Consider the following 57,671-nt stretch of genomic DNA (forward strand, 5'->3'; position numbering starts at 1 on the left):
TTTGCCAAATCAATGCCAATCGTCGTAATCTTCATGTTGGGCGCCCTCCTCGATTAAGTGGTAGCTTCGACACTTCCACTTTGGCACACCGATGCCGTTTCGGGTGGGGGCGTCCATTCCATTAGTTAGGTGCACGCCCCCTCCCCGACCACGTCGCTCCCGTTTTCGGGTCGCGGTATTTGGGGGCCACCACGCCGCCGGGTCTTGGCGAGCGTCCGCTCCGCCCGCGCCCGAAGATATCCCGCTTGGTAAATCCGTATTCGGTGACCTTGGTCCTGACGTCCGCAAGCACCTCCTCGAATTCCGCTGCGCGTGCAGCAACCGTTTGCTCCTCAAGCACGGCCATTTGTGCTTTCAGTTCCTTGAATGTCGCCAGGATTCGCCCTCCACTTGACACGGTGATGGCGATCATAGCTTGCGTGAATTCGGCACAGTCGCAAACTAGCCACTGACTAGCCTGACCCGGATACAGAATCCGCCATGGTCGGTCTACCGCTGGCAACGGAACACCAGAACGGTTCGTACACCCATGATCGCTTCGCACCGTCCGATAGGAGCGGCCGAAGCTTCCCCTAAACGATCGTCTCGATCCCCGATGGCTCAAGGCTTTTTGCGCCACCGGGTTCGGACGATTCGTGAAGATGCATAACAGGGGAAGTAAACGGGCAAGGCAGCGAACGGCGGAACAGTGGAGGGCCTAAGAAGCCCACCCAGCAAGGGCTTCCGTGACCCTAACGGCACACGCTGGAGCTTGAGGGAATAGCGAATGGTGGGCCGGGTGGCATTCCCCATCGCCCCACGGTTTTCTCTCAACCATGCTCGAGGATCCTCTCGCATCCAGCCCCAGTGATCGCGAACGACACTCGGAGCGAGTGAAGATTTGTCACGTTTAGAGAGGAACACTAGGCCGCAACTTGTTGCGACACAGGTTCCCCAGCTGTCGCTACGCTCTCGCGCCGGCTTCCGCAATAGTGTCCCCAGTCTGCCATCATCTGGCGCCGACGCTCGAGCTGGTCGCGACGCCGGTAGGCCGCCACCGTCTGCGATACGATGACGTGAGCCAGAGCTTCCTCAGCGAGCGAATCGGGGTAGTCCGTACATTCAGCAACCCAGTCGCGGAACGTCGACCGGAAACCGTGTACGGTGATTCCGTGTCGTGACATGCGTCTCAGAAGCGTCAGCATCGCCATGGTCGACAACGGACGCCCTTCCTTGCAACCCGGGAACAGATAACCGTATTTTGACTTTGGCAATGCGCTGCGCACGATCTCGACAGCTCGATCACAAAGCGGTACGCGAAGCGGCCGCCCGCTCTTTGTACGATCACCAGGAATTGACCACGTGCGGGCGTCCAGGTCAAACTCCTCCGGCCGCGCGAAACGCACCTCGTTCGTGCGCGTCGCTGTAAGGATGAGCAGATGCAACACACGTGCCGCCCGCCGGGGACGGTGCTCAAGCACGCGGATAAACGTTGGCAAGTCCTCCCAAGGCAGGGCAGGATGGTGGTTCACCTGCGAACGTTTCTTCGACCGCGGCAACACAAGCTGCAGGTGGTCAACGTAGCGTGCCGGATTGCTGCCGGTGCGATGACCCAGTACCGTCTCTGCGTCGAGAATCGCCTTGATGCGGCCGCGTACACGACGCGCAGTCTCTGCCTTCTTCGTCCAGATCGGCTGAAGGATCCGCACGATCATCGCGGTGTCAATGTCGCGTACCCGGACGTCGCCGATCACCGGATATGCGTATGTTTTGAGCGTGTTACCCCACTGCTGAACATGCTTGCGATTTCGCCACTGGGGTTCGTGCGCGCGGATAAACGCTTCCGTTGCTTCACGAAAAGTCACGTTGGCGTCCGACGATATATCGAGCAGTTGCCTTCGCTGCTTTTCACGCCGCGCGAAAATGGGATCGATCAAGTCCCTAACCATATCGCGGTGCCCGGCGGCCACTTTCCGCGCCTCGCCCAGAGAAACTCGCGAGAGTGGACTGAGCCCCATCTCCCGCATGCGCCCGTGCAGTCTGAACCGGAACACCCATGAACGCGCACCGCTGTCCGCGATTTGCATATAGAGGCCACCGCCATCCGCGTAATGGCCCGGCGCCACTTCCTTCGCGACCCGCAGCGCGCTGAGTCGATGCAATTGACGTCCAGCCATGTTGCCCTCCCTACCCACAAACCCACATTGCTACCCATACTTCGTGAGGAAATTGTGAGAGACGTCAACGGTAGCCGCAAGGACAACGTTACCCATAAATCGCTTTAAAATCAGCAACCTGGAGAACGTCAGCGGAAGATAAGATATCGGACCAGGCCGTAAGGCCCATATGGCGGAAGGCAGCCGGAGTCGAACCGACCCGGGAGCGGCTGACGCCCCCAACCGGGTTTGAAGCCCGGCCGTACCACCGGATACGAATGCCTTCCTTCGTGAAACCCAATCACCTGCAACCACACGCACATATCGATGTGCCTACAACCATTCGCGCATCCGGCTATCGTGCCGTAGCAGATGCGTATCGCGCTGAAAGCGAGTATATCCAACGCGGTCGAAGTACTCCAGAATCTGGATCGCACGTTTGCGGCCCAATGCCGTGGCGTCGCGAAACGCCGCGGCGTTGACCGCACCGCCCTGCTCCGCGGCAATCTGTGCGACGGCACGCGCGAGCGTCTGCACCATGTCGCGATCGTAGAAGAGATCGCGCACGACCTGATACACCATACCCAGGCGCGCAAGCTTGCGCAGCAGCGCACGCACCTTCTCTTCCGGCTGCCGCGTCTCACGCGCGAGATCCCGCACCCACGGCGGATCGAAACGCCCTTGTGCGAGCAGCGGCATGAGGCGCGCGGCGAGCGCTTCGTCTTCGGCGTCGAGCTTCACCGCGTGTGACGGCAGATGCAGCCACGGCCCGCTGCGTGCCACTCGCCTCTCGCGCTCGAGCGCTTCGATCGCGGCGCGCCACACCGCATCGCTCACGAGCGGCGCCGCCATGCGGCGCAACCGTGCCGCGTCCGGCCCCTGCTCATCGGGCGAGCGCGCATGAAACTCGGCGAGCGCCTCGACAATGCGTTCGGTGAGCCTCGACCAGTGCGCGTGTGCGATCACCGCGCCTTCGTCGTCGCGTCCTTGCGGTGCGATGGAAATCGCATCGGCGGGCAAAGCGAGCGCAGCGTCGTCGTAACCGGTCAACTGCGTCAACGTCGCGCGCGCAATGCCACGCGGCGCTTCTTCGATCAGCGGCGCCAGGCTCGCTTCGTCGAGCCATGTGCACAACGCGTCGAGCCAGGCACGCCGTTCTGGCGTCCGGCGCCGCCGCGACGGACCGAATGGATCGAGCACACGCCCGCCACCTATGGTGTGGTTTGCCTGCGCGTTGCGGACAATGAAGCGGTCCCCCGGCAACGCGTGCAACGGCGCTTCGAAGACGAGCTGCACTCGGGCAGCCGCGCCCGGCGCGAGCGTTTCGCCTTCGAGCAACGCAACGTTCGCCACGCGATGCGTCGTGCCGAGATGCACATGCAGCGGCGACCAGTGCTGCAACGTGATACCCGCGTCGTCGAGCAACTGCAGTTCGACGTCGAGACGCACGGCCGGCTCGGCCAGCCGCGCATCGACGATCCAGTCCCCGCGCTCAATCTGCTCTTTGTCGATGCCCGCGAGATTGAGCGCGCAACGCTGGCCGGCGTGGCCTGAATCGCCCGCCTGTACCGCTCGGTTCTGCGCATGCAGGCCACGCACGCGCACAGGCGTGCCGGCAGGTGCGAGCACGAGCGCGTCGCCCGCCTGTACGCGCCCGGCGAATACAGTACCCGTCACCACCGTCCCCTGGCCCGTCAGCGTAAATACGCGATCCACGGCGAGGCGAAAGAGTCCATCGTCTCGTCGCGCCCGCCATGTACTCGCGCGCTCGCGCAACCAGGCGTCGAGGCGCGCCACGCCTTCGTCATGCGGCTGCGTGGCATTGGTCTCGAATACGGGTGCGTCCGCAAGCATCGTGTCAGCGAGCCACGCGGCGATTTCGGCACGCACGGCGTCGAGCTGCGCCGCATCCACGCGATCGCCCCTGGTCAGCGCGATGGCGCCTTGCTGCACGCCCAGCAGTTGCAGAATGGCGAGATGCTCGCGCGTTTGCGGCATCACGCCGTCGTCGGCCGCAATCACGAGCAGCGCCAAGTCGATGCCGCACGCACCCGCCGCCATCGTATGGACGAGCTTCTCATGGCCGGGCACGTCGATGAAGCCCAGCACGTCGCCGTTGGCGAGCGGCAGGTACGCATAACCCAGTTCGATCGAAATGCCGCGCGCCTTCTCTTCTTTCAGGCGGTCGGTATCGACGCCGGTCAACGCGCGGACCAGCGTGGTCTTGCCGTGGTCGATGTGCCCCGCCGTGCCGACGATCACAGACGCAGCTCCGCGAGTTGCGCCACGAACGCCGCTTCGTCCGCGGGTTCGAGGCAGCGCAGGTCCATGCGCAGGGCGTCGTCGGCAATACGGCCGATCACGGGACGCGGCAGTTCGCGCAAGGCGCGTTCGAGCCTGAGCAGCGCACGGCCACTGCCGCCCTTCCCCGCATGGCGCACGACGAGCCCGCTGCTCGGCAGCACGTCTACGGGCAGTGCGCCGCTACCGATCTGGCTGAACATCGGCTCGACGCTCGCCGCATACGCTTCGCCTATGGCGCGCTGAAACAGGGGCAGCGCGCGCTGCGCGGCCTCTTGCATTTGCAGGGCGGGCCGCGTGAGCAGGCGCAGCGTAGTGAGCCGTTCCTGCAGGAATTCGGGCGCTCGATAGAGCCGCAATACGGGCTCGAGCGCAGCGAGCGTGAGCTTGCCGACCCGCAACGCGCGCTTGAGCGGGTGCTTCTTGATCTTCGCAATCAATTCCTTGCGGCCGACGATCAGTCCCGCCTGCGGGCCGCCCAGCAGCTTGTCGCCGCTGAAGGTAACGAGGTCCGCGCCCGCTTCCACGGTCGCGCGCACCGTAGGCTCGGCCGGCAAGCCCCACTGCGCGAGATCGACGAGCGTTCCGCTGCCCAGATCGACCGCTACGGGCAGGCCGTGCTGACGCGCCAGCGGCGCGAGTTCATCGAGTTCGACACTCTTTGTAAAGCCACTGATCGCGTAGTTGCTGCAATGGACTTTCATCAGGAGCGCGGTGTGCGCGTTGATCGCCGCTTCGTAATCCTTGAGATGCGTTCGGTTCGTCGTGCCGATCTCGCGCAAGCGTGCGCCCGCCCGGCTCATGATGTCGGGAATGCGAAATGCCCCGCCGATCTCGACCAGTTCGCCGCGCGAAACGACGACCTCCTTCCGATTGGCGAGTGCGCTCAACAGCAGCAACACGGCCGCCGCGTTGTTGTTCACGACGGTCGCGGCTTCTGCCCCCGTCAGTTCGCAGATCAGCGAGTCGATCAGGTCGTCGCGGTCGCCGCGCTTGCCGCTCGCGAGATCGAATTCGAGGTTTGCGGGTTGCGTGAGCGCCTGCACCACCGCTTTCACGGCCTCGTCGGGCAGCAGCGCGCGGCCGAGATTCGTGTGCAGCACCGTGCCCGTGAGATTGAAGACGGAACGCAGGCGGCTTTGCGCGCGTTCGGCCAACCGTTGCGTGGTCGCCTCGATCACGCGCTCCAATGAAAATGGTTCGGCATCCTTGTTTTCATGCGCCGGAACGCCAGCTCGCACATCGCGACGCCAGCCGTCCTGCGTGGCGCGAATCGCGTCGATCACCTGGGTGCGTCCGTACTGAGCGATCAGCGGCTGCGCTTGCTCCGAGGCAATCACGCGCTCGACCGCCGGCATTTTCGCGAGCAGCACATGCAGGGCGTGCGCGTCGTGCTCCGCTGCTTGTCCCACGGCTTCACTCATGGCGTGCGCGGCTCCTTACTGGTCGCCCGGCACTTCGGGCCATAGCAACGGATTCGGGCTCGCGCGACGGTAGCCCGCGTCGCTCATCAGCAGATCGAGCGTGAGGCTCGCCAGGTCGTCCGCGAGCGGCTCGAAATCGAGGTCCTTCTCCTGATAGCCGATCTTGCGGTACGTATGGCATTCGTCGCACGATTCGGCCTTGAGTGCGGCATTGCCGCCTTCGATGCCGTGATACGCAATGCCCTTGGTCGAATCGCAGTTCGTGCACTTCACGCGCACCACGTGAGCCTCGGTGCCGCAGAGGCCGCACTGCGCAAACCGGTAGCCCTGATACACGCCGCCAATGCGCACGATGCTGGCAACGGGCGGCGAGCCGCACACGGGACAGACGCCTGGCGCATCGACATAAGGCACGTCGCGTACGTCGATGCGGCTCGCGAGGTCGGTCCACACCACCTGCAGCGCGGCCATGATGAACGGCGCGGTGGCGGGCGCGACTTCGGTGTAGCGCTGGGCGAGAACCGCATCGGCCTGGGCATCGAGTTGCCCTTCGTTCATGGCGCGCAGGTCGCCCAGCACTTTCGCGAGCGCAGGCGCAACCGCTCCTGCCGCTTCGACCCGATCGGCAAGACGCAATAGCACGCCGCGCCATTGCGGATCACGCTCGCCCGAAAGCGCCGGCAGGATCGGCATGGAGTGATGCTGCGCGTTCGTAATCGCTTCGCGCGAGGGCATGGAGGCGCTGCAATGTTCTAGCGCCTCCTGCTGCGCATCGACGAGCGCCGCCATGAGCCGCACGTAGCCGCCAATGGGATTGTGGTCCGCAAGATGCCGCAGGCGCACGGCGCGCGTGCTGAAAAAGGCGACCCGTTCGGGCAGACGAATGCGCGGAATGGCCGAAGGATCGAGCGATTCGATTTGCTGCGGGTCGAGAATGCGTTGCGTCACGACGGGTCGACTCCAGAACGGCTTCACGAAGAAAAAACCGCCGTGCCCTTGCGGGCGCCGGCGGTTTGCCGCTCGCGCCGCCACTGCCTTCGCCAAACGGCGCGGCAGGCGACGCGCAGCCTGTGCGTTACTTGATGCTCTCGCGGAACCAGCGCGGGTGATGCTTTCTCGCCCAGCCCCAGGTGACGTAACCGCGCGTCATCGCGCCGATCGACCCCTTCACCCATATGGCCGCATAAATATGAATGATGATGCCGCAGATCAACACGAATGCCGCTACCGCATGCACCAACGCTGAGAGCCGGATAATTTCGATCGGAAAGTAGACCGAAAAATATCGCCGCCAGATCACGATGCCGCTCAAGAGCAACAGCACGAGGCAAACCACCATCACAAAGAATAACAGCTTCTGGCCCGCATTGTAGCGACCGATCTCGGGCAGCCTGTCTTCGCGGTTGTTGAGCACGTCGCCCATCTGTTTCATCCACTGGATGTCGTCCTTGTCCAGATAGTTGTGATGCCAGAAGCGCAGCGCAAGGATCAGGAACGAGACGAACATCACCACGCCGATGAACGGGTGCAGAATGCGCGTCCACTGGCCACCGCCGAGCACCGCGTACAAAAATGCCATGGCCGGGTGAAACATCGCGAGGCCCGAGAGCGCGAGCAGGATGAAGCAGATTGCGGTGATCCAGTGGTTGCTGCGCTCGTTGGGCGTATAGCGCTCGATCAGTTGCGGTTCATCGTCTTTCATCGCCGCGCTCCTCCGGTGGTTCGCCACGCATGCGCCGCGCCTCTTCGCGCGCCGCGGCTTCGTCTTCAGCCGTCACTTCGTTCGGGCCGACCCGCGTGTAATGGAAGAAACCGGCCAGTGCGGTGAGCGCCATGATGGCGAGCCCAATCGGCTTGGCCACGCCCTTCCAGATCCGCACCATCGGGCTGATGTGCGGATCCTGGGGCAGTCCGGCATAGAGCGACGGCCGGTCCGCGTGATGCAGCACGTACATCACGTGCGTGCCGCTCACGCCCGGCGGATCATAAAGCCCGGCGTTTTCGAAGCCGCGCTCCTTGAGGTCCACGATGCGCTCGGCCGCGTGCTGCTTCATGTCTTCCTTGGTGCCGAAAACGATCGCACCGGTCGGGCAGGTCTTCACGCACGCGGGCTCCTGTCCCACGGCAACGCGGTCCGAGCAGAGCGTGCATTTGTAGACGCGGCGTTCGCTCGACATGCGAGGAATATTGAACGGGCAGCCGGTAATGCAATTGCCGCAGCCGATGCAGTTTTCCTGGTGGAAGTCGACGATGCCATTTGTATATTGCACGATCGCGCCCGGCGAGGGACACGCCTTCAAACAGCCCGGGTCCTCGCAATGCATGCAGCCGTCCTTGCGGATCAGCCATTCGAGGTTGCCCTGCGAGTTCTCGTATTCCGTGAAGCGCATCACGGTCCACGAGTGCTCGGTGAGATCGTGCGGATTGTCGTAGACGCCCGTATTGATACCGATTTCGTCACGCAGATCGTTCCACTCCATGCACGCGGTCTGACACGCCTTGCAGCCGATGCATTTGGAAACGTCGATGAGCTTCGCGACCGTGCCAGTCACCGGCTCGCGCACGCCGGGTGGCTCCGAGGTAGTCGCGGAGAGGCGTTTGACGTCAAGTGATTGCCATGCCATGTCCTCGCCCCCTTATGCCTTTTCGACCTTCACGAGGAACGACTTGAACTCGGGCGTCTGCGAATTGCCGTCGCCCACGGGTGGCGTGAGTGTATTCGTCAGATAGCCCGGGTGCGTGAGCCCCTTGAAGCCCCAGTGCAGCGGTACGCCAACCTGATGCACGGTCTTGCCCTCGATGGTCAAAGGCTTGATGCGCTTGGTGACGACCGCCACCGCGATCAGATAGCCACGATTGCTCGACACCTTCACGCGCTCGCCCGCCACCACGCCCACCTCCTTCGCGAGCGCCTCGCCGATCTCGACGAACTGCTGCGGCTGAATGATCGCGTTCAGCCGAGCATGTTTCGTCCAGAAGTGGAAGTGTTCGGTAAGCCGGTATGTGGTCGCCACATGCGGGAACTGCTGCGCGGTTCCAAACGTCTTGCGGTCGTCGGGGAACACGCGCGCCGCCGGATTGCTCGTGGCGAGCGGGTTGTTCGGGTGGAACGGGTTATAGCCGAGCGGATTCTCGAACGGTTCGTAATGCTCAGGGAACGGACCTTCGTTCATGCCGTCGCGGGCGAAGAAACGCGCCACGCCTTCGGGGTTCATGATGAACGGACCCATGCCCTGATCGGGCGCTTCATCGACCTTGTAGTCGGGTATGTCCGCGCCCGCCCATGCGCTGCCGTTCCAGGCAATCAGCTTGCGGGTGGGATCGAACGGCTTGCCCGCCACGTCGCATGAGGCACGGTTGTACAGCACGCGCCGGTTCGCGGGCCACGCCCAGGCCCAGTTGAGCGTCTGCCCGATACCCGTGGGGTCGTCGTTGTCGCGCCGGCCCATCTGGTTGCCCGCCTGGGTCCACGCGCCGCAGAAGATCCAGCAGCCGCTCGCGGTCGTGCCATCGTCCTTCAACTGCGCGAACGCTGAGAGCTGCTCGCCCTTCTTCACGAGCACCTTGGTCGGATCTTTCGCGTCGGTCTGGTCGGCGAGCGCGCGGCCGTTGTACTCCCTCGCCAGTTCCTCCGGCGTGGGGCTCGCGGGATCCGAATACGGCCAGTCGAGCTTGACGATCGGATCGGGCAGCTTGCCGCCGTCCTTCTGATACGCGGCGCGTACGCGCAGGAACAGGCCCGACATGATCTCGAGGTCGCTCTTCGCCTCGCCCGGCGGCTCCGCACCCTTCCAGTGCCACTGGAGCACACGGCTCGAACTCACGAGCGAGCCGTTTTCTTCCGCAAAGCACGTGGTGGGCAAACGGAACACTTCGGTCTGAATCGAAGTCGGATCGACATCGTTATAGTCGCCGTACTTCTTCCAGAACTCGGCAGTCTCGATGGCGAGCGGGTCCATGATCACGAGCCACTTGAGCTTGCTGAGCGCCGAGACGGTCTTGGCCTTGTTCGGGGAAGAAGCGAGGACATTGAAGCCCTGGCAGATATAGCCGTTGACCTTGCCCTGATTCATCAGCTCGATGGTCTGCAGCAGGTCGTACGGCTTGTCGAGCTTGGGCAGCCAGTCGTAGCCCCAGTTGTTGTCCTTCGTCGCCGCGTCGCCCCACCACGACTTCATGAAGCTCACGAAGAACGCGCCGTAATGCTGCCAGTAACTGAGCTGGTTCGGCCGCATGGGCTGCGACGCGCGCTTCTTGATGTAGTCGTCGTAGTCCTGCTCCGCTTCGGACGGCAGCGTCATGTAACCCGTGAGCAGGTTCGACATGAGCCCGAGGTCCGTCAGCCCCTGGATGTTCGAGTGGCCGCGCAGCGCGTTCATGCCGCCGCCCGCAATGCCGATGTTGCCGAGCAGGAGCTGCACCATCGCGCCGGTGCGAATATTCTGCGAGCCGATCGAGTGATGGGTCCAGCCGAGCGCATACAGGATCGTGCCCGCGCGGCCCGGCACGGCGGTGGTCGCGAGCATTTCGCACACCTTGAGGAATTTGTCCTTCGGCGTGCCGCACACTTTCTCGACCATTTCCGGCGTGTAGCGCGAGTAATGCTGCTTGAGCAGCTGGTACACGCAGCGCGGATTCTGCAGCGTGTCGTCGGTCTTCACGAAGCCGTCGTCGCCGAGCTCGTAGTTCCACGACGACTTGTCCGGGTACGAATGCTTTTGCGGATCGTAGCCCGAAAAAATGCCGTCGTTGAACGCGTAGTCTTCGCGCACGATGAACGAGAAGTCCGTGTAGTTCTTCACGTACTCGTGCTGGATCTTGTCGTTGGTGAGCAAATAGTTGATCACCGCGCCGAGGAACGCGACGTCCGTGCCGGTGCGGATCGGCGCGTAGAAGTCCGCGACCGATGCGGTGCGCGTGAAGCGCGGATCCACCACGATGAGCCGTGCACCGCGGTGCGCCTTTGCCTCCGTGACCCACTTGAAGCCGCACGGATGCGCCTCGGCCGCATTGCCGCCCATCACCAGAATCACGTCCGCATTGCGAATGTCGACCCAATGGTTCGTCATCGCTCCACGGCCAAACGTCGGGGCAAGACCTGCCACCGTCGGGCCGTGTCAGACACGCGCCTGGTTGTCGAATGCGAGCAGGCCCATGCTGCGGGCCACTTTGTGCGTGAGATAGCCGACTTCGTTGCTGCCTGCCGATGCGGCCAGCATGCCCGTGGTCAACCAGCGGTTCACGGTCTTGCCGTCGGCGGTCTTCTCGACGAAGTTCGCGTCGCGATCTTCCTTCAACAGCTTCGCGATCCGGTCGAGCGCGTCATCCCACGAAATGCGCTTCCACTCGTTCGAGCCGGCCGCCCGGTACTCGGGATACTTGAGGCGGCTCTCGCTATGAATGAAATCGATCAGACTCGCGCCCTTCGGGCACAGCGTGCCGCGATTGACGGGGTGATCGGGATCGCCCTCGATATGGATGATGCTCGTCGTAGCATTCTTCGCGCCATCGCCGAGACCGTACATGAGGATCCCGCAGCCAACCGAGCAGTACGGGCAGGTATTGCGGGTTTCAGTGGTGCGCGCCAGTTTGTATTGTCGGACCTCGGCAAGTGCGTTGTCGGGCGCGAAACCCATCAACGCGAGGCTGGAACCCGCCAGCGATGTTGCCGTGACCTTGAGGAACTGGCGCCGGGACATCTGCAGCATGATTCGTCCTCGGCTTGGTTGTGGGTTTTTTCAGTATAAGACGTTTTGGGAGACGGATCGCGCAGGATGCTCGCGAGCGTTACGCGCGTACAGCGCGAGTTCGCCCGGGAACCGCGCTTGCTAATATCGAATGGCGAATGAACCATCTTTGTGACGAAAACGAACCACTGAAGCACCACCGCGGGGCGCACCATCATGTCAACGCTTTCCACCGAACGACTGCAGTCCGCCGCACGCAAGGAAGCGTCGTGGGTGGTGGGCGCGTTGCGCCAGTTCATCGCCAATCGCTGCCCGTCGCTCGCGGCGAGCATCGCGTTCTATTCGGCGTTTTCGCTCGCGCCGACGCTCGTGATGGTGATTGCCGTGGCGGGCTGGTTCTACGGCGTCGATGCCGCGCGCGGTGAACTCTTCCGCCAGGTCCACAACGTGCTCGGCGACGACGCGGCCGCGGGCATCACCACCATCGTGCAGAACGCGCATCGGGCGGGCGGCAAGGGCGGCGTCGCGGCGATCATCTCGCTCGCCCTGCTCGTGATCGGCGCGTCCGCAACCTTCTCCTCGCTCAATTCCGCGCTGAACATCGTCTGGCCGCCGGACGGGCAGCGTCCCTCCAGCGTGATGGCGCTCGTGCGCGTGCGGCTCATTTCGTTCAGCCTCGTGCTGGGCGTCGCGTTCCTGCTGATCGTCTCGCTCGTGCTCGACACGGCTATTACGTTCGTCGGTCAGTGGATCTGGGGCAATTCCCCTTATGTGATCATCGGCAACCTGATGCAGCTTGCCGTGGGCCTCGTAGTGCTGGCCGTCGCCTTCGGCGCCCTGCTGCGCTTCCTGCCAGACGCCGACGTGCGCTGGCGCGACGCGATGGTGGGCGGCGTCGTCGCGGCGGTGCTGTTCTCGGCGGGCAAGAAGCTGTTCGCGCTCTATCTCGCGCACGCGGGCATGGCAACGGCCTTCGGCGCCGCCGGCTCGCTCGCGGTGCTGCTCATGTGGCTCTATTTTTCAGCGGCCGTGCTCCTGCTGGGCGCGGAATTCTCGGCCGCGCGCGGGCGTATGCACGATCCGCGCGGCGCTTGGGGTTTCCTCGAGGAAACGCCACCCGGCAGCCGCGCCAAGCTGGCCTCGGTGCTCGCCGCCTCCACCATCGTCGCGCGGCACGACACGAAGCGTGGGGACCGCCCCGCTGCGTCGGCGCCGCAGGCCGTGCCGATCGGAAACGGCGGCGCAGCCGCCCCGGCAATGCCTGCGGCTCTGGCGGCAGCTGTTTCGGCAGACAAATCGACACTATCGGAAACCCCGCTCGGCACGATTCGGCGCGCGAGCGCGCATGGTGGCCCATTCGGGAGGCTGAAATCGGGATTGCATATCCGCCGTTCGGTCGTGCGCATGGAAGACAGCGCCACCTACGCGGCCGCGCTCACGCTGGTTCACGCGGGCCGCACGGTCGCCGCCGCCGACCGCTATGTGAAGCGCCATCCGTGGGGTTCGGTGCTGTTCGTCGCGAGCGCGGCGCTCGCCATGACAACCGCCGGCAGGCGCCGCCACCCCCATGCCGCCGCGCCAATTAAGGCTGCTACCAAAGGTCGCAACAAGGCGCAAAAATAACGGCTGTTTACGGAACTTTTATCAAAACCAACAATAATGCTCGATCAACAATCCAATATTTCTTGAAACGGCATAATGGACGGAGTCCCCGCCTGACAAGGGATTCTGGCCGGTGTCAGGTTTTCGCGACAATCTTTATTTTTTCAGTTCAGGTCGCCTGGCCTGCTGCGTTATTCTCCAACGCGCAACAACTACACAATTTCTGCGTGGAGAAAACAGAATGAAACGAGTCGCTCTCTCGACCCTCTCGCTGGCCCTCTTGGCCGCAGCCGGCACCGCGCACGCTCAAAGCAGCGTGACCCTCTATGGGGTGATCGACGAATCGATCCAGTGGGCCCACAACACGATGGACGCCAACAACAAGAATGCAAACCTGGTCGGCCTCGCCGGTGGCAACCTGTCGGGCAACCGCTGGGGCCTGAAGGGTACGGAAGATCTGGGCGGCGGCCTGAAGGCGATTTTCCAATTGGAAAACGGCTTTGACATCAACAACGGCAAGCTCGGTCAGGGTGGCCTGATGTTCGGCCGTCAAGCCTATGTCGGCCTGACGCACGAGCAGTTCGGCACGATCACTCTCGGCCGCCAGTACGACCCGCTGGTCGACATGGTTCAGCCGCTGACCGCGGACAACTATTTCGGCAGCACGTTCACAACGCCGGGCGACGTCGACAACAACGATAACAGCTCGCGTACGAACAGCGGCATCAAGTACGTCTCGCCGGTTCTCCAAGGCTTCCAGTTCGAAGGCATGTACGCTCTGGGCGGCGTGGCTGGCGCAACGGGCTCGGGTCAGAGCTGGGGCGCAGCGGCTACGTACGGCATCGGTTCGTTCAACGTCGCTGCTGGCTACTTCCGCATGGACAACGCGTCGTCGCTCGCTGCGCGTACGACGACGTCCAACGGCGTGAGCACGGTGGGCTGGGCTTCGGGCGCAACCTCGGGCGCCATGTTCGACAGCCAGATCAACGAAGCCTACGCGTCGGCCAAGTCGGTTGGCACCGCTGCGATCGCTGCGCAATACGTCGCTGGCCCGTTCACGTTCGGCGCACGTTACAGCAACGTTCAAATCCGTCCTGACGGCTACTCGACGTTCTCTTCGACCCAGCGTTACAACGTCGCTGCTGGCTTCTTCGGCTACCAGCTGAACCCGGCCCTGCTGCTCGGCCTCGGCTACACTTGGACGCACGGCGCTGGCGACTCGTCGAACACGTACAACCAGGTTTCGATCGGCGCGGACTACAATCTGTCGAAGCGCACCGACCTGTACGGCGTCGCCGCATGGCAGCACGCCAACGGCCAGCAACCGGGCGAACCGGCAGGCACGGCAGCCGGCGCATCGATCGGTTCGTACGGCTTCAACTCGGCTTCGAGCTCGCAGACCCTGGTCAGCCTGGGCATCCGCCACAAGTTCTAAGCAACGCTTTACTCCGGGCTTCGGCCCGGCGCCGGAACTGGCTGACGAGCCAATCCGGCGAAGCGAGCGAGACCGCGCAGCTAAAACCTACACGCTGCACAAACCAGCCTCGGGCGCAAGCCCTGGCTGGTTTTTTTATGGCCGCCGGGTTTTAGAAGCGATCCTCCAGGGTGTTCTCACGCAACGCCACAACTTGCGCCGTTTACGCGCCATTTACACGAGCGCAAGACTCAGCGCAGTCGCGCCAGCGCGGCGCCGGCGTGCCAGACGAATGCGTCGCTGAGCGCCGTCGCCGCGCGCTGCGCTCCGCGCACGACATGGAGCGCGCTCGACAGCGTGGGCGTGAAGCGTTTCACGCTCACCCGTGCGCTCGCGTGCTGGGCGGTCAGCGCGTCGACGAGCGCGATGCCCATCCCCGCTTCCACTAAAGCCACGACCGATTGCGCGAGCGCCGCTTCGACGCCGGGCTCGCGCACCACCCCGCATTCGGCAAAGAGCCGGTCGATGGAGAGGCGCGCCTCGCTCGCCGCGGCAAACGAAATGAAGCGTTCGCCCGCGCAGTCTTGCGCATGAATCACGCGTTTGCGCGCAAGCCGGTGTCCGCGCGGCACGATGCAGCGCAGCGGCCATTCACCCAGATACTCGAGACGCGCGCCAGGATGCGCGACGGCTTGCGCGACGAAACCGAGATCGCAGCGTTGCGCCGCCACGCGCTCGGCAATCCCGGCGGCTTCGCCAGTCAGCAGTTCGAAATCGACGCCTTCGTGCTCGCTTGCAAACGCGGCGGCCACGCGCGGCAGGAAGTCGGCGCAAAGATCCGCTGAAGCGGCAACGCGCACGACCCCGCGCCGTTGTGCGCGAATCTGCGCGGCCGCCTGAGCCACGCGCTCGAAGCCGAAGAACGCGCGCTCGACTTCATCTTGCAGCGTATGGGCCTCGACGGTCGGCAGCAAACGCCCCTGGCGCCGCTCGAAAAGCGCGAACCCCATCCTGGCTTCGAAGTCGGCAAGCAAACGGCTCACCGCAGGCTGAGAAATGCCGAGCGCCTGTGCCGCGCGCGTGACGGTACCCCAGTGCATCAGCGCGCGAAACGCTTCTACCTGGCGCAAACTGAGGTCGGTTGCCTGCATAACACTATGCTATGGAGATTTAAAGTAGCGGGTCTACGACATCGTTTTCATACGATATGAATGACAACGATGCCTTCAACCCAAGGACATCATAGCGGATACCTGACCATAACATCAGAGCATAGACATGCTGTTCTGTGCGTATTGCACGCACCAAATGAAAAATCCCCGTGAGCTCGACGCCAACGGGGATTTTTTGGTACTGACAGGTGACCGCTACCCGAAGGTCGCGGCTTCAAGCGCAATCAGCGCAATCAGGCTGCTGCTGCGTCCTTCAGCTTCTTCAGGGCGCGCGCCTTGATGCGGACCGATGCGGGCTTCGCCGGGAACCAGCGCTCTTCACCCGTGAACGGATCCTTGCCGAAGCGCTTCTTCTTCGCCGGCACGGCCTGGACGACGATCTTCAGAAGGCCCGACAGCGTGAATTCGCCAGCGCCCTTCTTGTGGACCGAACCGAGGATCGTGTCTTCCAGCGCGGCGAGCACGGCCTTGGCAGCCTTCGGCTCGACGCCTGCACGTTCAGCGACGTGGGTAGCCAGCGAGGCCTTCGTGAAGGTGTCCTTGATCGGCGTCGGTACGCCGGACGCCTTCACGGCGACCTTCTTAGCTGCGGCCGTCTTGGTGGCGGGCGCTTTCTTTGCGGCAACCTTCTTGGCCGGGGCAGCTGCCTTTTTTGCGGCCACTTTCTTTGCGGAAGTCGGCATGTTTCTCCTACCAGTGTTGGTCAGTGAATCGAAGAAGCACTGCGGAATGCACGTGCTTCAACGGCGGATTCTACATACGCGCAAGCGTTTTGCGTGAAGCTTTTGCATTGTCGTTACGATTTTGTTGCGCAGCGCTGACTCTCGAACACATTTTGACGCCTGTTTACAGGGGTAAACGTGCACCTGGCGCAGCCGGATCACCGACGGACGATACGCTTCGGTGGGGCGCAGCGCACGGCGCGTTCGACAGGAAAGCGCCACACGTATGGCGTTTTCTCGCGATTTCGGCTGCCATGCCGGTGTCGCCGCGACGGCAAAATGCAGTCAAAGCGTGCGCAGCAGCGTGGCGAGCGATGTCAGCGCGGCGTCGATACGCTCGGCGTCGACCCCACCGTAACCGAAAAGAAAACCGCTCTGCACAGGCGCTTCGAGATGAAACGGCGCGAGCGGATGCAGGCCGATCGACGCGCGGCGCGCGGCCTGCGCCACCGCGGCAGCGTCGAGCACGTACACGAGCCGCGCCGCTTTCGGCAGCCGCGCGACGACGAGCCCGTCGTGATCCACCGGCACCGGCACGACCTTCGCGCCCAATGCGGCAAAGATGTTGCGCGCGAGCAGATCGAGCGCCTGCTGCGCGCCCTGCGTGACGATCACGTCCTGCCAGATGCCCTGCACCGCGCGGTTGAAAGCGAGATAGCGCGACACCGCAAGGCGCAGCTTCTCCTCGCCCGCCGGATCGCGATACATGCCGAAACCGCGCGCCTGCACGCGCAGCGCGTCGTTGATGCAGCGCCGCCAGACGTCGAAGGGAAAGCGCGACTTGTCGGTGACACCGCCCGCGAAATCGCAGGCGAGCCGCGTATCGAGGCGCGGCAACGAACCGTGCAGCGCCTCGGCTTGCGCCTGCGCGCCACGCGCGGCACCTTCCCGGTACGCGCAGAAGTGATCGCCGCGGTGGCCGCGCGTATCTGCGGATTCGGATGACCGTGCTCGCGCGCGGGCAGGCGTTCGAGCGTCTGCGCCACGAAAGTGCCCGAGCCGCGCCGCGATTTCAGATAGCCTTCGGCGAGCAGCCGTTCGAATACGTCGAGCGTGGTCTTGCGCGAAACGCCGAGTAGAGCGCGCGAGCAAAAGCTCGCTTGAAAAGCCGCTCGCGGAACCGGTGCGCCTGCGCGCTTCGCAGATCAACGGCTGCGCCTATTGCGTGGACATGCACACCGGTGATGCGCGTAAAGGCGGCGAAACCGATCGCCGGCTCGCCACGGTATCGGTGTGGCGCGAAACCCCCTTCTTCACCGAGCGCGAGCGCGCGGCGCTCGAATGGACCGAATCAGTCACGCTGCTCGCGCAAACGCACGTACCCGACGAAGTGTGGGAACGCGTGAAGCCGCATTTCAGCGACCAGGAGATCACCGACCTCACGCTGCTGATCATCGCGATCAACGGCTGGAACCGCATCGCGGTGACGTTCCGCAAGATGCCGGCTTGAGTCCAAGCAGCAAGCGCGCTGCTTCAGCTGCCGCAAATTAAGCGGCGACTGAACGCGGCGCGGGTGTCGATCACCGAGTGCTTTCCGATTGCGGCTCGCGCGCCGCTGGCAGTTTTTGCGCGGTTTTTGGCATGGTTGTGGAGCGGCGCGAGATTACAGTGACTCCCGAATCATCGGCACACCGTCGGCCTTTTCGACAGCCAAACCTTGACCGGGAACACCACATGGCACTGCAGATCGGATTTCTCGTCTTCCCCAACGTTCAACAGCTCGACCTGACCGGCCCATACGACGTGCTCGCCTCGATGCCGGACACCCGCGCGCGGCTCATCTGGAAGACGCTCGACCCGGTGCGCTCCAGCACCGGCCTCATGCTCACGCCCGACACGACCTTCGAGGACTGCCCGCCGCTCGACGTGATCTGCGTGCCGGGCGGCAGCGGCGTCTCCCAGCTGATTCCAGACGACGAGACGCTCGCGTTCCTGCGCCGCCAGGCGAGCACGGCGCGCTACGTCACTTCGGTTTGCACGGGTGCGCTCGTGCTCGGCGCGGCCGGGCTGCTGCGCGGACGCCGCGCGACCACGCACTGGGCCTTCCACGAACTGCTGGAGCCGCTCGGCGCGCTGCCCGTGAAAGCGCGCGTGGTGCGCGACGGGAACGTGCTGACCGGCGGCGGCATCACCGCGGGTATCGATTTCGCATTGACGCTCGCCGCCGAACTGATCGGCGACGAGGACGCCCAGGCGCTCCAGCTCGAACTCGAGTACGCGCCCGCGCCGCCGTTCGATGCGGGCGACCCCGCCAGCGCACCGCGTGCAATCGTGGAAAGGTTGCGCGCGCAGACAGCCGCATCGCTCGCCGCACGCGCACGCGTAGTCGCGGCGGCGGCCGCGAAGCTCGGTGCTTGAGCGCCCGTTGAGGCCGCCGGGGTAACTACTGCGATTACCGGCAAGCCAGGGTCAGCGCTTGCTACCGTCTTTGATGGGGATCGATTACATTGAGCAACGGGCGCGCCGCAGTCGTTTGCGCCCGTCCTCCCAGACCTGGGTAAGTCGTTCAAATCAACCATTAAGGGAATCAATGCGCTCCACCACCAGCAAGCTGACTCTCGCCGCGGCGACCGCCGCATTCCTGATCGGCGTTGCCGCGCCGGCATTTGCGCAAACGGAAGCCAGCGCACCCGCCGCCACGGCCTCGCAACCGCTCACCAAGGAACAAAAGGCGCAGGCCAAAGCTCAAGCCAAAGCGCAGCGCAAGGCCGAACGCAAGCAGGCCCGCGCGAAGAACAATGCCGAGTTGAAGAAGCTGGAAGACGCAGGCTACAAGCCGGCGCTGAACGACCCGAACTATCCGCAGAACCTGCAGGACGCACAGAAGAAAGCTAACGCTGCTGCTGGCGCCAGCCAATAATTCGCGTCAGCGGTCGTTTTAACCGGCTGTTTTGCCGGTTAAAACGCCTTCACCATCAGCTTGCCCGCATCACCCGCAGCATGCTGCAACGCTGCGCTTCCCCCGCCTTCGCGCTCGCGCGCTCCCGCTGTACACACTAAACGCTTCATCAGTCGAATGGCAGTACCATCCGCGATGCGAATGCGCTGACTCGTTCGCAAGCCGCCACACCGCCGCTTTTCGATGCTGCATGCGCTCTGCCAGAAGCGACACGCGAGCCATGCCGCGTGCATGCCCAACAGGGAGTCATCGCCATGAACGCACCCCAGCCAGCCGCCAACGCGAGCGCGGCGCCGCAGAAGAAGGGCATACCTGTGGGCCTGATCGCGGGCGTGGTCGCGCTCGTCGTCGTGCTTCTGCTGCCCCTGCCCGATGGCCTCCCGCCCGCCGGCCAGCGCATGCTCGCCATCCTCGCGTTCGCCGTGGTCGTGTGGCTCACCGAAGCCGTATCGTACGAAGCGAGCGCCATCATCATCACGTCGCTCATGGCGTTTCTCGTGGGCACCGCGCCCACCATCGAAAACCCCGCTGTCGACTACGGCACCAACAAAGCCATCAGCATGGCGCTCGCGGGCTTCTCCAATTCCGCGCTCGCGCTCGTGGCCGGCGCACTCTTTATCTCCGCGGCGATGACCGTCACCGGGCTCGACCGGCGCATTGCGCTCGTCACGCTCTCGCTGATCGGCACCACCACGCGGCGCATCCTGATCGGCGCGGTCGCCGTGACCATCGTGCTCTCGCTCGTCGTACCGAGCGCCACCGCGCGCAGCGCGTGCGTCGTGCCGATCATGGTGGGCGTCATCTCGGCGTTCGGCGTCGACAAGCGCTCGAACATCGCGGCGGGCATCATGATCGTGGTCGCGCAAGCCACGAGCATCTGGAACGTCGGCATCCAGACCGCCGCCGCGCAGAATCTGCTGACCGTGGGCTTCATGGACAAGATGCTCGGCGCGCGCGTCACGTGGCTCGACTGGCTCATTGCGGGCGCGCCCTGGGCGATCGTGATGTCGGCGGCGCTGCTCTTCATCGTGCTGAAGATGCTGCCGCCCGAAGCCGATGCCATCGCGGGCGGCAAGGAAGCCGTCGAAGCCTCGCTGCGCGAACTCGGCCCCATGACGGGCCCGCAGAAACGCCTGCTCGGGGTTTCCATCGGCCTGCTGCTCTTCTGGGCGACCGAAGGCAAGCTGCACCCGTTCGACACCACTTCGGTCACTTACGTGGGGCTCGTGCTGCTGCTGTTGCCGCGCTTTGGCGTGATGGACTGGAAGACCGTGCAAAGCCGCATTCCGTGGGGCACGGTGATCGTGTTCGGCGTGGGCATCAGCCTCGGCACGGCGCTGCTCACGACGAAAGCGGGCCAATGGCTCGGCGACCTCGTCGCGCATCACACGGGGCTCGACACCGCCACGCCGTTCATGGCCTTCGCGATTCTCTCGGCCTTCCTCATCCTCATCCACCTCGGTTTTGCGAGCGCAACGGCGCTCACCTCCGCGATGCTGCCGATTCTCGTGTCGGTGCTGCAGTCCATGCAGGGCGACTTCAACCGACTCGGTCTCACCATGCTGCTCGGCTACGTGGTGAGCTTCGGCTTCATCCTGCCGATCAACGCGCCGCAAAACATGGTGTGCCTCGCCACCGAAACGTTCACGGCGAAGCAGTTTGCGCGCGTGGGCATCGTGCTGACCGTCGTCGGCTATGTGTTGTTGCTGCTGTTCGCCGCGACGTGGTGGCGCTGGCTGGGCTGGATCTGAACACTGCACCCGAACGCTGCACGGTTAGCAAGGAGCCGCTCATGGAAGTCAGGATCGACGACGCACGCCGCTTCGCCACGGCCGTGCTCACGAACGTCTCGGTGCCCGAAGACATCGCCGCCGACGTGGCCGACCATCTGATCGAATCCGACCGCGTGGGCTACGCGAGCCACGGCCTGTCGATCCTGCCTAACTACAAGCGCGTGCTGGCCGCGGGCTTCGTCACCGCAGACGGCCGCGCCGAGCGCGTCGTCGACCGCGGCAGCCTGATCGGCTATGACGGCCACAGCGGCTTCGGACAGCACATTGGCAAGGTCGTGATGGAAGACGCGATCGCTCGCGCGCGCGAACATGGGCAGTGCATCGTAACGCTGCGTCATAGCCATCACCTGGGGCGCATGGGCCACTACGGCGAAATGGTTGCGGCGCAGGGCTACGTGCTGCTCGCCTTCACCAACGTGGTCAATCGCGCGCCGACCGTCGCGCCGTTCGGCGGACGCGAGCCCCGGCTCACGACCAACCCGCTGTGCTTCGCGGGTCCGCTGCCGGGCGGGCGGCCGCCCTTCGTCGTGGATATCGCCACGAGCGCCATCGCCGTGAACAAGGCGCGCGTGCTCGCCGAAAACGGCCTGCCGGCGCCTGACGGCTCGGTGATCGACGCGAACGGCCAGCCGAGCACCGACCCCAACGTGTTGTTCGCCGACCCGCCAGGCGCGCTGCTGCCGTTCGGTCTGCACAAGGGCTATGCGCTGGGTCTCGTGGCGGAACTGCTCGCGGGCGTGCTCTCGGGCGGCGGCACGATCCATCCGGACAACCCGCGCAATGGCGTGGCGACCAACAATCTGTTCGCGCTGGTGCTCGATCCGCAGGTGGACTTCAACACGACGTGGCGCTCGCAGGAGGTCGAATCGTTCCTCGACTATCTGCTCAGCTGCCCGCCGCAGGATCCGTCGCAGCCGGTGCAGTACCCTGGCCAGTACGAAGCGGAAAATCGTGCGCGGCACATGCAGACGATCACGCTGCCCGACTCCGTGAGAAAGCCGTTCGCCGACATCGCCACCGAACTGGGCATTGCGCCGCTTACGGCGATTTGAGGCGATCCAACGCGACGCTGTAAACAAAAAACCGCGCGAACCCTGCGGGACTCGCGCGGCCGTTTCATGCGTTGAGCTTACCTCACACGGCAACCGCGCCCACGTAGTTCTCGGCCATCGCCGCCGCGGCAGCGCGGGACGTGGTGACATGTTCCAGTTCGGCAACCTGCAGGCGCTGCTCGAACGGCGTGGCGTCGTCAAGGCGGTGCATCATGCGCGTCATCCAGTACGAGAAGTGTTCGGCGCGCCAGATGCGGCGCAGCGCCGTTTCGCTATAGCCATCGAGCAGATCGGTGCGGCCTTCCTGGTAGAACGCCACGAGCGCCGCGGTCAGCACGCGCACGTCCGCCACCGCGAGATTGAGGCCCTTCGCGCCGGTCGGCGGCACGATGTGCGCCGCATCGCCCGCGAGAAAGAGGCGGCCGTGCTGCATCGTGGTCGTGACGAAGCTGCGCATGCCCACGATGTTCTTCTGGAAGATCTTGCCTTCCACCACCTGGTGGCCTTCGCGCGAATCGACGCGCGCGTGCAGCTCGGCCCAGATGCGGTCGTCGGACCAGTTGTCGACGTTGTCCGTCGGATCGCACTGGAAGTACATGCGCTGCACGTTCGGCGAGCGCGTGCTGACGAGCGCGAAGCCGCGATCGTGCCGCGCGTAGATCAGCTCGTCGGAAGTGGGCGGCGCCTCGACGAGAATACCGAACCAGCCGAACGGGAACACGCGCTCGTAGTCCTGGCGCAGCGCCGCCGGAATCGAGGCGCGCGACACGCCGTGGAAACCGTCGCAGCCGATCACGTAGTCGCAGTGCAGCTCGTGCTCTTCGCCTTCGTGCGTGAAGCGGATCGACGGCGTGCTGGTTTCGACGCCGTGAATCGACGTGTTCGAGACATTGAAGAAGAGCTTGCCGTCCGCGGCCACGCGCGCCGCCACGAGGTCCTTGAGCACTTCGTGCTGCGCGTAGACGGTGATGGCTTTGCCCGTGAGGCCGGTGAGATCGATGCGGCGGCGCTTGCCTTCGAACGCCAGTTCGAAGCCGTGATGCAGCGCGCCTTCGGCCTTCATGCGCTCGCCGACGCCCGCTTCGGTGAGCACGTCCATCGTGCCTTGCTCGAGCACGCCGGCGCGTATGGTCGATTCGATCTGCTCGCGGTCACGCAGCTCGATCACGACCGAGTCGATGCCACGCAAATGCAGAAGATGGGAAAGAAGCAGGCCCGCGGGCCCGGCGCCAATGATGCCAACCTGGGTGCGCATGAGATGTCTCCTGATGCGGCGTTGCTTGAATTGATTTTTGGCAAGTTTCGCCGCAGCACGCGTTATCGCGCAACGCGATATGGAGAATATGGACTATCTCTATTTTGAATAGTGTTGCAGTCGCCCGCCGTCTCGCATCGCCATTGCGCGGAACGGAAATTGCTTATTGCCACGCTTCGCCTGCGCCCCAGGTTTGCGCACTGGCGCGCTCGTCGCCCCTCAAAAACATCAAGGCCATGTCCTTCCCGTTCCGCTCCCGCACGCCCACATCCGCCACGACATCCCGCCCCGTCCCGTTTGCCGCCACGCTCGCCGCTGCGCTGTGCCTCGCCTGGCCGCTCGCGCAAACCGCCCATGCCGCCGACGCACAAGCCGACGTCGCAGCCTCCGCTAGCGCACCCGCCAACGCGCAGGAATTACAAACGCCCGCGCGATCGGCAAGGCCGGTTCGCTCGCCGGCGCAGCATGACGCCGCAAAAGAGAGCCGGCCCGCCACGCCCGCCGACCTCTATGGCCGCCTCTATCACGACGTGCAGCTCGCGCAGATCTTCCCCGACGGCAAGACGTTTGCCGACATACTGCCCAACGAGCGCCCGAGCCAGATCACGGCCGCCTACGAGCGCTGGCGCCAGCAACACGCGGGGCTGCACGACAGCGCCGCGCGCAAGGCCGCGCTCACGCAGTTCGTGAACCGGTACTTCACGGCCCCCGCGCAAACCGAAGATCACTACGTTTCCGATCCGAACCAGGATGTCGTCGGCCACATCGACACGCTCTGGAACGTGCTGAGCCGCCGCCCCGACGCAAAGCCGAATCCGTATTCGTCGCCGCTGCCGCTGCCCTATGCGTACGTCGTGCCGGGCGGGCGCTTCAACGAAATCTACTACTGGGATTCGTACTTCATCATGCTCGGCCTGGAAGCGAGCGGCCGCCACGAACTCGCGCTCGACGAGCTGAGCAACTTCGCCGCGCTGATCGACCGATACGGCCACATCGCGAACGGCAATCGCACGTACTACCTGAGCCGCTCGCAGCCGCCGTTTTTCGCGCAGATGGTGAGCCTCGTTGCGGAAAAAGACGGCGACGCCGTGTACCTCCACTACCTGCCGCAACTGCGCAAGGAATACGACTACTGGATGGCCGGCGCGCAAACGCTCAAGCCCGGTCACGCCGCGCGCCACCTCGTGCGCCTGCCCGACGGCACGTTGCTCAACCGCTACTGGGACGCGCGCAACCGCCCGCGCGACGAGTCGTACCGCGAGGACATCCTGACCGCGCGCGCCACGCCGCAACGCGACGCCTCTGACCTCTGGCGCAACCTGCGCGCGGGCGCGGAAACGGGCTGGGACTACAGCTCGCGCTGGCTCGCCGACGGCCAAACGCTCTCGACTATCGATGTGACCTCGCTCGCGCCGGTCGACCTCAATTCGCTGATGGTGATCCTCGAACGCACGCTCGCGAAGGCCTATGGCCTCAAGGGCGACGCGCGCGAGGCCGAACTGATGACGAAGCGGGCGCAACAACGCGCCGACGCCATCGACCGCGTGCTCTGGGACCCGCAACTGCATGCCTACAGCGACTACGACTTCGCGCACCGCACGCTCACGCACCGGCTCACGGCGGCGACCGTCTATCCGCTCTATGCGGGCGTGGCGACGAAGGCCCAGGCGCAGGAAGTGGCCGCCGCGGTGCGCGCCGGGCTGCTGCGCCCCGGCGGCCTCGCCACCACCCAGGTCGCGACCGGCCAGCAATGGGACGAGCCGAACGGCTGGGCGCCGCTGCAATATCTCGCGGTCATGGGGCTGCGCCGCTACGGCGCACAGGACCTCGCGCAGGAGATCGCCACGCGCTGGATCGCGACGAATCTCGCGTACTACGCGCGCACACACAAGCTCGTCGAGAAGTACGACGTGAGCGCGTCGGCCACGAAGGCCTCGTCGGCAGGCGGCGGCGAATATCCGCTGCAGGACGGCTTTGGATGGACCAACGGCGTCCTGCGCGTGCTGCTGCAGATGTATCCGCAGACGGGCGCCGCGCAAGGCGCACCGGCGGCGTCCGGCGCGGCCGCCGCCAGCACGCCCTGAGGCGCCGCCGCGCGCCCGCCGCGCCGCACGCCGGCGGCGCGCGGCGTACACTTTTTGCGCCACCGCAGCGTAATCGTCGTATAGCAACCAGGAGCCCCCCATGCGCAACGAAACGGCCTTTTTGTTCGACCTCGACGGTACGCTCGTCGACAGCGTGTATCAGCATGTGCTCGCATGGAAGGAAGCGCTCGACGCGGACGGCATCGAGCTCTCGGTGTGGCGCATTCACCGGCGCATCGGCATGAGCGGCGGTCTCTTCATGAACCAGTTGCTGCGCGAGACCCACGAGGCCCACGAGTCGATCGCCCCCGAGCGCATCGCGCGCTTGCAAAAACTACACGCCGACGCCTACCGCCGCCACGCCGACCAGGTGCGCCCGCTGCCCGGCGCCCGCGCGCTGCTCGACACCCTCAGCGCGGCGCAAGTGCCCTGGGCGATCGCCACGAGCGGGCGCCTCGCCACGGCATCCGTGAACCTGCAGGCGCTCGGCGTGGACCCGTCCGTCACGACGGTGGTCACGCGCGACGAAGTGCGCCACGCCAAGCCCGACCCCGATCTTTTCGTCGCCGCGGCGCTGCGGCTGAACGTGCCGATCGAGCGCTGCCTCGTGGTGGGCGACAGCGTCTGGGACATGCTAGCGGCCCAACGCTGCCGCGCGCTCGGCATCGGCCTGCAGTCGGGCGGCTACGGCACCGAGGAGCTGCAACGCGCGGGCGCGCTACGCGTGTACGAAGATCCCGCCGACCTGCTCGACCACCTCGACGAAGTCTGCGCTCGCGATTGAGCCGCTGATCGGACTGATTGCGCGCGCCGCCGCACGCGGCGCGAAAATTGCGCAGCTCTCGGCTGTGCAGTGCAGCACCGCGGCTGGGCCGCCCCGCCTCTGGCGCACGTCATGTACTGCATGTCGCGCGCCATCGGCGTATGCTGACATAGGTCAATTCGACAACTCACCGGCCGGCTCCCGCCGCCTGCTGCGATGAACGACTCCGCCCCTGCCCCCGGAACCCCCAGCGCGCCCCGCGTGACGGTGGTCGTCCTCACGCGCAATCATGTACGTCAAACCATCGATACCGTCGCGCGCCTCACCGCCCTTCCCGAACACCCGGACGTCATCGTGGCCGACAACGGCTCCACCGATTCCACCGTCTCCCTGCTGGCGTCGCTCTTTCCGCAAGTGCGCATCGTCCAGTCGCTGGGCGATCACGGCATGGCCGGTTTCAATCGCGCCGTGCTGCTCGCGCGCACCGACTATGTCGCGTGCTGCGACGACAGCACCTGGTTCGCGCCCGGCGCGCTCGCGCGTGCGGCGCACCTGCTCGACGCCCACACGCAGGTGGCCGTGCTCAACGCGCGCGTGGTGAGCGGCGACGAGCGCGAAATTCACCCCGCCTGCCTGATGCTCGCCGCCACGTCGCCGGGTGCGGAAGGCGAAGCCGGGCCTGCGCTCGCGAACTTCATGGCCGGCGCGTGCATTTTCCGCGCGGCCGTGTTCCACGCGCTCGGCGGCTACGAGGAGCGGCTGTCACACGGCGGCGCCGAAGAGCTTGCCGCGCTCGACATGCTGTCGGCCGGCCACCAGATCGTTTATTGCGAGCAGGCGCTCGCGCATCGCGAGCCGCTTTACCGCTGGTTCACGCGCGCGCAGCAATGCTCGCTCGCGCGCAACACCGCCTGGGTGGCGTGGATGCGATTGCCCGCGCGCGATGCGATCGCGGCGACCGGCCGTGCGCTCGCCGTGTTCGCGCGCCAGCGCTCGCTCGGGCCCGCGGGCGTGGCGCTGCTGCGCGGCGCGTTCTGGACGTTGCGCGCACGCCGCGTGGTGCCGCCGCACGTCGTGCTGCTCACCCGCCAGGTACGCCGCGCGGAACGCCACGTGCGCGCGGGCATTCCGGCAATGGCCGAAAAGTACGACCGCTCAGGGCAGCGCGCGTGGTAAGCTGCGACGCCCGCTGCGTGCGGGCCGTCCATTCAGGAGGCCGGAGCCTGTCAATCTTGTGAACAGGCCCTATGACAGACCCGAGGACCATGACGACGCCCGACCCCGGCATCGCCCCGCAAAACACCGTCGCCGAAAGCCACCACGAACGCCGCTTCGAGGCGCTCGTGGAGCCGATCGAGGACTACGCGATCTTCCTGCTCGATACGCGCGGCTACATCGTGAGCTGGAATCGCGGCGCGGCCCGCATCAAGGGCTATGAAGCGCACGAGATCATCGGCCAGCATTTCTCGCGTTTTTACACCGACGAAGCCAACGCGCGCCGCTGGCCCGATCACGAGCTGGAGCAGGCCGCGCTGCACGGACGCTTCAACGACGAAGGCTGGCGCGTGCGCAAGGACGGCTCGATGTTCTGGGCCAACGTCGTCATCACCGCGCTGCACGAGAGCGACGGCTCGCTCTCCGGCTTTGCCAAGGTCACGCGCGACCTCACCGCCGAACGCCGCCAGGTCGAAGCGCTGCGTCTTTCCGAAGAGCGCTTTCGCCTGCTCGTGGAAAGCGTGAGCGACTACGCGATGTTCATGCTCGATCCGCAGGGCAACGTGGTGAGCTGGAACACCGGCGCGACCAACCTGAAGGGCTACCGTCCGGCCGAGATCGTCGGCCAGCATTTTTCCGTCTTCTATCCGCCCGACGAGGTCGCCGCCGGTCAGCCCGAACGCGAGCTGCGCCGCGCGAAGGAGTTGGGCCGGGTCGTGAGCGAGGGCTGGCGCGTGCGCAAGGACGGCTCGATGTTCTGGGCCAGTGTCACGCTCACCGCGGTGCATGACGGCCAAGGCCGCCTCACGGGGTTCGCGAAGGTCACGCGCGACATGACCGAAAGCCGCCGCACCGACGAACTCGAGCATTCGAGCGAACAGATGAAGCAGTTCCTCGCCTTGCTCGCGCACGAACTGCGCAACCCGCTCGCGCCGGTGCGCAACGCCGTGGCCACGATGCGCCTCATGGATGCGCCGAGCCCCGAGATCGAGCGAGCGAGCGAAATGATCGACCGTCAGATCGTGCACCTCACCCGGCTCGTGGACGACCTGCTCGACGTCGGGCGCATCACGTCGGGCAAGATCGAGTTGCGCGAGGCGCCGCTCGACCTGCACGAAGTGGTCGCGCACGCCATCGACGCGGCGCAGCCCTTCACCTCGGCACGCGGTCAGCACGTGGACGTGCAGATGCCCGACGAGCCGCTCACCATGAAGGGCGACCACACGCGGCTCGTGCAGGTGCTGCAGAACCTGCTGCACAACGCCTCGAAGTTCTCGCCCGACGGCAGCCGCATCGTCGTGGACGTGCGTTCCGCCGCACGCGCCGTGCAGATCCAGGTGCGCGACGAAGGCCGCGGCCTGCGGCCCGGCACATACGAGTCGATCTTCGGCCTCTTCAGCCAGGACCGCTCGGCGCCGGGGCCCACGGAAAACGGGCTCGGCATCGGCCTCATGCTGTGCCGCTCGCTCGTCGAGCTGCATGGCGGCACCATCTCCGCCAGGAGCGACGGGCCCGGCAGAGGCAGCACGTTCACGATCCGCCTGCCGTTCGCGCGCGAGGCCACGCATGCCGTGCAGCCGCCGCCGCTCACGCCGGACACGGCCGAGCTTGCCGCGCTGGCCGAAGCCGGCGTGCCGCCGCTGCGCGTGCTCGTGGTCGACGACAACCGGGATTCGGCCGACAGCCTCGCCATGCTGCTCGAACTCAAAGGGCACGACGTGCGCGTGGCCTACAGCGCCGCCCACGCGCGCGAGGAAGTGGACGGCTTCACGCCGGACGCCGCGCTCATCGACATCGCCATGCCCGAGATCGACGGCTACGCGACGCTGCGTGCCCTGCGCGCGCTGCCGCCACTCAAGCACACGCTGTTCGCCGCGATGACCGGCTTCGGCCAGGCTGCCGACATCGAGCTCACGCACGAAGCGGGCTTCGAGATGCATCTCGTGAAGCCCGTGGACGTCACGCTGTTCGACGAGGTGCTCGCGCTTGCGGCGGCAAGGCAAAGGCGCCGCAGCGCGTGACGTCGACTTGTCGCGCCCTTGAGTTACGGTTCCTTAAGGTGAGATAGGTGCGAACGGCCGGTATTCGACCTCGGGGCCGCGCACGACAATGGCCGTCGATTCCGGCACTTCGGCCCATACATCGGGCGCATCGCCAAGTGGCTCGGACACGAGCAGATACGCGTCGTCGCCGGCTGCGATGATGCGCGGGTCGTCGGGATACAGTTCGCGCAGATGCCGGAACGCCGTGGTGTGATAAAGCGAGCGGGAATTGCGCTCGCTCGAATAGCGCACAGCGACGATCTGCTCGCCGTCGCATGCGCAAACCGTCATGTTGAGCGCCGGCTCGACGCCATGCTTTTGCGCGGTTGCCTCCACAAAACCCGCCATGCGTTCCAGCGCAAGAACGGGCTCGACTTCGAGGCCGAACGTCATCGCGAGATAGAACATCGTTTCCGAATCCGTCGACCCCTCGAGCGCATTGAAGCGCCCCGGATCGATCGCGACCAGCAGGTCGCGCCGCATCAGCGGATAGCTGCGGATCAGACCGTTGTGCGCAAAGATCCAGCGCCGGTGCCGAAACGGATGGCAGTTCGTTTCCTGCACCGGCGTATGCGTGGCCGCGCGAATGTGCGCGACGAACATGGGCGCACGCACCGCGCGCGCCAGTTCGCGCAGGTTGCGGTCGTTCCAGGCGGGATGCACGCTGCGGTAACGATAGGGAATGTCGTGCGGGTCCTGATACCAACCCATGCCGAAGCCATCGCCATTCGTGGTGGTCGCGCCTTTGGTGGAATGCAGGCTTTGATCGATCAGCGAATGCCGTGCGTGAAACAGCACGGTTTCGAGTTGCACGGGGTTCCCGCTATAAGCGAGCCAGCGGCACATGATGGTCTCCTTCGCGTGAGGACGCTTGTGTACGCCGGCCTGCTCACGAGCTACAGGCGCCGCTACTTCGCGGCGCGCAGGTCGGCGATCGGCGTGAGAAAGCCGGTCAGGCCAGTCAGTATGATCTGCACCCCGATGCACAGGAGCAGAAACGACGACACGCGCATGGCCACGCGCGTGCCTTCCACACCCAGGTACTGCGAAAGCCGCGCGGCGCGGCTGTACACGTAATAGATCACGAGCATGACGAGCGCGGAGATCACGAGCGACGCGAAGCTCGAGAGCAGCCACGCCGAAAGCTTGTGCGTGCGGTTGGCATTCAGCGCAATGGCCGTGGCGATGGAGCCCGGGCCGGTGGTGAGCGGAATGGTCAGCGGAAAAAAGGCTTTTCCGGAAGCCGAACTCGCGCTCACGGGCTTGACCGGATGATCGACCGCGGGCGGCTCCGGCTCGGGCGCGTTGAGCATTTGCCAGCCGGCCACGGCTACGGCGAGGCCGCCGCCGATACGCAGCGCTTCCATTGAAATGCCGAAGAAATGCAGGATGGGCGTGCCGACGAAAAAAGCCCCGACGAGCACGAAGAACGCGTTGATCGCCACGCGTTTGGCGAGCAGGCGTCGCTCTTCGTCAGTAAGCGTTGTGGTGCGATCGAGAAAAACAAAAGCACCGCTCAAGGGATTGATGATGCTGATGAGTCCGGTGAAACCGAACAGGATGTCTGAAATCAGGCTCTCGATCATGGAGTCGATCCGTTGAGGGCATGCGCAAAAAGCGCGCCGGGCTGCGAGAAGTGTAGCCGGATCGGCGTCGGGCGTGCCTGATCGATGTCGCTCGATGCCGCGAAAAATGGCGCGTTGCACCAATCTTTACGGCAAGCCCTTCAGTATTTTTGGCGGCTTTACGGGGCGCGTTCACAAGCATAGAGTGGGTGGCTTCGCACCCCGACGCGACGTTTCTTTTCTTCTCATATGAAAGAGGAGTTGCCATGTCACTGCGGTTGCTCGCTGCCTTGCCCTTTATCGGCATCCTGCTAGGGGTGCCGTTCGTCAATCGCACCGAGCCGCTCGTGCTCGGCATGCCGCTCGTGCTCGCATGGATCGTCATGTGGGTGGTGCTGGCCGCGGTGATCATGGGGATCGTCTACCGGCTCGACCCAGTCAACCGGCTCTCGGGCGAAGCGGATGCGGAGGTGCGATCATGAGCGCCCTCATCATCATCGCGGCGATGACCTTCGTCGCGCTCTACCTCGGCATGCGCGCCCGCCGCGGGCACGACATGAACCTCGAGCAGTGGGCCGTGGGCGGCCGCAGCTTCGGCACCGCGTTCGTGTTCCTGCTGATGGCGGGCGAGATCTACACCACCTTCACGTTCCTCGGCGGCAGCGGCTTCGCCTATGGCAAGGGCGCGCCTGTCTACTACATTCTGGCTTACGGCACGCTTGCATACATCCTCTCGTACTGGATGCTGCCGCCCGTCTGGCGCTTCGCCAAGCAGCACCGGCTCGTCTCGCAGCCGCACTTCTTCGCGCGCAAGTACCAGAGCCCCGCGCTGGGCGTGCTGGTGGCTTGCGTGGGCGTGCTCGCGCTCGTGCCGTATCTCGTCCTGCAACTCAAGGGCCTCGGCATCATCGTGACGACGGCCTCGTATGGCGCGATCTCCTCCACCGCGGCGATCTGGATCGGCGCGGCCGTGGTCACGGCTTACGTGATCGTTTCGGGCGTGCGCGGCTGCGCGTGGAACTCGGTCGTGAAGGACACGATGATTCTCGCCATCGCCGTGTTCCTCGGCATTTACCTGCCGATTCACCACTATGGCAGCCTGAGCGAGATGTTCCGCGCCATCGACGCCGCCAAGCCCGGCTTCCTCACCTTCCCGGCACGCGGCCAGAGCGTGACGTGGTTCCAGTCCACCGTGCTGCTCACGGCGCTAGGCTTCTTCATGTGGCCGCATACGTTCATGTCGGTCTACACCGCGAAGAACGAGCGCATCTTCCGCCGCAACGCGATGATCCTGCCGCTCTATCAGCTTATTTTGCTGTTCGTCTTCTTCTGCGGCTTCGCAGCCGTGCTCAAGGTGCCGGGCCTCAAGGGCGGCGACATCGACCTCTCGCTGTTCCGTCTCGCCCTGCAGACGTTCGATCCATGGTTCGTGGGCGTGATCGGCGCGGCCGGCGTGCTGACCGCACTCGTGCCGGGCTCGATGATCCTCACCACGGCTTCGACGCTGCTCGCGAACGACATCTATCGCGGCGGCCTCGCGAAGAGCGCGGACGACGCGCAAGTCGCGAAGCTCGCGCGCGCCTTCGTGCCGGTGATCGCGCTCGTGGCAGTCGGCTTCACGCTCAATGGCGGGGACACCATCGTCGCGCTGCTCCTGATGGGCTACAACTTCGTCACGCAGCTGTTCCCGGCGATGGTGTGCAGTCTCTCCGCGCGCAATCGCGTAACGAAGCAAGGCGCGTTCTGCGGCATCGTGGCGGGCGTGCTCGTGGTGATCGTCACGACGCTCTCGCATGTGAGCGTGGCTCAGCTGATGCCGTTCGCGCCGGACGCGCTCAAGGACGTCAACATCGGCTTCCTTGCGCTGTTCGTGAACGTGATCGTGCTCATGGTGGTGAGCACGGTGACGCAGCCGCGCACGCATGTGGATCACGAGCATGCGCGGGCGCATTGATAGGGTGTAACGCGGTAGCGAGGCGGCCCAATCGGCGAGATCCGATTGGGCCGTTTTCCCTTTATGCCGCCTTGCGCGCTTCGGCGATGCGCTGCGGCGCCTCGGGACGCGCGTACAGGCGTTCGAGATACGCCTGCAAGCGCGGGAAGCTCTCCAGCAGTTGCACTTCGTTGGCCCAGTCCATCAGATACACCGTCACGCAGTCGGCGACCGAAAGCTTGTTGCCGACGATGAACTCGCGTCCTTCGAGGTGCCTTTCGAGCACCGCGGCCATGCTGCTGAAGTCCTCCCGCGCGAGTTCGATATCGGCGGGACTGCGCTTTTCCGGTGGATACAGGAACGAATGCCGCGTGATTCTCCAGAGCGGCTGCTCCAGTTCGGTGACCGCGAACAGGGTCCAGCGATACGCCTGCGCGCGCTCGTCGAGATCCGCGGGCAACAGCGCCTTCTCTGGATATTTATCCGCGAGATACAGCACGATGGCAGCCGATTCGGGAATTACGCGGTCGCCGTCGATCAGCACGGGCACCTTGCCTGCGGGATTGATGCGCAGGTATTCAGGCCGCTTGTGCTCGCCTGCGAGCAGATTGACCGAGATGAATTCGAAATCGGCGTCGACTTCCTTGAGGCCCCATAGCGCGCGCTGCGAACGCGTGCCGGCAAAACCATAGAGTTTCATGACGCGCCTCCGTTCACACACCGGGAATCGGCAGAACGGGCATCACCTCGACGGCCTCGCCCGGAAAAATCGAAAAGTGCGGGTGGCCTTCGAACAGCTTCGCAGCCTCTTCGTGCGATGCAGCACGGAAAACGGTATAGCCGGTTAGCGCGTTAGATGTGTCTGCGATGCCATGCTCGCCAATCGATTTCGTCTTGCCGAGCGGGCCGCCCATATCGACGATCGATGCCTTGTGCTTTTCGACCCACGCGTGCCAGGCTGCAATGCCCTCCTTTTCCTTCGCGTGCCGATCGGCTTCGGAAAGCGCCGCCCATCCCTTCATGCGCGCGTTGTCTTTGGTACCGAGAAAAACAGCGAGAAACAGTTTCTGATCGCTCATGTGTCCTCCAACTGCTGGTCTGGTTGCTGGTCTGAAAACGGGAGCAACGGTATGTCGCCCATCCGGCCTTGACAGCATAGGTTGATATCAACATAATTGCAACATGGCACGCGCAAAGAAACTTCCCTTCGAAACCACGCTATTGGTGCGCGATTGCTGCCTGTGTCTGCATATGCAGCGGGCGGCACGCAATCTCGCGCGCATTTTCGACGACGTGCTGCGTCCGCTCGATCTCACGAACGGGCAGTTTTCGCTGCTGATGTCGCTGAACCGGCCGCATCCGCCCGGTATGAAAGACGTGGCCTCGCTGCTCGCCATGGACCGCACCACCCTCACCGCCGCACTCAAGCCGCTGGAGCGGCGCGGTCTCGTGGTCATCGAGCAGGACCCGGAAGACAAGCGCAGCCGTCTGCTGAGCCTCACGGACGAGGGGCATCGGCTGCTCAACGCTGCGTTTCCGCTATGGCAGCAAACGCATGAGGAGATCGAAAAGGAGTTCGCCGAGGGCGAGGTGGACAAGCTGCGCGCGCACTTGCGCGCGCTTTCCTAGTCGTGGCGCTTTTGCGCCCCATACAGCTTCGAATCCGCAAACCCCTCCGCCTCGAGCACGCGCCCTACGAGAATGAGCGCGGTACGCTCGATATCCGTAGCGAGCACCTTCTGCGCGATATCCGCGAGCGTGCCCGTTACGCGTTCCTCGTCGGGCCAGCTCGCGCGATAAATCACCGCGACCGGGCAATCTTCGCCGTAGTGCGGCAGCAATTCCTCGACGATGCGCGCGATATGGCGCACGCCCAGGTGAATCGCGAGCGTCGCTCGGTGACGCGCGAGGTCGCCTAACTGCTCGCCTTCGGGCATCGACGTTTTGGTGGCGTAGCGCGTGAGAATGAGCGTCTGCGAAATGCCGGGCAGCGTGAGTTCGCTGCCGAGCGCGGCCGCGCACGCAGCGGTCGCGGTCACGCCGGGCACGACTTCATAAGGAATGCCGAGCATACGCAACCGCCGGATTTGCTCGCCGATCGCGCCATAGAGCGACGGGTCGCCCGAATGCACGCGCGCCACGTCGAAGCCCTGGGCATGCGCGTTTTCGAGCAACGCGACGATCTCGTCGAGCGTGAGCGGCGCCGTGTCCACCACCTTGTGCGCGCGGTGGCCCTCCAGCACGGCGGGCGGCACGAGCGAGCCCGCGTAGAGAATGACGGGGCAATTGCGCACGAGGCGCTGGCCTTTCACGGTGATCAGTTCAGGATCGCCCGGCCCCGCGCCGATGAAGAAAACGGTCATGCGTGGAAACTCCGCTGAATAGGGTTCGCGAGCGCGTCGATTGCTTCTTGCGCTGATGTGAACTCACATTGCGCGTCGGGCAGCGGCGGGCGCTGCATCATCACCACGGGCAAGCCCTTTTCGCGCGCGACGGCGAGCTTCGCTTCGGTCGCCGCGCCGCCGCTGTTCTTGCTGACCACGACGTCGATACGCGCTTCGGTAAAGAGCGTGCGCTCGCCAACGGCCGTGAACGGCCCGCGCGCGTCGATGATGCGCGCACGGGCGTGGCCGGGATGCGCTTCAAGGCAACGGATCGTCCAGTGCTGCTGCGGCGGCACTTCGTTCAGATGCGCAAGCGGTTCGCGCCCGAGCGTGAAGAGCGGGCGCGCGAACGGCATGACCGCTTCGACTACGCCGGCCCAGCCGCTCACCATGCGCCAGTCGTCACCGGGCTGCGGCTGCCACGGCGCACGCCGCAGCGCCCAGTACGGCACGTGGGCAGCTTCGCACGCACGCGCCGCGTTGGCGCTGATCTGCGCGGCATAGGGATGCGTGGCGTCGAAAACCAGTGTGATGTTTTCGTCCGCGAGAAAACGCGCGAGCCCTTCGGCTCCGCCAAAGCCGCCCACCCGCACCGCGCAGGCGAGATCGGCGGGCACGCGGCCAAGGCCCGCGAGCGAGTAGACGTGCTGGGGGCCGAGCGTGCGCGCGATCGCCAGCGCATCGCCGGTGCCGCCGAGCAGCAGGATGCGCGCCGTCATGGCTTGACGGCCTCGTAAAGCGTGACGGGCAAAGCCTGACGCCAGGTGTCGAAGCCGCCCAGCGGCTGCGCCTCGCCGATGCCGACGCGCGTGAGCGTGCCGCCGTGCTGCGCGCGCCATGCCACGAGTGCCGCTTCGCTCTGCAACGTCACCGCGTTCGCGACGAGCCGCCCGCCGCTCGCGAGCGCCGCCCAGCACGCGTCCAGCACGCCGGGTACGGTCACGCCGCCGCCGATAAAGACCGCGTCGGGCGCGGCGAGCCCTGCGAGCGCGTCGGGCGCGCGGCCCGCAACGAGTTGCAAACCCGGCACGCCCAACGCCGCGCGATTGTGCTCGATGAAGCGTTGACGCTCGGCGTTCGCCTCGATCGCGATCGCGCGGCAAGCGGCGTGCGAACGCATCCATTCGATGCCGATCGAGCCGCTGCCCGCGCCCACGTCCCACAGCAACGCGCCGGGCGTCGGCGCGAGACGCGCGAGCGTGAGCGCGCGCACGTCGCGCTTCGTAATCTGACCGTCGTGGCGGTAGGCGTCGTCGGGGAGGCCTGGCGTGAGCGTCCAGCCGCGCGCGAGCGTCTGCGCACTATTGCTTTCGCATTCGAACGCGACCAGATTGAGCGCCGCGGCTTCTTCAACGTGCCACGCATCGGCGCGGCCTTCTATGCGGCGTTCGAGCGGGCCGCCCAGATGCTCGAACACGGCAAGACGCGTGGCGCCGAAGCCCGCTTCGGCGAGCAACGCGGCAAGCGCCGCGGGCGTGCGCCCATCCGCGCTCAACGCGAGCACGCGCGAGCGCGCGTAGAGATAGCGGCGCAGCGCATCGAGCGGACGGCCGACGAGCGAGAGCATCGCCGTATCTTGCAGCGCCCACCCCTTGCGCGCCGCCGCGAGCGAGAGCGATGAAGGCGCGGGCAGCACGCGCATTTCACCGGGCACCACGCGGCGCGCGAGTGTCGCGCCCACGCCGAACAGCATGGGGTCGCCGCTCGCGAGCACGCATACGGACTGATCCGACTCGCGGTACGCAAGCAGCGCCTCGACGCTAAACGGCTGGGGCCACGCTTCGCGCCGTGCACGCACGCGCGAGGGCAGCATCGCCAGATGGCGTTCGCCACCCGTCACGATGGCCGCGTCGAACAGCGCGCGCCGCGCGTCGCGCCCGAGCCCCGCGTATCCATCGTCGCCGATGCCCACCACCGTCAGCCATGCCTGCGTGCCCTGCATTCGCTCTCCCGCCGTTGCCTGTTTCTCTACACCGCCACGGGCCCGCAGCCCTATTGTGGGGCGGAGCACGCGTGAAAACGGGCATAATACCGTGTCCGCCGGCGCCTTTAAGGCAGTTTTGCATGGGACCGGAGTAAAGCGCTGAAGCGCTAACTCCGGATCGCAGCTTTGCATGGGACCGGAGTAAAGCGCTGAAGCGCTAACTCCGGATCGCAGCTTTGCATGGGACCGGAGTAAAGCGCTGAAGCGCTAACTCCGGATCGCAGCTTTGCATGGGACCGGAGTAAGCGCTGAAGCGCCAACTCCGGATCGCAATCAGGGAACACAGCAAGCTGTGGCCGCCCCGCGACTGTGAGCAGCGAGACCGCATCCACCCGAGCCACTGGTTTTACCGGGAAGGCCGATGCGGTTCACGACCTGCGAGCCAGGAGACCTGCCGGCCGACTGTTCGCGCGAACCCATATCGGACGGGGTGTACCGATACCGCTGCCGTTTCCCGCCTGCCGTGCGGGCAACGCGCCGCTCCAGCGTGCTGCTTACCCGGTAATGCCTTGAAACACGAAACGAAGCCTGTCTCGCCCGCTGCCGCATTGGCCGGGCTCCGCCCCTCGGCGTGCCCGGGGCTCCTGCGCGTGGTCGCGGCGCGCGACGGCGGCCTGTGCCGCATCCGCCTGCCTGGCGGCGCGCTGAGCGCCGCGCGTGCGCGGGCCCTCGCCGACGCAGCGTCGACGCACGCGAACGGCGTACTCGAACTGACCAATCGCGCGAACGTGCAGATTCGCGGCGTGCGCGCCGGCGAAGAAGCGGCATTGAGCGCCGCGCTGATCGACGCAGGCCTCGGCCCTGCCGGCATCGACGCCGCGAGCCCGGTCGAGCGTGCATGCGCCGCCGACGAATTGCGCAACGTGATGCTGAGCCCGCTCGCGGGCCTCGACCCTGACGCGTTGTGGGACACGACGGAACTCGCCGCCGCGCTCATCGACATGATGCAGCGCGAGCCACGCTTCGCCGCACTCTCGCCCAAGTTCGCGTCGCAACTCGACGGCGGTGAACGTGTGGCGATGCTCGAGCATCCGCACGACATCTGGCTCGCCGCGCTGCCTTATGGCGCAACGGTGCGCTTCGCGGTGGGCCTCGCAGGTCGCCCCACGGCGCAGCCAGTCGGCACGCTCGCGGCCGAAGACGTTTGCGCATCGATGCGCGCGCTGTTGCATGCGTTCCTCGATCTCGCGGGCGCGGACGCCACACGCATGCGCGACGTCCTCGCCACTCATTCGCTCGACGCGCTGCTACAGCGCGCGCAACAGCATGGCGACTTCACGTTGACGCGTGACGACGCCACGCTGCCCGCTTGGCGCCGCGCGGCGAGCCCCGCCGGCTTGCGCCTCGGCGCACACGCGCTGCACGCCGACGGCAGCGGCTACGTGGGCGCGCAACCCGCTCTCGGCCGTATCGACGCGCCAACGCTGCGCGCACTTGCCGCGCGCGCGGAAGACTCGGGCGACGCGACATTGCGCGTGACGCCCTGGCAAGGCGTCCTGCTGCCGAATGTGCCCGCGCACGCCATGCCCGCCGCGCTCGAACGCCTGGACGCGCTCGGTCTCATCGCCTCCCGCGCCGACCCGCTCGCGCGCCTCGTCGCGTGCACGGGCTCGACGGGATGTGCAAAAAGCCGCGCGGACACGAAGGCAGACGCACAGCGCCTCGCCGCAATGCTGCCGCCCGACGCCGAAGCCCACCTGAGCGGCTGCGAGCGCTCCTGCGCGGCCGCGCATTGCGCGCCGTTCACGTTGCTCGCCAGCACCCCGGACCACTACGACCTGTACCAGCGCGACGACACGCAAAGCGGCTTCGTCCAGCGCTTTGGCCAACTCATCGCGCGCAACCTGACGATCGAAGCCGCTGCGCTTGCACTCGCGCAGCGGCCCCGGAGTAACCAAGATGTCTGATTACATTCGCGACGGCCAGGCGATCTATCGCGAGTCGTTCGCGACGATCCGCGCCGAAGCCGACCTCTCGCGCATTCCCGCCGACCTCGAAAAACTTGCCGTGCGCGTGATTCACGCATCCGGCATGGTGGATGTGGCCGCAGACCTCGCATTTTCCGCAGGCGCGGGCACAGCGGGCCGCAACGCGCTCGCGGGCGGCGCGCCGATTCTCTGCGACGCGAAAATGGTCGCTTACGGCGTGACGCGCGCGCGCTTGCCGGCGAACAACGCCGTGATCTGCACGCTCGACGATCCCGCCGTACCGGATCTCGCGCGCGAGATCGGCAACACGCGCTCGGCGGTCGCGCTCGAACTGTGGCGGCCGCATCTCGCAGGCAGCATCGTGGCGATCGGCAATGCGCCCACCGCACTCTTTTATCTGCTCGACATGATTGCCGCCGGTGCTCCGCGCCCCGCGCTCATCCTCGGCTTTCCGGTCGGCTTCGTCGGCGCGGCCGAGTCCAAGGCGCAGCTTGCAGCCGAAAGTCACGGCGTACCCTTCGTCGTCGTGCACGGCCGCCGCGGCGGCAGCGCGATGGCCGCCGCCGCCGTCAACGCACTCGCTTCGGAGACCGAATAAATGATCCGCAAAGGACGTCTGCACGGCATTGGCGTCGGCCCCGGCGACCCCGAACTGCTCACACTCAAGGCGCTGCGCCTGCTCAAGGCCGCGCCCGTGGTCGCGTATTTCGTCGCGAAGGGCAAGAAAGGCAATGCGTTCGGCATCGTCGAGGCCCATCTCGAAGCGGAGCAGGAACGCCTGCCGCTCGTGTACCCCGTGACGACCGAAGCGCTCGAACCGCCGCTCTCGTACGAAGCGATCATCGCCGACTTCTACGACGGCGCGGCGCAAACGCTTTCGCGCCATCTCGACGCCGGACGCGACGTGGCCGTGATCTGCGAAGGCGATCCGTTCTTCTACGGCTCGTACATGTATCTGCACGACCGGCTCGCCGCACACTACGAGGCCGAAGTCGTGCCGGGCGTGTGCTCGATGCTGGGCGGCGCGGCGGTGCTGGGCGTGCCGCTCGTCTACCGCAACCAGAGCCTCGCCGTACTCTCGGGCGTGCTGCCCGAGGACGAATTGCGCCGGCGCCTGGCCGACGCGGATGCCGCCGTGATCATGAAGCTGGGCCGCAATTTCGACAAGGTGCGCCGCGTGCTGGGCGAACTGGACCTCGCGCATCGCGCGCTGTATGTCGAGCGCGCAACCATGGCGAACCAGCGGATCGTCCCGCTCGACGACGTCGATCCGATGGCTTCGCCGTACTTCTCGCTGCTCGTCGTGCCGGGGGTGAAATGGCAGTCGTGACGCCGCCCGCCATCGTCATTCTCGGGCCCGGCGCGCTCGCCACGGCGCGGCGCGTGCAGACGCTTTACCCAGGCGCGCAGGTCCATGCGCTGGAGGGCCGCGTGGCGGGCGATGTCGCGTTCAGCGAGCTTGGCGCGCATTTGCGCGAATGCTATACGCGCGGCCTGCCCATCGTCGCGCTGTGTGCGGCGGGCATCGTGATCCGCTGCCTCGCGCCGCTCCTTGCCAACAAGGGCGCAGAGCCGCCGGTGCTCGCGCTCGCCGAGGACGGCAGCGCCGTCGTGCCGCTGCTCGGTGGACTCACGGGCGTGAACGTCATGGCACGCGAAATCGGCGCGGCGCTCGCGGTTGCGCCCGCCATCACCACGAGCGGCGAATTGCGCTTCGGCACCTGCCTGCTCAATCCGCCTGCGGGCTATGCGCTCGCGAGCCTCGCGCAAGGCAAGCGCTTCGTCTCCGATCTGCTTGCGGGCGCAGCGACACGCGTGGACGGCCACGCACCGTGGCTCGAAAATGTCGATCTGCCACGCGAGGCCGCGGCGCGCCATGCCATCCGCGTGAGCGCGCACGTCTGGGACGGCAGTCCCGACGACCTCGTCATTCATCCGCGCAGCATCGTCGCGGCCGTGGGTGCGCCACGCGAGGCGCTTGCCGATAACGTGCGCCGCGCGCTCGATGCGCACGGCCTCGCGCCGCTTGCGCTCGCGGCGCTCGTCGCCCCTGCTGCGCACATGCGCGATGCGTCGCTCGCGCAGGCGGCAGCGGAACTCGGCGTACCGCTGCGCTTCGTCGATAGCGAGGAGAACACGGCGCAAGCTACGCTCGCCGCCCTCGACCTCGCGGCGGACGTCGAGCGCTACACGCCGAACGACGACGGCGTCGCCCTCGCCTGCGCGGCCGCGCCGCTCGACCCGCGCGCGCTGGGCCGCGCGCGCGGCAAGCTCACGGTGCTGGGCCTCGGCCCCGGCCGCGCCGACTTGCTCACGCCTGCCGCGCGCGCCGCGCTCGACAGCGCCACCGATATCGTCGGCTATGCAACCTATGTCGAGATGGCGGGCCCGTTTCGCGCGGACCAGCAGCGCCACGCCACCGACAACCGCGAAGAACTCCAGCGCGCCCGCCACGCGTTCGAGATGGCGAGCGAGGGCCGGCGCGTGGCCGTGGTTTCCTCGGGCGACCCCGGTGTGTTCGCCATGGCGGCCGCCGTGCTCGAAGCGCTCGAAGGCTCGGACGACGCACGCTGGCATGCCGTCGAGCTGGCTATCGTGCCAGGCGTTTCCGCAGCGCTCGCCACGGCGGCGCAAGTCGGCGCGCCGCTCGGCCACGACTTCTGCGTGCTTTCGCTTTCCGACAACCTGAAGCCGTGGACGGTGATCGAAAAGCGCCTCCTGCACGCGGCGCAGGCCGATCTCGTGATGGCGTTCTACAACCCCATCTCGCGCGCGCGGCCCTGGCAGCTCGAGCGCGCGCTGGAAATCGTGCGCAGCGTGCGCGCGCCGCACACGCGCGTGGTGCTGGGCCGCGACGTAGGCCGCCCCGGCGAGACGCTGCGCGCCATGACCCTGGGCGAACTGCGTTCGGCGGACGTCGATATGCGCACGATGGTGATCGTCGGGTCGTCGGCCACACGCGGGTTCGCTCGTGGTGACGGTGGCGAATGGATTTACACGCCGCGCTGGTATCGCGAGGATGCCTAAAAAAGCGCTCACGCCTTCAAGGTAGGCAGCGCGTCGCGCGGGTCGGGTGGTGCACCCTCGAACTCGCGCGCTTTCACCTGATTGCGCCCCGCCTGCTTCGCGGCGTAAAGCTCCGCGTCGGCGGCGCGCAGCAGCGCCTGCGCGCCATCGCGCTTGTGCGGCACGCAGGTGGCGCAGCCAATGCTCACGGTCAGCGTGCCGTATTCGCTGTGCTCGTGCGCGATTCCGAGCGCCGCCACTTGCTGGCGCACCGCTTCCGCGATTTTCACGGCGCCGTCCGCCGGCGTGGCCGGCAGGACCGCGGCGAACTCTTCGCCGCCGTAGCGCGCAACCATGTCCGTGGCGCGGCGGCAGGCCTCGCGTATCGCGCGTGCCACGGCAGCGAGCACCTTATCGCCCTCTGCGTGCCCGTAGAAGTCGTTGAAGAGCTTGAACTTGTCGATATCGATGAAGAGCACCGAGAGCGGTTCGCCCGCGCGTCTCGCGTGCTGCCATTCGGTTTCGATGCGCAAGTCGAGCGCGCGCCGGTTGAAGAGGCCCGTGAGCGCGTCGGTAACCGCGAGACGTTCGAATTCTTTTTGCGTGGCGAGCCGCGTGCGCATCGACAGTGCGAGCAGCCACGACGAAGCCGCAATCAGCGCGCCGAAGATCAACGCCATCGGCGCATAGATTTGCAGGCGGTTCCGCCATGCGTCGAGCGCGCCGTCCACGGAAGGCGCGACCACCGCGATGAGCGTCGTGTGCGGAACACGCTTGAACGTGTAGATGCGTTCGACCTCGTCCTCCTCGCCCGCGGCGATGAACGAGCCGGCGCCCGCCTTCAGCATCGGCTGGATGTATTCCAGCTCGCCGACTTGCGCACCCACTTCGTAGTCCGAATAGGGACGGTGCGCGAGCATGGTCCCGTCGTTCAGCAGGATAAACGCGCTGCCCTTCGGGTCGACGTCGATCCGGTCGAACAGTTGCTGAAAATAGGCAAGCCGCAGCGTGAGCAGCACGACGCCGCCAAACGAGCCGTCGTATTCGGTCACGCGGCGTGACAGCGCAATCGAATATTGGCCTTCGCGCGTGCGCGAGCGAATCGGGTCCGAAATATACATGCCGACCGAGCGCTCGCGCTGCACCGTGAAATAGTCGCGATCCGCCAGATTGACGCCGGGATACGCGCGGCCGTCCCGCGATTCGACGATATTGCCGCTCGCGTCGGCACTGAACGCGTCGTCGAGATACGCGCCGGCCGCCACGCGGCCGAACAGCAACTTGCGGCGGATGTCGGCCGGAAGCCCTTGCGTGCGCGGGTCGCGCGCGCTTTCGGCGGCATCGATCAGCAAAAGGTCGTAGATGCCGAAATTCGCCTCGAGGTCGTTCGACATCAGCGCAACGAGCGCGGCCGAATGGCGCTGCGTGCCGAAGATGGCCTGGGTGCGCTGCTGCATCAGCCCCAACAGCACGATGGCAACGATGGCCGCGCCGACTAGCGAGCCCATCGTGCCGACAATGAACGGATGGCTGCCCACCCACTGCATGAGCGCCCGGTTCCATTGGCGGAGGATTCGCAAACATCGTGTCCAGAGCTTCATGAGGCGTTTCCTCTTGCTCCGCGCGTTCCGTTGATACCGCTCGTACCGCGTGCCGGCCGATTACAGATTGCATTCAGGCGCCATCATACTGCGGCTCGCGAAACCGCCTTCGAATCGCGGCACATACTCAATTTCCCTGTCGTAGCGCCGTAAACCAGGTGAACCCGCGAAGTGAATTCGCGACGCGAACCGCTCACCGTCCACCCTGCGCCGATGACCAACCCGACCACTGAAGATCAAGCCGCAGCCACCGACGCCGCAGCCGACGCTGCAACCGAAGCCGCCCCGCTCACGCCGCAAGCCCTGCCGGTCGGCGAACCGCTCGCCTGGCCTGTCGTCGATCGGGACGGCGCCTTGCTGCTCGATGCCGGCTCGGTGCTGATGGGTGAAGCGGAACGCGACTTCCTGTTCCTGCATTTCGAGCCGCATCGCGGCGACAAGGAACGGCTCGAGGTTGCACCGGAGAGCGCGACGGCCGCGAATGGGGCTAGCATCGGCGATACCGCGGCCACCACGCGCGACATGCACCTGACCATCGGCGCGCTGATGGGCCTGCGTCCGCAGATGGGCGCGAGCGGCGCGCCGATGCACCCGTGCCGCCTGATCGGTTTCGCGCCCAACGAGGCGCTCTTCGTGACGACGCCCTATGTCGATGGCCGCCCCGTCGCCATCACGCCGGGTGAAAACGTGGAGATCGTCGCGATTGCGAGCCAGGCCGTCTATCGCTTCGTATGCACCGTGCATGCGCTCAGCCAGTCGCCGCTCGACTATCTCGTGCTTTCGAAGCCCGCCAACATCCGCCGCCTGCGCGAACGCCGCTCGATTCGGGTGCGCGCGCAATTTCCCGTGCGCTACGGCATCGGCGAGGAAGGTGCGGGTTATGACGGCGTGGCGCTCGCGCGCGGGATCAGCGCGCTCGGGCTTTCGGTGAGCGCCGCGTGGGCGCTCGGCAAGGTTGGCGAGCGGCTGCGCGTGGCCTTCCAGCTGCGCTCGGGCGACAACGCGACGGCGATCGAAACCAGCGCTGTCATCCGCAACGTGCAAGCGGAAACGGGCGACCCCGCGCACGCGACGCTCGGCCTCGAACTCGACCGCCTCACGGCCGCCGAGCAGATGGCGATGAAAGTGTACGTATTCGATCGTCAGGACGACGTACTCTACTGGACCGGCAGCATGCGCTGACGCGCGTTCAGGCGAGCAGCGCCTGAGCGTCCAGGCACTCGCCGGCCCATGCTTGCGCGAGTGCCTCGCAGCGCCCCAGGCGCAGCGCGCCAAGTTCGCAATCAATCACCGTAACGTGGTCGGCGTGGCGTGGCCGCGCGGGCCACTGCGTCGTGCGGCCGTCGCTGAACAGCCAGAGATGGCGGGTGCGCGCCGGATCGCGGCGCGCGGCAGTGTCGAGCACCTGTGCCGCGCGGCCGATGCCCACTTCGAGCGGCGTGCCGCCGCCCCCGCCGATCGGCTCGATCCAGCGCTCGTTCCACCAGCGCGGCACCGCGGGCCCGAACCTCAGTTCGGCGCCGGCGCCGCCGAAAGCAATCAGCGCCACCTCCACACGCTCGGCGCGGGCGCGATCGAACAGCGCGATCAACAATCCCTTGGCGAGCGCGAGCTGGCCGCGCGCGAGCATCGAGGCCGAGCAGTCCAGCACGAAGCAATGGAGCGCGCCGGAGCCGGTCTTGCGTCTGGCGAAACGAAAATGTTGCGCCTGCAACGACCCGGCGCGCTTGGCCGCGAGCGTGGGCGGCCAGGCGATGCGCTCGCCGCGCTTCGCGACTTGCGCGGGACCGCGCCCCGGGCCTTCTCGCCGTCGAGCGCCGCCCTGTGCCGAGGCGGCGGCCTGTGCCCGACGGGTCAGCGTTTTTTTGCGGGCAGCGGGATCACGCCCTTCACGGCCTTCGCCGCGACGGGCTCGGGCGGCAACTCGCCCCAATCGGTATCCGACGTTGTTTCGGTGTGCTTGTCTTCGCGCCTGGAAGCGGAGGGCGGCTGCTGCGGCTCGGGGGAAGACGGCGCATCGGAACGCCGCGGCATGGCGTGCCGGCGATGCGCGAGCACGCAATCGGCAACCTCGTCGACGTGTTCCGGGCTCACCGCCTGCGCGCCTTCGAACGCCGCGAGCGCGCGCGCCGCACGCAGCATCACGAGATCGGCGCGCAAGCCGTCGACGGCGGCCTCGATGCAACGCTGCGCGGCGCGCTCGTGGACGGCGTCGCTCCAGTCGAGCTTGTCGAGCGCATCGCGGGCCGCCGCGATGCGCTGCGCGAGCGCGCGCTGTTCGGCCTCGCGCACCGCACAAAACGCCTGCGGATCGGCGTCGAATGCAAGCCGCGCCTTGACGATGCGTTGCCGTTCAGCGACGTCATAAGGCGTGCCGAGTTCGACCATCAAGCCGAAGCGATCGAGCAATTGCGGACGCAACTCGCCCTCTTCGGGATTCATCGTGCCAACCAGCACGAAGTGCGCGTCGTGCGTGTGCGACACGCCATCGCGTTCCACGGTATTCACGCCGCTCGCCGCCGCGTCGAGCAGCACGTCGACGAGCGCGTCGGGCAGCAGGTTCACTTCGTCCACGTAAAGCACGCCGCCGTGTGCCCGCGCGAGCAGCCCCGGCGCGAAGCGCACCGCGCTCTCGCGCAACGCCGCTTCGAGGTCGAGCGTGCCGATCAGCTTGTCCTCGCTCGCGCCGAGCGGCAGCGTGACGAACGCGCCTTCCGGCAAGAGCGCCGCGAGCGCACGCGCCGCCGTGGATTTCGCGGTGCCGCGCGGCCCGCTCACCAGCACGCCGCCTATCGCCGGGTCGATGGCCGCGAGCAGCAGCGCGCGCTGCAATGCCGCCTGGCCAACCAGCGCGGTAAAAGGAAAAGCGGGACGCGTGGCCGCTGCGCTCATGGTCCTGATCCTTCCAGATGCTGCCCGGCTTCGAGCAGACGGTGTTCGAGTTGTGCGCGATGCTCGCCCGGCTCCTGCCAGAGCCCGCGCTGGATCGCTTCGAGCAGGCGCTCGCACACGGCATGCAGCGCGTGCGGATTGTGGCGCTGCATGAATTCGCGCGTGTCGTCGTCGTGCACGTAGGCGTTCGCGACGAGCGCGTACTGATGATCTCCCACCACGCGCGCAGTCGCGTCATAGCCGAACAGATAGTCCACGGTCGCCGCCATTTCCGCTGCGCCCTTGTAACCGTGACGCTTCACGCCGTCGATCCACTTCGGGTTGACCACGCGCGAACGGAGCACGCGCGCTATCTCTTCGTGCAGCGGACGAATGCGCGGCGCGGCGGGGTTGCTGTGGTCCGCGTGATAGAGCGCGGGCTGGGCCTGCGAAAAATGCCGCGCCGCCACGGCCATGCCGCCCTGGAACTGGTAGTAGTCGTTCGAGTCGAGCAGGTCGTGTTCGCGGTTGTCCTGGTTCTGCAGGACCACGTCGAGTGTCGCGAGTCGCGCGCGGAACGCCTCGCTCGCCTCGTCGCCCGCGCTCTTTTGTGCGTAGGCGTAACCGCCCCACGCCTGGTACGCGTTCGCGAGATCGGCGTCGGTCTGCCACTGGCGATGGTCGATCAACGACTGCAAGCCCGCGCCATACGCGCCGGGGCGCGCGCTGAAGACACGCCAGCCCGCGCGGCGTCGCGCCTCGTCGGCGGCCATGCCGTTCGCGACCAGCGCATCGCGCTCGCGCAGCACGCGTGCGCGCAGCGGGTTCTGGTGCTCCGGCTCGTCGAGATCGGCCACCGCCTGCACGGCGGCGTCGAACAGATGCATGACGCTCGGAAACGCGTCGCGGAAAAAGCCCGATACGCGCAGCGTCACGTCGATGCGCGGCCGGTCCAGCGCCTCGACCGGCATGATCTCGAAGTCGGTCACGCGCTGGCTGCCGGCGGCCCACTTCGGCCGCACGCCGATCAGCGCGAACGCCTGGGCGATGTCGTCGCCGCCGGTGCGCATCGTCGCCGTGCCCCAGACCGAAAGCCCAATGGCGCGCGGGTAGTCGCCGTGCTCCTGCAGATGGCGCTCGATGAGTTGATGCGCCGATTTCATGCCGAGCGCCCACGCTGCTTGCGTCGGAATGGCGCGCGTATCGACGGAATAGAAGTTGCGGCCCGTGGGCAGCACATCGGGGCGGCCGCGCGAGGGCGAACCACTCGGGCCTGGCGGCACGAAGCGGCCTTCGAAGCCACGACGCAGCTGGCGCATCTCTTCGGGGCCGCAGGCGTCGAGGCGCGGCAGCACGTCGTCGCGCAGGCGCGCAAGCACCTGGGTCGCGTGGGGAAGCGACGCAGTCTCCGCATCGCTTCGTTGGCCTGAGCAAATGTCTTCGATCAGCGTGGCCGCGAGCATTTCCAGGCGTTCGCGCGTGTCGCCCGCATGACGCCATGGCGTATCGCTCACCGCTGCGAGCCGTGGTGGACGCGGGCCTTGCCACGGCGCAGCCCAATCGACCGTGGCCGGATCGACGAGGTAATCGATGCGCAGGTCTCGCGCGAGCGCATCGATGAGACCTGCGTTCGCGCCCTGCCCGTCCCCGCATGCGTATCGTCCGAGCGCGAGCAGCGTATCGCGCCGCTGCTGGCCTTGCGGCGATTCGCCGAACGTATGCAGGCCGTCGCGAATCTGCGCTTCCTTCAGCTCGCACAGGTAAGCGTCGGCGCGCGTGAGCAATTCGTCTTCGCCCGCCTGATCCTGCGGCGCGGCGACGCTCAATTCCTCGTGCAGCCGATGCTCGATGATGGTCGCGAGTATGGTCTTGCGCAGCAGCTTCGCGCGGCGCGGGTCCACCATCAATGCTTCGTAATACTCATCGACCTGACGTTCGAGGTCTTGCAGCGGCCCGTAGTTTTCGGCGCGCGTGAGCGGCGGCATCAGGTGATCGATGATCACGGCCTGGGCGCGGCGCTTGGCCTGGCTCCCCTCGCCCGGATCGTTGACGATGAACGGGTACAGATGCGGCAGCGGCCCGAGCGCCATGTCGGGCCAGCAGGTGTCGGCGAGCGCCACGCTCTTGCCCGGCAGCCACTCCAGGTTGCCGTGCTTGCCCACGTGCGCGATGGCGTCGATGCCGAAGGTCTCGCGCAGCCAGAAGTAAAAAGCGAGATACGCATGCGGCGGCACGAGTTCGGCGTCGTGGTAGTTCGCGTAGGTGTCGTCGCCGCGCGAGCGCGAAGGCTGAATGCCCACGAACACCTGGCCACAGCGCCAGCCCGCAATCATGAAGCGGCCGCGGCGCACGGTGGGGTCGTCCTCCGGCACGCCCCAGCGCGCGATCAGCGCGTTTTGCGCCTCGGCGGGCAACTGCGAGAAGCGCGCGCGGTAATCATCGAGGGAAAGACTCTGCCATGCGGGGCGCAGCGCGCGGGTGTCGGGATCGTTCGTCACGCCCTGCGTGAGGATGCGCATGAGCGCGTCGCCGTCTTCGGGCAGATCGGCCACACGATAGCCTTCGTCACGCAGCATGCGCAGGATGCCGACCACCGAGGCCGGCGTGTCGAGTCCCACGCCGTTGCCAATGCGCCCTTCGCTCATCGGATAGTTCGCGAGCACGAGCGCGAGTTTCTTCTCCGCGTTCGGCAGGCTGCGCAGACGGCACCACCGGCGCGCCAGTTCGGCGACGAACGCCACGCGCTCGGCATCGGGCTGATAGCGCACGACATCGACCTGCGTCTCTTTGCAGTGGTATGCGAGGCCCTTGAAGCTGATCGCACGCGTAATCACGCGGCCGTCCACTTCGGGCAGCGCGATATGCATGGCGATGTCACGCGAATTCAGGCCGTGATTGTCCTTCACCCAGTCTTCGCGATTGCCGCCGCTCAGGATCACCTGGAGCACGGGCGCGTCGCCGGCGAGCGCAATCGGTTCGGGGTCGTCGAGCGACGAAGCCGCGAAGGCCGTGGTATTCAGCACGAGCGAGACGTCGTGCTCGGCCGCCAGTTGATCGAGCACGTCGCGGCTCAAAGTGTCCTTGAGCGACGTGATCGCAAGCGGCAGCGGGTTCAGGCCGCGCGCGAGCAGCGCGTCGATGAGGGCATCGAAAGCGGCGGTGTTCGCCGCCTGCAGATGCGCCTTGTAAAACAGCAGCGCGACGACCGGCGCGCCAGGTTGCCAGCGCGCGCGCCATTCGTCGATGGTCGCGACGTCGCGCTGCGGGCAATAGAGCGCAGCGGCGGGCAACGCAATGGGCGGCGCAGGCTCGCTGCCCCAGTCGAATGCGCGCCACGCGAGCGCACGCAGGAACGATTCGGCGTTGGCCGCGCCGCCTTCGCGCAGATAACGCCACAGCAAGCGGCAAAACTCGGGCTCGGCGCGGCTCTTCGCGATGAGATTGGGGTCTTCCTGCAAGTCGCCCGAAAACATCGCGAGCAGTTGCCCGCGGCGCTCGGCTAGCGAGACGACCTGCTCGATGCCATATGGCCAGTACGTTTCGCCGCCCAGATGATCGACCACCACCACGCGCGCGTGCTGCAGGACATCTTCGACGTAGAAGTCCACCGACGCGGGCTGGCGCAAATACGTGACGTTCGCAAGCCGCACGCTCGGAAAACCTGCGGGCAGGCGCGGCACGACGCTCGCCAGCAGCGCTAGCGTCGTGTCCGCCGAACTTAGCACGACGATCTCGGCGGGCTGCTGGTCGATCCGGATAACGCCCTGCGTGTCGTCGACGAAACCGCCTGGCGTAGTGCGCAGCAAATGCATGGGACTGCCTCGTCTAGCTGGGTGCGCTCACTTCGCGGCCGCGGTCTGCACATTCGCCAGTGCGATATCGAAGGCCGCTTGCAGCGTCGCGCCATCGAGATCCTCTCCGATCAGCACGAAGCGGCTCGCAAGCGGCTGCGCCGCGCTTTCCTGCTCGTTCCAGCGGCGGTCGAAATAGCTGTCGAAGCGGCGGCCCACGCCTTGAATCACGAGGCGCATGGGCGCACCCGGCAGCGCGGCAAAGCCCTTCACGCGATAGATCGTGTGCGCATCGACGAGTTGCTGCAGCGCCTCGATCACAGTCTCGCGCGAAGCCGCATTGCCCGACACCACAACCGAATCGAACTCGTCATGATGATGATCAGGATCGTCGGCGGAACCGTGATGGTCGTGCCGCAGATGAATGCTCTCCTCGGAGGCCGCCTCGAGCCCGAGCAGCGTATGCAGATCGAGCTTGCCGTGCTGCGCGCGCACGATCTTCACCTGCGGCGGCAGCTCTTCGCGCAGCTCGGCGATGAGCGCGTCCTGGCCCGCAACGTCCAGCAGATCGGTCTTGTTGAGAATGACGAGGTCGGCGGCCGAAAGCTGGTCTTCGAACAGCTCGTGCAGCGGCGACTCGTGATCGAGGTTCGGGTCGGCGCGGCGCTGCGCGTCCACGGCCTGCGGATTTTCGGCGAACTGCCCGCTCGCGGCGGCGGGGCCGTCCACCACGGTCACGACCGCATCGACGGTGAACGCGTTGCGAATCGACGGCCAGTTGAACGCCTGCACGAGCGGCTTGGGCAGCGCGAGACCCGAAGTTTCGATCAGCACGTGATCGACATCGCCGCGGCGTTCGAGCAGTTTCTCCATCACGGGGAAGAATTCTTCCTGCACGGTGCAGCAAAGGCAGCCGTTCGCGAGTTCGTAGAGCTGGCCTTCCGTTTCGTTGCCGTTCTCGTCGCAGCCAATGCCGCAACCGCGCAGAATCTCGCCGTCGATACCGAGTTCGCCGAATTCGTTGACGATGACCGCGACGCGCAGGCCGCCCGCGTGCTGGAGAATGTGACGCAGCAGCGTGGTTTTACCGCTGCCGAGAAAGCCCGTCACGATCGTGACCGGAATCTTGCGCATTTGCATGAAGTGCTCCTTCGGCGCCAGGCCGTATCGAGGGGCATGGTGCGTCGCGCCTGCCGTTCGTGCGGGTGCCGTGTTGCGCACACGCGCGTATCCATGGAGACGCTGTCACGCGCAACGATTCAACAACCTGCAGGGGACGAACGACCAGAAACGCACCCAGGCCTCGCCCGGCTGACGCATGAAAATCACGGACCCGGCACCGCATCCCCGCAGCACGAATCCCACGTATCTGGCCGGTATCCGGACTGACGAAACACCGCTTCGCCTTCCCGCGCGAGCGGCCTTGCGGCCGGCTTGCACAGTGGCGTGGACTGCGTAAAGCATGGAAGCGGTTTGCGGCATTCGTGCGAACGCCGCGCTCGTTGTACCGTTGCGGGTGCAGTTCAGGTTGGCCACGCCCGAGGCGGGATGGCTCCCTGATTCCCGTTTAACTGCGCGCGCATTATGAATCGCGCGCGCGAGCACCAGAGTGCGTGCGAGTGTAGGCGCGGGGGGCCCGTGCGTCAAGGAAGGCGTGGGAAGCCGCAAAAGCGTGTGCTATCGTAGCGCGCATCCGGCGCCCGCCGGAACGCGACGCTTTTGCTCGTTTTGCCCCTGCGGTCACGCCTTCGATCGACGCCCTCGCCGTGAATCCTGCCGAAAATCGCGCCTCGGGCGCAGCCTCATTCGAAGCCACGCCGGAACCCGCGCAGCGCGTGCCGCCGCTTGCGCTCGGCATCGGCTGCCGGCGCGGCGTGACGCTCGCGCAGGTCGAAGCCGCGGTGCGCGCTGCGCTCGACGCGTGGCCGCTCGACAGCGTTACGGCCGTGGCAACGCTCGATGCAAAAGCCGGCGAACCCGGCTTGCAGGCGTTTTGCGCGGCACATGCGCTGCCGCTTCAGACGTACACGCGGGAGCAACTCGCCGCGACACCGATACTGGCGCCACCCTCCGCAGCCGCGCAAGCGCAGTTCGGCGTAGACGGCGTGTGCGAACCCTGCGCGCGTCTGGCGGCGGGCGGCGCTCCGCTCGTGCGCGGCAAGCTGGCGCTCGACGGCGTGACGGTCGCAATCGCAGGCATTCTGCCAAACGACGCAAATGCGGACGCGATAGCGCCGCAACCAAACCAATCCCGATGATGAAAACCGATCCCGAATCGCACCAACGCATGACGCAACGCCGCCGCGAAGGCCACGAGAAGAAGCAGGCCGCCGCGACGCACGAAAAGGGCCTGTTGATCGTCAACACCGGCAACGGCAAGGGCAAGAGCACGGCCGCGTTCGGCATGGCCGTGCGCATGCTCGGCCACGGCATGAAGCTAGGCGTCGTGCAGTTCATCAAGGGCGCGCTGCACACGGCCGAACGCGATTTCCTCGGCAGCGTTGCGCACTGCGAGTTCGTGACGATGGGCGACGGCTACACCTGGAACACGCAGAATCGCGACGGCGACATCGCCACCGCGCGCAAGGGCTGGGACGAAGCGAAGCGCATGATCGAGAGCGGCGAGTACGCCATGGTGATCCTCGACGAACTCAACACGGTGCTCAAATACGAGTACCTGCCGCTCGACGAAGTGCTCGGTGTGATCGCCTCGCGCGCGCCGCACGTGCACGTGGTCGTGACGGGTCGCCATGCGCCCGACGCCCTGATCGAAGCGGCCGACCTCGTCACGGAAATGCGCCTCGTGAAGCATCCGTATCGCGAGCAAGGCGTGAAGGCGCAAAAGGGCGTGGAGTTTTAAGCGCATGAGCGCAACGGTTGCCTGCCCCGCGCTCTTCATCAGCGCGCCCGCTTCGGGCCAGGGCAAGACCACGCTCACGGCTGGCCTCGCGCGACTGCATCGGCGCGCGGGCCGACGCGTGCGCGTCTTCAAGACCGGGCCGGATTTTCTCGACCCGATGATCCTCGCACGCGCGAGCGGCGCGCCCGTGCTCTCGCTCGACCTGTGGATGGTGGGCAAAGAAGCGTGCCGCGCCCTGCTCGCGCAGGCGGCGCGCGACGCCGACCTGATCCTTATCGAAGGCGTGATGGGCCTGTTCGACGGCACGCCGAGCAGCGCCGATCTCGCGACCGAGTTTGGCGTGCCGGTGGCCGCCATCGTCAGCGCGAAGTCGATGGCGCAGACCTTCGGCGCGATCGCGTTCGGTCTCGCGCATTTTCGGCCGGAAGTGCCCTTTCACGGCGTGCTGGCCAACCGCGTGGGCTCGGCGCGTCACGCGCAGATGCTGCAGGAGGCGTTGCCCGCCGACGTACGCTGGCTCGGGCATGTTGCGAGCGAAGCGACGATGGCGCTGCCCGATCGCCACCTCGGCCTGCATCAGGCCGCTGAGATCGGCGACCTCGACGCGCGCATCGAACGCGCCGCCGACGCGCTCGCGCAAACCGCGCTCGCCGAATTGCCGCCTGCGGTGGCATTCGCCGATCCTTCGCACGACGAAACGATTGCACGCCGGCTCGAAGGCCGTCATGTCGCCATTGCGCGCGACGCTGCGTTCTCGTTTCTCTATCCTGAGAACATCGCGTTACTCGAGATGCTGGGTGCGACTGTAAGTTACTTCTCGCCGCTCGCAAACGAACTCGCGCCCGCCGGCGCCGACGCGATCTTTCTGCCAGGCGGCTATCCCGAGCTACATGCCTCGACGCTCGCGCACAATACGCAGACCGCGAATTCGTTGCGCGCGCATGTATCCGCGGGAAAGCCGCTCGTCGCTGAATGTGGCGGCATGCTCTATCTGCTCGATGCACTGACCGACGTGGAAGGCACGCGCACGCCGATGCTCGGCCTGCTTCCCGGCGAGGCGGTCATGCAAAAGCGTTTCGCGGCGCTCGGCATGCAGCAGCTCGACGGCGCGGATGGCGCGCTACGCGGCCACACGTTTCACTATTCGCGCGTCGCCACGCCGCTGGCGCCCGCGCTCACGGCACACCACGCACAGACCGGCGCGCCCGGCGAGGCGCTGTACCGGCACGGCTCGATCGCGGCCACCTATATGCACGCTTACTGGCCCTCCAACCCGGCTTTCGCGGCCGCACTCTTCCATGGCACAGCCCTTTGACGAAGCCGAACGCGCGGCGGTCTACCGCGCGATTTACGAGCGCCGCGACATGCGGCACTTCGCACCGGGCCCGATCGATCCCGCGACACTCGCGCGCCTGCTCGACGCCGCGCATCACGCGCCGAGCGTGGGCTTCATGCAGCCGTGGCGGATCGTGCGCATCACGGACCATTCGGTGCGCGAGCAGTTGCACGCGACGGTCGAGCGTGAGCGCATTGCAACCGCCGATGCGCTGGGCAGACGCCGCGACGAGTTCATGAAGCTCAAGGTGGAAGGCATGCGCGATTGCGCCGAGGTGCTCGTGGTCGCGCTGATGGATCGCCGCGAAGCCCACGTCTTCGGCCGCCGCACGCTGCCCGAGATGGACCTCGCCTCCGTGGCGTGCGCGATCCAGAACATGTGGCTCGCGGCGCGCGCCGAAGGGCTCGGTATGGGCTGGGTGTCGATCTTCGACGTCGACGAGGTGCGCACCCTGCTCGCCATGCCGCCCGGCGCCAAGCCGGTGGCGATCCTCTGCGTGGGTCAGGTCGACGCGTTCTACCCGCAGCCGATGCTCGAAATGGAGAAGTGGGCCGAACGCAAGCCGCTTGGCGAATGCGTGTTCGAAAACCGCTGGCCGCAGGACGAGCCGGCGAGCGTGCCCGAAGCGGCGCCGGACACCCCCGGAAAGTTGCCCTGAACTACTGCTGATTGACGGGTGAGACGGAGAGCACTTCCGGCATGCCCGGCGCTTGATCCGCCGTGCCGGCGCTGACCGGACCCTTCAGCTTGACGCGCCATTGCGGCGCGCCCGCGTACGGCAGCCGCGCCAGTGCGCCCGCCACGAGATACGGCACGGCCTCGCGGGCGTCGGCGTTGCGGTCGCGCTTCACGGCGCTCACCTTGTAGACCTCGTTACCATCGGGCAACGCGAAAAAACGCAGCGTCAGCGTGTGCACGTAGGGCCGCCCGAACCATGGCAACGACGGTCCCTCGGCCGGCGCGCAGCCGGCGCCGCAGCTAGCGTCCACGACTTTCACCTCGGCGGGATGCGTGTCCCACGCCACCGAGACGAGATAGCGCGCCGCCTCGGGCGCGCCTGCCTTGAAGCCGCGCTGCGCGAGACCGTCGCTCAGCAACGCCTGGTACGGGAGGATCTCGCCCGCATCGGCCTGGGCCGGGGTTGGCGCAAAACGGTAGGTCGCGGGCTGGCTGGTCGCAGCCGTTGCGGGCAGCGCACCTGTGGCCACGACGTCGGTCGTCACGCCCGCGCATCCGGCAAGGGCGACGAGCATCGGTAGCAGACAGATCGACAGCAAGGTCTTCACGAAACACTCCATCGGGTTGCCGCCGGCATGCGGCCAACGGCATTCGGGTTATTCATGCATGCATGCGCAGCAGGAACGACACGGCACGACTCATGCCGGCGCACCGATCGCGGGCAGCGACATCGTCAGCACGGTGCCCTTGCCTGGCTCGCTCTCCAGCAGGACGTCGCCGCCGTGGCGCGTCACGACTGTCTTCACGAACGCCATGCCGAGCCCCGCGCCGCTCACCTCGGGCCGCTGTTCCGCATGAAAGCGCTGAAACGGCTGAAACAGCCGCGCCTGATCTTCCTGCGCGATGCCGTAGCCCTGATCGCGAATCGAGCAGACCACGCGCGACGGAACGCGGTCGTCCAGCGCGACGGTGCAGACGATGCGCGTATCCGCAGGACTGTACTTCACTGCGTTGTTCAGCACGTTCACGAGCGCGCGCGTCATGAGCGAGCGGTCGGCGTTGATCCAGCCCATCTGCTCGCCTTCGAACACGGTGTCGATCTGGATGCGCTTCGCGTGCGCCTGCGGCCACACTTCGTCGCTCGCGTCGATCACCAGCTCCGCGAGGCTGGTGGGCTCGAGCGCGTACACCTGCGACTCGGCGCGCGCGAGCTGCACGAAGTCGTCGGCGAGCTTGAGCGAGCGGCGCGCGTAGCGCTCGATGCGCTCCATCACGCCGCGCACGGGCTCGGAGCCAAGCGTGCCGCGCTCGCGCTCCGTCTCGACGAGCGCGACGATCGAGGCCTGCGGCGAGCGCATATCGTGCGACAGCAGGCGCAGCGCGTCCTCGCGCTGGCGTTCGGCGTCGTGCAGCTCGGTCACGTCCACGAGACCCGCGATCCAGCCCACCGCCTGTCCCTGCGCGTTCGTACAGCACGCGTAGCGCAGCAGATAGTCGCTGCCGTCGCGCGCGCGCACTTCCACGCCGCGTTCCATCAACTCGGCGAACTCGTCGCGCGCCGGGTCGAGCGGCGCGGGCCAATGCGCGTGCGCAAACGCCATCGCGTCGGGGGCCGGGTCGATCGGCTTGACGAGCGCGAGGTCGCCGAACACGTCCTGCATCCGGCGACCTTCCGCGGCGCTCACGTTCAGGCGCTCGAGATACGCACGCGAAGCATGATTGGCGATCAGCACGACACCGCGCAGATCGGCCACGAGAATCGGCTCCGGCACGGAATCGAGGCTGTCCCATACGAAGCGGCGCATGTCCTGCAGCCGCTGCGCGGCCTGCGCCATGAGCGCCATTTGCTGGGCGAGCGCGTCGCCGGCGAATTCACGGCGCGGCGTGGGCGCCTCGGGCAGCAGGTAGGGTTCGTCGGCAAGCTGGCGCAGTTCCTTGCGCAGGTAAGCCATCGTCATCTCGAGGCGGCGCCAGCTCCACACCGGATAGACGATGAGCAGCGCGACGATCGCTGGCACGGGCGGGAGCCAGAGGCGCGCGTGCAGCATGCCCGCACTCGCACCGAGCGACACGGCGATCAGGAACGCGAGCAGCAGCAGCGTGCGCAACGGCGAGAGCACGAGAAAACCCGCCAGCAGCACCGCGAGCGGCGCGAGCGAGGCAAACACGACCAT

General features: G+C 66.2%; 47 protein-coding genes, 1 tRNA gene, 2 pseudogenes and 2 riboswitches (1 of these 52 running past the window's edge). Of the genes and pseudogenes, 23 read left to right on the forward strand and 27 right to left on the reverse strand.

Annotated features, from left to right (window positions below; all coding sequences use genetic code 11):
• Positions 1 to 121: 121 nt before the first annotated feature.
• The 9 genes from AB3X99_RS31160 to fdnG all read right to left on the reverse strand — a co-directional run bounded on the left by AB3X99_RS31160 (position 122) and on the right by fdnG (position 11,568).
• Positions 122 to 376 carry an H-NS histone family protein gene (locus tag AB3X99_RS31160; RefSeq protein WP_368619160.1) on the reverse strand — a complete coding sequence of 85 codons (255 nt, stop codon included), beginning with the start codon at positions 374 to 376 and terminating at the stop codon, positions 122 to 124.
• Positions 377 to 902: 526 nt separating this feature from the next.
• Positions 903 to 2,156, reverse strand: coding sequence for a tyrosine-type recombinase/integrase (locus AB3X99_RS31165; RefSeq protein WP_368619098.1), 1,254 nt, complete (start codon positions 2,154 to 2,156; stop codon positions 903 to 905).
• A gap of 170 nt (positions 2,157 to 2,326) precedes the next feature.
• Positions 2,327 to 2,422, reverse strand: a tRNA-Sec gene (locus tag AB3X99_RS31170).
• Positions 2,423 to 2,468: 46 nt separating this feature from the next.
• A complete protein-coding gene (selB, locus tag AB3X99_RS31175; protein ID WP_368619099.1) occupies positions 2,469 to 4,397 on the reverse strand; it encodes a selenocysteine-specific translation elongation factor in 1,929 nt (642 codons plus the stop codon).
• Positions 4,394 to 5,860 carry an L-seryl-tRNA(Sec) selenium transferase gene (selA, locus tag AB3X99_RS31180; protein ID WP_368619100.1) on the reverse strand — a complete coding sequence of 489 codons (1,467 nt, stop codon included), beginning with the start codon at positions 5,858 to 5,860 and terminating at the stop codon, positions 4,394 to 4,396. The genes selB and selA overlap by 4 nt, the downstream gene beginning before the upstream one ends.
• Positions 5,861 to 5,875: 15 nt before the next feature.
• The gene (fdhE, locus tag AB3X99_RS31185) at positions 5,876 to 6,808 is read right to left on the reverse strand and encodes a formate dehydrogenase accessory protein FdhE (RefSeq protein ID WP_368619101.1); all 933 of its coding nucleotides are present in this window, start codon (positions 6,806 to 6,808) and stop codon (positions 5,876 to 5,878) included.
• Positions 6,809 to 6,935: 127 nt separating this feature from the next.
• Positions 6,936 to 7,562 carry a formate dehydrogenase subunit gamma gene (locus AB3X99_RS31190; protein ID WP_069266254.1) on the reverse strand — a complete coding sequence of 209 codons (627 nt, stop codon included), beginning with the start codon at positions 7,560 to 7,562 and terminating at the stop codon, positions 6,936 to 6,938.
• The gene (gene fdxH, locus AB3X99_RS31195; RefSeq protein ID WP_069266253.1) at positions 7,549 to 8,484 is read right to left on the reverse strand and encodes a formate dehydrogenase subunit beta; all 936 of its coding nucleotides are present in this window, start codon (positions 8,482 to 8,484) and stop codon (positions 7,549 to 7,551) included. Before fdxH ends, AB3X99_RS31190 begins: the two co-directional genes overlap by 14 nt.
• A gap of 12 nt (positions 8,485 to 8,496) precedes the next feature.
• Entirely contained in the window at positions 8,497 to 11,568 is a 3,072-nt protein-coding gene (fdnG, locus tag AB3X99_RS31200) for a formate dehydrogenase-N subunit alpha (RefSeq protein WP_368619102.1), read from the reverse strand.
• 195 nt (positions 11,569 to 11,763) lie between these two features.
• On the opposite strand from fdnG, the gene AB3X99_RS31205 reads away from it, so the two are divergent.
• Together AB3X99_RS31205 and AB3X99_RS31210 are read left to right on the forward strand one after the other, a co-directional pair.
• Positions 11,764 to 13,170 (forward strand): YihY/virulence factor BrkB family protein, encoded by a 1,407-nt coding sequence (locus AB3X99_RS31205; protein ID WP_368619103.1) that lies wholly within the window; start codon positions 11,764 to 11,766, stop codon positions 13,168 to 13,170.
• 220 nt (positions 13,171 to 13,390) lie between these two features.
• A complete protein-coding gene (locus AB3X99_RS31210; protein WP_342946438.1) occupies positions 13,391 to 14,584 on the forward strand; it encodes a porin in 1,194 nt (397 codons plus the stop codon).
• 230 nt (positions 14,585 to 14,814) lie between these two features.
• On the opposite strand, the gene AB3X99_RS31215 is transcribed toward AB3X99_RS31210, so the two are convergent.
• The 3 genes and pseudogenes from AB3X99_RS31215 to AB3X99_RS31225 all read right to left on the reverse strand — a co-directional run.
• Positions 14,815 to 15,714: a LysR substrate-binding domain-containing protein gene (locus AB3X99_RS31215; protein WP_368619104.1), complete on the reverse strand. Its 900-nt coding sequence runs from the start codon at positions 15,712 to 15,714 to the stop codon at positions 14,815 to 14,817.
• Between the two features lie 254 nt (positions 15,715 to 15,968).
• On the reverse strand, positions 15,969 to 16,418 hold the full coding sequence (locus AB3X99_RS31220) for an HU family DNA-binding protein (protein WP_069266248.1): 450 nt from the start codon (positions 16,416 to 16,418) through the stop codon (positions 15,969 to 15,971).
• Between the two features lie 504 nt (positions 16,419 to 16,922).
• Positions 16,923 to 17,533 (reverse strand): annotated as a pseudogene (locus AB3X99_RS31225) (PLP-dependent aminotransferase family protein); the annotation flags it as partial.
• 11 nt (positions 17,534 to 17,544) lie between these two features.
• Here AB3X99_RS31225 and AB3X99_RS31230 point away from each other — a divergent pair.
• The 5 genes and pseudogenes from AB3X99_RS31230 to AB3X99_RS31250 form a co-directional block, all read left to right on the forward strand.
• Positions 17,545 to 17,907 (forward strand): annotated as a pseudogene (locus AB3X99_RS31230) (carboxymuconolactone decarboxylase family protein); the annotation flags it as partial.
• A 224-nt stretch (positions 17,908 to 18,131) separates the two neighbouring features.
• Positions 18,132 to 18,815: a DJ-1/PfpI family protein gene (locus AB3X99_RS31235; RefSeq protein ID WP_069266245.1), complete on the forward strand. Its 684-nt coding sequence runs from the start codon at positions 18,132 to 18,134 to the stop codon at positions 18,813 to 18,815.
• A gap of 172 nt (positions 18,816 to 18,987) precedes the next feature.
• Positions 18,988 to 19,317 (forward strand): hypothetical protein, encoded by a 330-nt coding sequence (locus AB3X99_RS31240; protein WP_069266244.1) that lies wholly within the window; start codon positions 18,988 to 18,990, stop codon positions 19,315 to 19,317.
• Positions 19,318 to 19,610: 293 nt separating this feature from the next.
• Entirely contained in the window at positions 19,611 to 21,107 is a 1,497-nt protein-coding gene (locus tag AB3X99_RS31245) for a DASS family sodium-coupled anion symporter (protein WP_368619105.1), read from the forward strand.
• A 41-nt stretch (positions 21,108 to 21,148) separates the two neighbouring features.
• On the forward strand, positions 21,149 to 22,201 hold the full coding sequence (locus AB3X99_RS31250; protein WP_368602875.1) for an Ldh family oxidoreductase: 1,053 nt from the start codon (positions 21,149 to 21,151) through the stop codon (positions 22,199 to 22,201).
• 82 nt (positions 22,202 to 22,283) lie between these two features.
• Here the strand turns inward: AB3X99_RS31250 and AB3X99_RS31255 are convergent, their stop codons facing one another.
• Positions 22,284 to 23,456: a 4-hydroxybenzoate 3-monooxygenase gene (locus AB3X99_RS31255; protein ID WP_368619106.1), complete on the reverse strand. Its 1,173-nt coding sequence runs from the start codon at positions 23,454 to 23,456 to the stop codon at positions 22,284 to 22,286.
• Between the two features lie 236 nt (positions 23,457 to 23,692).
• Here AB3X99_RS31255 and treF point away from each other — a divergent pair, with 236 nt between their 5' ends.
• The 4 genes from treF to AB3X99_RS31275 all read left to right on the forward strand — a co-directional run bounded on the left by treF (position 23,693) and on the right by AB3X99_RS31275 (position 29,539).
• Positions 23,693 to 25,540: an alpha,alpha-trehalase TreF gene (treF, locus tag AB3X99_RS31260; protein WP_368619107.1), complete on the forward strand. Its 1,848-nt coding sequence runs from the start codon at positions 23,693 to 23,695 to the stop codon at positions 25,538 to 25,540.
• Positions 25,541 to 25,640: 100 nt separating this feature from the next.
• Positions 25,641 to 26,324 (forward strand): HAD family hydrolase, encoded by a 684-nt coding sequence (locus tag AB3X99_RS31265; protein WP_069266238.1) that lies wholly within the window; start codon positions 25,641 to 25,643, stop codon positions 26,322 to 26,324.
• 240 nt (positions 26,325 to 26,564) lie between these two features.
• Positions 26,565 to 27,479, forward strand: a complete 915-nt coding sequence (locus tag AB3X99_RS31270) for a glycosyltransferase family 2 protein (protein WP_368619108.1) — start codon at positions 26,565 to 26,567, stop codon at positions 27,477 to 27,479.
• A gap of 89 nt (positions 27,480 to 27,568) precedes the next feature.
• Positions 27,569 to 29,539: a PAS domain S-box protein gene (locus tag AB3X99_RS31275; RefSeq protein WP_368619109.1), complete on the forward strand. Its 1,971-nt coding sequence runs from the start codon at positions 27,569 to 27,571 to the stop codon at positions 29,537 to 29,539.
• A 33-nt stretch (positions 29,540 to 29,572) separates the two neighbouring features.
• Here the strand turns inward: AB3X99_RS31275 and AB3X99_RS31280 are convergent, their stop codons facing one another.
• Positions 29,573 to 30,406, reverse strand: coding sequence for a class II glutamine amidotransferase (locus AB3X99_RS31280; protein ID WP_069266236.1), 834 nt, complete (start codon positions 30,404 to 30,406; stop codon positions 29,573 to 29,575).
• 62 nt (positions 30,407 to 30,468) lie between these two features.
• Positions 30,469 to 31,146: a MarC family protein gene (locus AB3X99_RS31285; RefSeq protein WP_069266235.1), complete on the reverse strand. Its 678-nt coding sequence runs from the start codon at positions 31,144 to 31,146 to the stop codon at positions 30,469 to 30,471.
• 245 nt (positions 31,147 to 31,391) lie between these two features.
• On the opposite strand from AB3X99_RS31285, the gene AB3X99_RS31290 reads away from it, so the two are divergent.
• Complete coding sequence (locus AB3X99_RS31290; RefSeq protein ID WP_028205546.1) at positions 31,392 to 31,607, forward strand: DUF3311 domain-containing protein; 216 nt, start codon at positions 31,392 to 31,394, stop codon at positions 31,605 to 31,607.
• Positions 31,604 to 33,079 (forward strand): sodium:solute symporter, encoded by a 1,476-nt coding sequence (locus AB3X99_RS31295; RefSeq protein ID WP_368619110.1) that lies wholly within the window; start codon positions 31,604 to 31,606, stop codon positions 33,077 to 33,079. Before AB3X99_RS31290 ends, AB3X99_RS31295 begins: the two co-directional genes overlap by 4 nt.
• A gap of 61 nt (positions 33,080 to 33,140) precedes the next feature.
• Here the strand turns inward: AB3X99_RS31295 and AB3X99_RS31300 are convergent, their stop codons facing one another.
• Complete coding sequence (locus AB3X99_RS31300; RefSeq protein ID WP_368619111.1) at positions 33,141 to 33,758, reverse strand: glutathione S-transferase family protein; 618 nt, start codon at positions 33,756 to 33,758, stop codon at positions 33,141 to 33,143.
• A 13-nt stretch (positions 33,759 to 33,771) separates the two neighbouring features.
• Entirely contained in the window at positions 33,772 to 34,137 is a 366-nt protein-coding gene (locus AB3X99_RS31305) for a hypothetical protein (RefSeq protein ID WP_069266232.1), read from the reverse strand.
• Between the two features lie 103 nt (positions 34,138 to 34,240).
• Here AB3X99_RS31305 and AB3X99_RS31310 point away from each other — a divergent pair, with 103 nt between their 5' ends.
• A complete protein-coding gene (locus AB3X99_RS31310; protein WP_069266231.1) occupies positions 34,241 to 34,687 on the forward strand; it encodes a MarR family winged helix-turn-helix transcriptional regulator in 447 nt (148 codons plus the stop codon).
• Here the strand turns inward: AB3X99_RS31310 and cobM are convergent.
• The 3 genes from cobM to cbiE are packed head-to-tail and all read right to left on the reverse strand — an operon-like array spanning position 34,684 to position 37,384.
• Positions 34,684 to 35,421 (reverse strand): precorrin-4 C(11)-methyltransferase, encoded by a 738-nt coding sequence (cobM, locus tag AB3X99_RS31315; RefSeq protein WP_368602868.1) that lies wholly within the window; start codon positions 35,419 to 35,421, stop codon positions 34,684 to 34,686. The two genes, AB3X99_RS31310 and cobM, sit on opposite strands and share 4 nt — an antisense overlap.
• The gene (locus AB3X99_RS31320; RefSeq protein WP_368619112.1) at positions 35,418 to 36,161 is read right to left on the reverse strand and encodes a cobalt-precorrin-6A reductase; all 744 of its coding nucleotides are present in this window, start codon (positions 36,159 to 36,161) and stop codon (positions 35,418 to 35,420) included. Before AB3X99_RS31320 ends, cobM begins: the two co-directional genes overlap by 4 nt.
• On the reverse strand, positions 36,158 to 37,384 hold the full coding sequence (gene cbiE / locus AB3X99_RS31325) for a precorrin-6y C5,15-methyltransferase (decarboxylating) subunit CbiE (RefSeq protein ID WP_368619113.1): 1,227 nt from the start codon (positions 37,382 to 37,384) through the stop codon (positions 36,158 to 36,160). The genes AB3X99_RS31320 and cbiE overlap by 4 nt, the downstream gene beginning before the upstream one ends.
• Positions 37,385 to 37,652: 268 nt before the next feature.
• Positions 37,653 to 37,840, forward strand: a riboswitch (cobalamin riboswitch).
• A gap of 95 nt (positions 37,841 to 37,935) precedes the next feature.
• On the opposite strand from cbiE, the gene cobG reads away from it, so the two are divergent.
• From cobG to cobJ, 4 genes are read left to right on the forward strand one after another with little or no spacing between them, the layout of a single operon-like run.
• Entirely contained in the window at positions 37,936 to 39,333 is a 1,398-nt protein-coding gene (gene cobG, locus AB3X99_RS31330; RefSeq protein WP_368619114.1) for a precorrin-3B synthase, read from the forward strand.
• Complete coding sequence (locus AB3X99_RS31335) at positions 39,326 to 39,952, forward strand: precorrin-8X methylmutase (protein WP_368619115.1); 627 nt, start codon at positions 39,326 to 39,328, stop codon at positions 39,950 to 39,952. Before cobG ends, AB3X99_RS31335 begins: the two co-directional genes overlap by 8 nt.
• Positions 39,953 to 40,684, forward strand: a complete 732-nt coding sequence (locus AB3X99_RS31340) for a precorrin-2 C(20)-methyltransferase (RefSeq protein ID WP_368602863.1) — start codon at positions 39,953 to 39,955, stop codon at positions 40,682 to 40,684.
• Positions 40,672 to 42,381 (forward strand): precorrin-3B C(17)-methyltransferase, encoded by a 1,710-nt coding sequence (gene cobJ / locus AB3X99_RS31345; RefSeq protein ID WP_368619116.1) that lies wholly within the window; start codon positions 40,672 to 40,674, stop codon positions 42,379 to 42,381. The genes AB3X99_RS31340 and cobJ overlap by 13 nt, the downstream gene beginning before the upstream one ends.
• Before the next feature lie 8 nt (positions 42,382 to 42,389).
• Here the strand turns inward: cobJ and AB3X99_RS31350 are convergent, their stop codons facing one another.
• Positions 42,390 to 43,940 (reverse strand): diguanylate cyclase, encoded by a 1,551-nt coding sequence (locus AB3X99_RS31350; RefSeq protein WP_368619117.1) that lies wholly within the window; start codon positions 43,938 to 43,940, stop codon positions 42,390 to 42,392.
• A gap of 192 nt (positions 43,941 to 44,132) precedes the next feature.
• On the opposite strand from AB3X99_RS31350, the gene AB3X99_RS31355 reads away from it, so the two are divergent.
• Positions 44,133 to 45,143, forward strand: coding sequence for a flagellar brake protein (locus tag AB3X99_RS31355; protein WP_368619118.1), 1,011 nt, complete (start codon positions 44,133 to 44,135; stop codon positions 45,141 to 45,143).
• A gap of 7 nt (positions 45,144 to 45,150) precedes the next feature.
• Here AB3X99_RS31355 and AB3X99_RS31360 read toward each other — a convergent pair whose 3' ends face one another.
• From AB3X99_RS31360 to cobW, 4 genes are read right to left on the reverse strand one after another with little or no spacing between them, the layout of a single operon-like run.
• Positions 45,151 to 45,894 carry a VWA domain-containing protein gene (locus tag AB3X99_RS31360; RefSeq protein ID WP_368619119.1) on the reverse strand — a complete coding sequence of 248 codons (744 nt, stop codon included), beginning with the start codon at positions 45,892 to 45,894 and terminating at the stop codon, positions 45,151 to 45,153.
• Positions 45,816 to 46,853: an ATP-binding protein gene (locus AB3X99_RS31365; RefSeq protein WP_368619120.1), complete on the reverse strand. Its 1,038-nt coding sequence runs from the start codon at positions 46,851 to 46,853 to the stop codon at positions 45,816 to 45,818. Before AB3X99_RS31365 ends, AB3X99_RS31360 begins: the two co-directional genes overlap by 79 nt.
• Positions 46,850 to 50,644 (reverse strand): cobaltochelatase subunit CobN, encoded by a 3,795-nt coding sequence (gene cobN, locus AB3X99_RS31370; RefSeq protein WP_368619121.1) that lies wholly within the window; start codon positions 50,642 to 50,644, stop codon positions 46,850 to 46,852. Before cobN ends, AB3X99_RS31365 begins: the two co-directional genes overlap by 4 nt.
• 27 nt (positions 50,645 to 50,671) lie before the next feature.
• The gene (gene cobW, locus AB3X99_RS31375) at positions 50,672 to 51,757 is read right to left on the reverse strand and encodes a cobalamin biosynthesis protein CobW (RefSeq protein WP_368619161.1); all 1,086 of its coding nucleotides are present in this window, start codon (positions 51,755 to 51,757) and stop codon (positions 50,672 to 50,674) included.
• A gap of 219 nt (positions 51,758 to 51,976) precedes the next feature.
• Positions 51,977 to 52,247: riboswitch (cobalamin riboswitch) on the reverse strand.
• 142 nt (positions 52,248 to 52,389) lie between these two features.
• Here cobW and AB3X99_RS31380 point away from each other — a divergent pair.
• From AB3X99_RS31380 to bluB, 4 genes are read left to right on the forward strand one after another with little or no spacing between them, the layout of a single operon-like run.
• Positions 52,390 to 52,881 carry a cobalamin biosynthesis protein gene (locus AB3X99_RS31380; protein ID WP_368619122.1) on the forward strand — a complete coding sequence of 164 codons (492 nt, stop codon included), beginning with the start codon at positions 52,390 to 52,392 and terminating at the stop codon, positions 52,879 to 52,881.
• Positions 52,881 to 53,483 (forward strand): cob(I)yrinic acid a,c-diamide adenosyltransferase, encoded by a 603-nt coding sequence (gene cobO, locus AB3X99_RS31385; RefSeq protein ID WP_069266354.1) that lies wholly within the window; start codon positions 52,881 to 52,883, stop codon positions 53,481 to 53,483. Before AB3X99_RS31380 ends, cobO begins: the two co-directional genes overlap by 1 nt.
• A 4-nt stretch (positions 53,484 to 53,487) precedes the next feature.
• Positions 53,488 to 54,798, forward strand: coding sequence for a cobyrinate a,c-diamide synthase (locus AB3X99_RS31390; RefSeq protein WP_368619123.1), 1,311 nt, complete (start codon positions 53,488 to 53,490; stop codon positions 54,796 to 54,798).
• Complete coding sequence (gene bluB / locus AB3X99_RS31395; RefSeq protein WP_342946463.1) at positions 54,782 to 55,477, forward strand: 5,6-dimethylbenzimidazole synthase; 696 nt, start codon at positions 54,782 to 54,784, stop codon at positions 55,475 to 55,477. The genes AB3X99_RS31390 and bluB overlap by 17 nt, the downstream gene beginning before the upstream one ends.
• 1 nt (position 55,478) lies before the next feature.
• Here bluB and AB3X99_RS31400 read toward each other — a convergent pair whose 3' ends face one another.
• Entirely contained in the window at positions 55,479 to 56,105 is a 627-nt protein-coding gene (locus AB3X99_RS31400) for a DUF4136 domain-containing protein (protein WP_368619124.1), read from the reverse strand.
• 90 nt (positions 56,106 to 56,195) lie between these two features.
• Positions 56,196 to 57,671, reverse strand: the 3' portion of a protein-coding gene (locus tag AB3X99_RS31405; RefSeq protein WP_368619125.1) for a CHASE2 domain-containing protein. 963 nt of this gene lie beyond the right edge of the window; 1,476 of the gene's 2,439 nt are visible here — the last part of the coding sequence; the start codon falls outside the window, past its right edge — the gene reads right to left on this strand; the stop codon is at positions 56,196 to 56,198.

Source organism: Paraburkholderia sp. BR10882 (assembly GCF_040948855.1).
Taxonomy (GTDB): domain Bacteria; phylum Pseudomonadota; class Gammaproteobacteria; order Burkholderiales; family Burkholderiaceae; genus Paraburkholderia; species Paraburkholderia nodosa_A.

Coding starts and splice junctions, on each gene's coding strand:
- selA (WP_368619100.1), bottom strand. CDS start 5,860: ATGAGTGAAGCCGTGGGACAAGCAGCGGAGCACGACGCGCACGCCCTG.
- AB3X99_RS31245 (WP_368619105.1), top strand. CDS start 19,611: ATGAACGCACCCCAGCCAGCCGCCAACGCGAGCGCGGCGCCGCAGAAG.
- AB3X99_RS31305 (WP_069266232.1), bottom strand. CDS start 34,137: ATGAGCGATCAGAAACTGTTTCTCGCTGTTTTTCTCGGTACCAAAGAC.
- treF (WP_368619107.1), top strand. CDS start 23,693: ATGTCCTTCCCGTTCCGCTCCCGCACGCCCACATCCGCCACGACATCC.
- AB3X99_RS31210 (WP_342946438.1), top strand. CDS start 13,391: ATGAAACGAGTCGCTCTCTCGACCCTCTCGCTGGCCCTCTTGGCCGCA.
- AB3X99_RS31295 (WP_368619110.1), top strand. CDS start 31,604: ATGAGCGCCCTCATCATCATCGCGGCGATGACCTTCGTCGCGCTCTAC.
- AB3X99_RS31190 (WP_069266254.1), bottom strand. CDS start 7,562: ATGAAAGACGATGAACCGCAACTGATCGAGCGCTATACGCCCAACGAG.
- cbiE (WP_368619113.1), bottom strand. CDS start 37,384: ATGCAGGGCACGCAGGCATGGCTGACGGTGGTGGGCATCGGCGACGAT.
- AB3X99_RS31250 (WP_368602875.1), top strand. CDS start 21,149: ATGGAAGTCAGGATCGACGACGCACGCCGCTTCGCCACGGCCGTGCTC.
- AB3X99_RS31300 (WP_368619111.1), bottom strand. CDS start 33,758: ATGAAACTCTATGGTTTTGCCGGCACGCGTTCGCAGCGCGCGCTATGG.
- AB3X99_RS31280 (WP_069266236.1), bottom strand. CDS start 30,406: ATGTGCCGCTGGCTCGCTTATAGCGGGAACCCCGTGCAACTCGAAACC.
- AB3X99_RS31165 (WP_368619098.1), bottom strand. CDS start 2,156: ATGGCTGGACGTCAATTGCATCGACTCAGCGCGCTGCGGGTCGCGAAG.
- AB3X99_RS31335 (WP_368619115.1), top strand. CDS start 39,326: ATGTCTGATTACATTCGCGACGGCCAGGCGATCTATCGCGAGTCGTTC.
- cobJ (WP_368619116.1), top strand. CDS start 40,672: ATGGCAGTCGTGACGCCGCCCGCCATCGTCATTCTCGGGCCCGGCGCG.
- bluB (WP_342946463.1), top strand. CDS start 54,782: ATGGCACAGCCCTTTGACGAAGCCGAACGCGCGGCGGTCTACCGCGCG.
- AB3X99_RS31220 (WP_069266248.1), bottom strand. CDS start 16,418: ATGCCGACTTCCGCAAAGAAAGTGGCCGCAAAAAAGGCAGCTGCCCCG.
- AB3X99_RS31290 (WP_028205546.1), top strand. CDS start 31,392: ATGTCACTGCGGTTGCTCGCTGCCTTGCCCTTTATCGGCATCCTGCTA.
- fdxH (WP_069266253.1), bottom strand. CDS start 8,484: ATGGCATGGCAATCACTTGACGTCAAACGCCTCTCCGCGACTACCTCG.
- AB3X99_RS31255 (WP_368619106.1), bottom strand. CDS start 23,456: ATGCGCACCCAGGTTGGCATCATTGGCGCCGGGCCCGCGGGCCTGCTT.
- cobO (WP_069266354.1), top strand. CDS start 52,881: ATGAAAACCGATCCCGAATCGCACCAACGCATGACGCAACGCCGCCGC.
- AB3X99_RS31390 (WP_368619123.1), top strand. CDS start 53,488: ATGAGCGCAACGGTTGCCTGCCCCGCGCTCTTCATCAGCGCGCCCGCT.
- AB3X99_RS31265 (WP_069266238.1), top strand. CDS start 25,641: ATGCGCAACGAAACGGCCTTTTTGTTCGACCTCGACGGTACGCTCGTC.
- AB3X99_RS31235 (WP_069266245.1), top strand. CDS start 18,132: ATGGCACTGCAGATCGGATTTCTCGTCTTCCCCAACGTTCAACAGCTC.
- AB3X99_RS31215 (WP_368619104.1), bottom strand. CDS start 15,714: ATGCAGGCAACCGACCTCAGTTTGCGCCAGGTAGAAGCGTTTCGCGCG.
- AB3X99_RS31275 (WP_368619109.1), top strand. CDS start 27,569: ATGACGACGCCCGACCCCGGCATCGCCCCGCAAAACACCGTCGCCGAA.
- AB3X99_RS31365 (WP_368619120.1), bottom strand. CDS start 46,853: ATGAGCGCAGCGGCCACGCGTCCCGCTTTTCCTTTTACCGCGCTGGTT.
- cobN (WP_368619121.1), bottom strand. CDS start 50,644: ATGCATTTGCTGCGCACTACGCCAGGCGGTTTCGTCGACGACACGCAG.
- AB3X99_RS31285 (WP_069266235.1), bottom strand. CDS start 31,146: ATGATCGAGAGCCTGATTTCAGACATCCTGTTCGGTTTCACCGGACTC.
- AB3X99_RS31340 (WP_368602863.1), top strand. CDS start 39,953: ATGATCCGCAAAGGACGTCTGCACGGCATTGGCGTCGGCCCCGGCGAC.
- cobW (WP_368619161.1), bottom strand. CDS start 51,757: ATGCGCAAGATTCCGGTCACGATCGTGACGGGCTTTCTCGGCAGCGGT.
- AB3X99_RS31240 (WP_069266244.1), top strand. CDS start 18,988: ATGCGCTCCACCACCAGCAAGCTGACTCTCGCCGCGGCGACCGCCGCA.
- cobM (WP_368602868.1), bottom strand. CDS start 35,421: ATGACCGTTTTCTTCATCGGCGCGGGGCCGGGCGATCCTGAACTGATC.
- AB3X99_RS31205 (WP_368619103.1), top strand. CDS start 11,764: ATGTCAACGCTTTCCACCGAACGACTGCAGTCCGCCGCACGCAAGGAA.
- AB3X99_RS31310 (WP_069266231.1), top strand. CDS start 34,241: ATGGCACGCGCAAAGAAACTTCCCTTCGAAACCACGCTATTGGTGCGC.
- AB3X99_RS31320 (WP_368619112.1), bottom strand. CDS start 36,161: ATGACGGCGCGCATCCTGCTGCTCGGCGGCACCGGCGATGCGCTGGCG.